Consider the following 55,327-nt stretch of genomic DNA (forward strand, 5'->3'; position numbering starts at 1 on the left):
CCGCTTCTCGGTGGTGTAGGCGATCTGCATGGGCCTGATCTCGGATTCCCGCACCGCACGCCCCTGATCGGTGGCGCTCCACACGCCGCGACGTGCGTTGGCGAGCAGCCCCATGCCCTTGAGGTAGGTGCGCGCCCAGGCCACGCGGTATTCGATCTCCGTCCCAGGGCCGTCGCCGTGCAGTACCGCACGTGCCGCCTCGGACAGCCCCACGCGGTCCGAGACAGCAGCGTCGATCTCGTCTATCGCGCCGGATCCACCCAGCCCGATCACTGCCTGCAGGGTCGGCCACAACAGTTCCGTATAGGGCGGGAGCGCGCACTCGTCGCCGGTTGCACGCGCAGTACTCGCGGTGTTCCCGAGGGGGTTTCCGACAACGTTTCGGCGCTGCACACCTTCCCCAATCGTTGCGGCGCTGCCCAGTGCCGCCCGTCGCTCCTACAGGTCGGGAAACACCCTATCGGATCGGCGGTGCCCGTTTTCGGCGTGGTCACCTGCCGTGCGCCCTACGATTGAGTCCGTGCTCCCCACGAGATCTGCGGGCCGGCCGTGAATCGCCCCGCACCAGTCGATCTGGCCCACAACCCCTACCTGAGCGGGGTGTTCGCCCCGCAACGCGACGAAGTGGACGTGGCGAATCTCCCGGTATCCGGTGAGCTGCCACCGGATCTACAGGGTAGTTATCTGCGGAACGGGCCGAACCCCAGGTTCGATCCGATCGGCACCTACGTCTATCCGCTGGACGGCGACGCGATGGTGCACCGCGTCGAAATCGGCGATGGCACAGTGCGGTACACCAACAGGTTCGTCCGCACTCCCAATGTGGTCGCGGAGGAGAAGGCCGGACGTGCGCTGTGGGCCGGGATCACCGACCCGTATTTCCCGTCCGCAGACGAGGTGGGCCCGGATCTCGCGAACAGCATGCGCGAACTCCCCGACATCAACGTGATCCGGCACGGCGGCAAATTGTTCGCTCTCGCAGAGGGTGCGCCGCCGTACACACTCGGATCCGAGCTCGAGACACTCGCCCGCGACACCTTCGACGGCGGCCTGCCCGTCGGCCTCACCGCCCACCCGAAGGTCGATCCGAACACCGGCGAGATGGTGGCGTTCTGCTACATGCTCGAAGCCCCGTATCTCACCTGGTCGGTGATCGATGCCGCGGGCACGGTCATCCGCCCCCCGACGCCCGTTGCCGGGGCGGACCGACCGCTGATGATCCACGACATGGCACTGACGTCGCGCTACATCGTGCTCATCCTCTCCCCATGTGTGTTCCAGATGGAGCGGATCTTCTCCGGCGCTTCGCCCCTGACCTGGCTGCCGGACCTCGGCACCCGGATCGCGCTGATCCCCCGCGACGGCAGCGTGGTGCGCTGGCACACCACCGACACGTTCTGGGTCTGGCACACGGCCAACGCCTTCGACATGCGTAACGGCGATGTCGCACTCGACTACGTCGAATGGCGGTATCCGGGCGGAATCATCGAGTCGAACGAGCCGAACCCCGGTTCACTCACACGCGCGGTGATCTCCGAATCCGGAGTCACCCGGACACCGTTCGCCGAACGCACCATCGAGTTCCCTCGCGTCGACGACCGCCTCCTGACCGGCGAGCACCGGACGGTGGCGACGGTCGGCAAGACCGGAGAGCGCCGGATTCCGCCGGGCGACGCGGACGCGCTGTGCTGGTTCGACGTGGTCGCAAACACCGATACGACGTGGGACGCGGGCGACTACGCCGTGGGCGAACCCGCGTACCTGTCGAGTTCGTCCGGAGGACCGGGTTACTGGGGCACGATCGCCACCGACCGCACCGATATGACCAGTCGTTTCCTGATCTTCCCCGCCGAGGATCCCGCAACCGGTCCGGTGGCGCAGGTGCAGCTGCCGATCCGGGTGCCCTCGGGGCTGCACGGAGCATGGCTACCCGAGATCTCCTAGTGTGAGCGTGTGGGTTTCACACGCGCCGAGCTCGAGTCCTTCCGCGATGCCGTCGTCCCCGACCTGATCGGCGACGGCTGCCGGCTGCTGTTCGTCGGCATCAATCCCGGATTGTGGACGGCCGCGACCGGAGCCCATTTCGCGCGACCGGGCAACCGGTTCTACCCCGCCTTGCTGCGGGCCGGCATCCTCACCCGCGCTGTCGACCCCACCTCCGGCCTGAGCGAAGCCGATACCGCGCACCTTCTCGAGCGCGGCATCGGCATCACCAATCTGGCACCCCGCGCCACGGCGCGTGCGGATGAGCTCACCACCGACGAATTACGCGCCGGCCCTGAGCGATTGGCAGAGGTGGTCGCGCGATGGCAACCTCGCGTCGTCGCGGTTGCGGGAATCACCGCGTACCGCGCAGCCTTCGGGCGCCGCAAAGCCGTTTCCGGCGTGCAGGAGGAGACGATCGCCGGCGTTCCGCTGTGGGTGGTCCCCAATCCGAGCGGTCTCAATGCCCACGACACCGTCGACTCCCTGGCCGAGGCGTACGCAGCGCCCGCTCGGGCGGCAGGCATCCTCGCGCAGTGATCAGGCGCGACCGGTCACCTTCACGAGGTAGTCGGTCGCGCGGTAGCCGTCCGCCGTCCCCTCGACGAGGACGGCGACACCGTCGGAGTTCTCCGTGCGGAGCGGGAGGATCTCCTGATACCCGGGTGAGTCGTACCATCCGCGGGCTCGCGCGATGTCGGGGAATTCGATGACGATCACAAACCCGGGGAAAGGTCCTTCCAGCACCTCCGGGTCGACCCCGTGAACAAGGAAACGTCCTCCGTACGGAGCGAACGTGTCATCGATCTTCTCGAGGTATCGGATGATGTCCGCGCCGAAGTCGACGGAACTGAGGTGAGCGATTGCGTATGCGGTCATGCCGACGACTCTGCAATATCGGGCGCCACAGATCGATTACCCATCAGGTAATGGCAACACTTCCCTCGCGTCCGTAGGGTCGACGCATGACGACGATGCAGTCGGAACCGGCGGGCGCGATGCTGCGACACTGGCGAGAACGTCGAGGACTCAGCCAGCTCACGCTCGCGAACCGCGCGGGCGTCTCTGCGCGACACGTGAGTTTCGTCGAAACCGGCCGGTCGCGCGCCTCCCGCGACATGCTGTTGAAGATCTGTGAGGAGTTGGAAATACCTCTGCGCGAGCAGAATTCGATCTTGATGGCCGCGGGTCTGGCACCGGCCTATCCCGAGCATCGGCTCGGCGACGTACCGATGTCCGCGGTGTCCGATGCCATCACGCGAATTCTGCGATCACACCAGCCGTTTCCCGCGCTGGTCGTGGATCGGCACTGGACGATGATCGACGCCAACGAAGCCATCGGAGCACTCGTTGCGGGCTGCTCACCGGAATTGCTCGAACCACCGGTCAATGTGCTGCGCCTGTCGTTGCATCCGAACGGGCTGGCCCCGCGGATCGCGAATCTGGGACAGTGGCGTTCCCATCTGCTGGTCCGGCTCCGTTATCAGATCGGCGCGACCGCCGACCCCGTTCTCCTGCGCTTGTACGACGAACTGTCCCGCTATCCGTGCGACGACCCGGACGAGCCGGAGGAGCCGCATTCGCTCGTGGTGCCCCTGCGGGTACGCACCGACGACGGCGAGCTGTCGTTCTTGAGCACCACCACCTTGTTCGGGACACCGCTCGACGTGACCGTCTCCGAACTCGCGATCGAGGCGTTCTACCCGGCCGACGACGCGACCGCCGCTGCGCTGCACGGCTGAGGGCGTAGCGCGAACCCTGTTCTCACCGGGCGTCATGGGCGTACGGTTCGAGAGGAAGCTGTTCGAACTGATCCGGAGGCGACCGATCATGAGCACTGCGAAATGGTGGGTGATCGACGGGCGGAAAGACGGATTCGCCGTCGAAGAACGTTCGACCGGGGACATCGTGGTCACGAACAAGTCCTCGTCCGAAGAACACGTGCTTCACGGGTATGTGTGGAAGCACTCGCCGGTGTTCGGCATCCAGATCCAGAGCGAGGGACCGCCACCCTACGGGCACTGGGTCGAGAATCCCGACGACTGATCCCGCGTCAAGGCAGATTCTGCAGCCGGTACCGCTCTCCGGTCACGGTGTCGATGAGCTCCGCCCGCGTCACCGTGGCTTCGATGGGTAGCACGTCGTAGACGACCGCGGTCAACCGTGGGAGTTCGTCGCGCCGGGTCCTCGGACTGAGCGAACAGTGGGGTGTCCACGACCGCGGCCTGTAGTGGCGGTGCAGTTCGGCGCCGGTGCTCTCCACCGCACGCACCACGAGTTCCTGCCGTACGAGAAGATCCGCGGTGGGCGCCGGGATCAGGCATGCCCGGCCCCTGCGAAACAGGCCGACAGCATCGAACCTCAGTGGGATCGGGTCGGCTGCGGGCAACGCGTCGAGCGCCGCGAGGAGTCGACCCGTGTCGTAGGTCCGCAGCACCGCGTACGACAGGTGCGGTACGTGCCTGCAATGTGTGTGGGTGAGGAGCGTGGAGATGCCGTCGTCCTCGAGGCGTTCCCACAGTCGCCGTACCGCACGGTCGGTGTCGGCGTCGAAGAGCAAGCAGACGGCGAGTGCCATCAGCCGAAGCGTTCGCGAGGCGGCATGGCTTCGTCAGGCCACGGTGACGTGCCACACGAGCGCTGCCGCGAGCGCCCCGGCGCCGTTGAGCGACCAGTGCAACGCGATCGGCGCGAGGATGCTGCCGCTCCGCCGGCGGAGCCAGGTGAACACGAACCCTGCCGCTGCGGTCGCGATCACGGCGCCGGCGATCCCTGCGAGCTGTGCCCAGATTCCGGCGCCGAGGAAAGCGCTCAGTCCGGCGTTGCCCGCGGTCAGCCCGAACGACGATGCGATGTGCCACAGGCCGAACAGCAATGACCCGACCGCGAAGACACCTCGGGCTCCCCACACACGCTCGAGGGTGCCGTGCAGGACACCGCGGAAGGCGAGTTCCTCGGGGATGACGGTCTGCAACGGGATGATGATCATCGACGCAACCAGTGCGCCGGACACGGTCGCGTACCGTTCGGACAGGAAGAACTGCCTGGTGAACGGTAGCGCGATGCCGATGGCAACCACGGCGAGGACCAGCCCGATCGCGCCCACCGAGTAGAGCGTGCCGCGCTTCCAATGCCGCGGCGACAGCCCGAGTTCGTTCCAGTGCATGCCACGCTGCCGCATGATCGCGACGAGCACTGCGGCAGCGATGGGGACTGTGGCAATCGATGCCCAGACGGTGGTGAAGTGCGCGACAAGATTCGTGGCGACGAGTACTGCGACGACGACGCACACGTCGACCCATGCGTGGAACTGTGGAACCCGTCGGACGATCGGGACGATCCGTTCTGCTTCGACAGTCACGCGCGAACCCTCTCCACCAGGTGTGATACAGGGAAACGGGAGGTTACGTGCGGGTTGCTCGAGAACATCTCCCCCAGTATACGGACCGAACCAACCGATCCCCGTGACGCACATCACGATCCGCACACTCGAGGGATGCGTCACACGCCCCGTTGTCAAGGCCTTGCGTCGACGCGACTAATCTGATTGGCGAACCTCAGCCTCTTTTCAGGAGAAACAATGGCCGACTTCCTCTACGAGGACCTGCTGCCGATCGGGGAAGACCCCACCGAATATCGGCTGCTGACCAGCGAGGGGGTGTCCACCGTCGAAGGACCTGACGGACGCACTTTCCTGAAGGTCGAACCCGAGGCGATGCGGCTGCTCACCGAGACCGCGCTTCACGACATCTCGCATTACCTGCGCACCGACCACCTGAAGCAGCTCGCGAGCATCCTCGACGATCCCGAGGCATCGAACAACGACAAGTTCGTCGCCTTGGACCTCCTGAAGAACGCGAACATCGCGGCGGCCGGTGTGCTGCCGATGTGCCAGGACACCGGCACCGCGATCGTCATGGGCAAGCGGGGTCAGCAGGTACTCACACCCGGCGACGACGAGGAGTCGATCGCGCGCGGCGTGTACGACGCGTACACCAGGCTGAACCTGCGCTACTCGCAGAACGCTCCCCTCACCATGTGGGAGGAGAAGAACACGGGCAACAACCTTCCCGCGCAGATCGAGCTGTACGCCGACACCGCGAAGGGCCATGAGAACTCGTACAAGTTCCTGTTCATGGCCAAGGGTGGCGGATCGGCCAACAAGTCGTACCTTTACCAGGAGACCAAGGCGATCCTGAATCCGGACTCGATGATGCAGTTCCTCGAGGCCAAGATTCGTTCGCTCGGCACCGCCGCGTGCCCGCCCTACCACCTCGCGATCGTCGTCGGCGGTACGTCTGCCGAGTTCGCACTCAAGACGGCGAAGTACGCGTCGGCGCACTACCTCGACGAGCTCCCCACCGAGGGCGCGATCACCGGCCGCGGCTTCCGCGACCACGACCTCGAACAGAAGGTCTTCGAGCTCACCCAGAAGATCGGCATCGGCGCGCAGTTCGGCGGCAAGTACTTCTGCCACGACGTTCGCGTCATCCGTCTCCCCCGCCACGGTGCGTCGCTGCCTGTCGCCATTGCGGTGTCCTGCTCCGCCGACCGTCAGGCGAAGGCGAAGATCACCCCCGAGGGCGTGTTCCTCGAGCAGCTCGAATTCAACCCCGGCCAGTTCCTGCCCGAGGTCACCGACAGCCAGCTCGACGCCGAGACCTCCGGTGTCTCGGGCACCGGCAAGGGTGCGGCAGTCAAGATCGATCTCACCAAGCCGATGCCGGAGATCCTCGCCGAGCTGTCCAAGCACCCGGTCAAGACGCGCCTGTCACTGACCGGCCCGCTCGTCGTGGCCCGCGACATCGCGCACGCCAAGATCAAGGAGCGGCTCGACGCCGGCGAGGAGATGCCGCAATACCTCAAGGATCACCCGGTGTACTACGCCGGCCCGGCCAAGACGCCGGAAGGGCTCGCATCCGGATCGTTCGGCCCCACCACCGCCGGTCGCATGGACTCGTACGTCGAGCAGTTCCAGGCTGCGGGTGGTTCGATGGTGATGCTCGCGAAGGGCAACCGTTCGAAGCAGGTCACCGACGCGTGCAACACCCACGGCGGCTTCTACCTCGGCTCGATCGGGGGCCCGGCCGCGCGACTGGCACTCGACTGCATCAAGAACGTCGAGGTCGTCGAATACGAAGAGCTCGGCATGGAAGCGGTCTGGAAGATCGACGTCGAGGACTTCCCCGCCTTCATCGTCGTCGACGACAAGGGCAACGACTTCTTCGCGCACACGGGCGAGGTCACGCTGACCGTCGGTAAGCGACCCGGCCTCTAGACTTCGGTCTACCGACGGAAAATCCGCTCCCGCGATCGAATTCGCTTCCCGCTACGGCAATTACCGATGTGGGAAGCTGGGCCGGTCGCGGGAGCGGATCTCCCTGAGTCCAGGGTCAGGCGGCGCAGGAATGCGTACGGGACAGAACCGCCGGCGACTGCGCGACCACACTCTGCAGGAAGCCCGCTACGACGTCCGGTGAGGGTTCTTCACCGGGAGCAAGGATCTCACACAGGCGACGGTAGGTGTCGTCGCTCAGCACAGGTGCCACGCGGAAGTGCGTGGTCATCGCCAACGTGAACGCGATTCCGTGACTGCGGGAGCGCACCAGCAACTCGGGGCCGTGTTGGCCCTCGGTCAAACAGATCTCGAAGACAGCACCACCTGCGTCGTGTTCGAACGACGCGGACGCTACGTTGCTTCGGATCATTTGACGATGAAGGGGACGCAGTCCGCCGAGCACCAGCGGCGGAAGCGTCACAGTGCGAAAACGGTCGGCGGTGAACATGCGAATCTCTCCTTGCGCTACCCCGGCCATGGTACTCCGACCGGGAATTTTCTGGAATCAGTCCAATAACTGGAACTATTCCAGAAAACGGCACACTTCGCAATCATCACACCCGAGGTATGGGTCACGTCGACGGCCGGTCTTGACGGAGGGCCCGAATACGCGCGTGTTCGTCCACAGCGGAACCGAGTCCGCTCCACGTATTCCGGCGGAACAATGGACGACATGCACACGGAGCCACGGAACGTCGTCGATCTCGGAGCCGCCCGCGCCGCCCGCGAACCGAGGTTGCTTCGTCAGGTGTACGGCGAAGTTCTCCGCAGCGAGCGGCTCGACCAGGACCGCAGTCTCGACGAAGTCGCCCGCACCGTAGGGATGTCGAAACAATATCTGTCCGAGATCGAGCGCGGACGCAAAGACCCGTCCTCGGAGATACTCGGGTCGGTCTGCACGGCACTGGGCATGCCGGTGGAACAACTCCTCGAGCGGGGAATCCGCCGCATGTCGGCACACCGCGCGATCGGAACCACACAGCAGACCACAGTGGAACTGCGTGCGGCCTGACTCCGATCCACAAAGCAATTCAACAGATTTCGAATCTTCGGTCTCCGGATTCGTTGCACAATGCCACAATCGGCAGGGAAACAACCGTCCACACGTGGTATCTCACGCTGCCGAATCGTCAAAGGAGAGGAATGTACCGGAAAGTTCCCGGTCTCGTCGTCACCTCGTTCGTCGCCACCACCGCTGCTGCTCTGTCACTGAGCGTAGGCGCGGCCCACGCGAACCCCCTGGGATCGATCGACTTCACTCCACCTACCGATCCCGTCGAAACACCGTTCTGCAGCATCGAATACCCCGACCCCAACCAGTTCGACCGCATCGACGTCAGCGACGTGACGGTGTCCTCTCCGGCGGACGGGCAAGCAACGTTCACCTTCCACACACGGTCACAGACCACGGCACCGTACACACAGGCCGCGTCGGTGACGTGGGCGAACCTCGACAGCGGAATCAGCGGTGTCGGCGACACCTCGGCACGAATCGGAGCGGGTGAAACAACCCTCACCGTGCCGGTGCAGAACACAGGCACCGGACGCGTCACTGCAGTAACGCGAGTCACCAACACTGCAGACAACGGGCAGGACGTCACGACGCTCGATTGTGTCTCCGAGTACACAGTTCCCTGACACGCTGCGTTCCCACCCCTAGACGTCGCCGCGGTCGACGACGATATGGTCGGCGAGTCCGTAGGCGACAGCCTCCTCCGGAACGAAGATGCGGTCCCGGTCGGTGTCGCGACGAAGTTGCTCCACGTCACGGCCGGTGTGCGCGGCGAGGATCTCCTCGGTCTGTGCCCGCACCCGCATCACCTCCGCCGCCTGCAACGCGAGGTCGGAGATGGTGCCCTGCCCCTGCGCCGACGGCTGGTGCAGCAGAACTTTCGAGTGTGCCAGCACATGCCGTCGTCCCTGTGCTCCGGCTGCCAGGAGAACAGCGGCAGCGGAGGAGGCCTGACCCATGCAGTAGGTGGCCACGGCCGGACGCAGGAATTGCATGGTGTCGTAGATCGCGAGCATCGCCGTGGTCGAGCCGCCCGGCGAGTTGATGTACAGCCCGATCTCCCGGTCGGGCGAGTCCGCTTCGAGGTGCAGCATCTGGGCCATCACGACATTTGCGACGCCGTCGTCGATCTCGGTGCCCAAGAAGATGATCCGCTCGTTGAGCAGCCGGCTGAAGACATCGAACGACCGCTCCCCTCCCGGTGTTCGTTCGATGACGTTGGGGATCGTGTACGAGCTCATCGGACGTCCTCCTGCCGGTCGGCGGACAATCCGAGCCGACGCGCTGCGGCAAACGGAGCAACCTCCTGCAGCGACCCGACGACGGCGTCGACGATCCCGTACTCGCGAGCCTGGTCGGCGGTGAACCACCGGTCGCGGTCACTGTCGCGGGCGATCTCCTCCACCGAACGCCCGGTGGCCTCGGCGAGAATCAGCTGCGACTGCTGCTTCATGTACTCGAGGTGCTCGGCCGCGATCGCGATGTCGACGGCAGTACCCGAGAACCCTGCGGACGGCTGGTGCATCATGATGCGACTGTGCGGCAAGCTCAGCCGTTTACCTTTCGTGCCCGACGCGAGAAGCACCTGCCCCATGCTCGCGGCGAAGCCGACGGCGACAGTGACCACGTCGTTGGCGATGAGGCGCATCGTGTCGTAGATAGCCAGCCCGGCGAGAACCGATCCGCCCGGAGAGTTGATGTGGAGGACGATGTCGCGTCGGTCGTCCTCGCTGGCGAGCAACACCAGTTCCGAACAGACACGTTCGGCCATTTCGTCGTCCACCTCGCCGGTGAGGAGGAGGGTGCGGTGCCGAAAGAGTCTTTCGACAAGGGTGTCGTGATAAGTGGAGCTTCCGTTTGTTGCCATGCGCTCACCTTTACGGGTTCCGGCCCGAATCGGTCCGTTTGTCTGCCCAGGGCAGACAGTGCACCTTGCGGCGGGAACCAACCCCGAAACATATGCTATCGGAACGCCTAGGCCTGACCACACACCGAAGTAAGCAGACGAAACAGGAACCTCGCAGGGCCAGTGGTCAACCACCAGCCCTGCGAGGTTTACATTTGCCCTGCTTACTTCCGGAGCGCTAGTGCTCGTCGGTGAGGGCCAGCAGTCCGCAGAGTTCCACTGTCCCCAAGGCGGTGCACGCGGTCAAGGGAGCTGACCGAGCCGCTTCTCCGTGTCCTCCGAGCGGCCAGCGGGTATACGAGCTGCACACCTTCGAAAGGAGCCACGCCATGACCGAAGCCCTGTTCGTCGTCAGCGCTGCCGATCACTGGACTCTTCAGGACGGCACCCACCATCCCACCGGTTTCTGGGCGGAAGAACTCGTGGAGCCCTACACCGCCTTCGACGAGGCCGGCTACACCATCACCGTCGCGACTCCAGGCGGGCGCACTCCGGTCGTTGACCCTGCCAGCCTCGAACCCGACACTGCCGGAGGAGAGGACCGCGCCGCGGCTCTCGAAGCGTCGTTGCACAACTTGCATCCCGTGCTCGAGCATGCTGTACCACTCGAACGCCAGCGCGCCGATGATTTCGATCTACTGTTCGTGCCCGGTGGCCACGCGCCGATGGAAGACCTTGCCGTCGACGAAAAGTTCGGTGAGCTCGTGCGGCATTTCGTCGACTCGGACAAGATCGTCGCGATGGTGTGCCACGCCCCCGCAGCACTTCTTCCCGCTTTCGCGTCGGGCGGGCGTTGGTTGTTCGAGGGCTACCGATTGACCTCCTTCACCAACCTCGAGGAGGCGCAGGCAGGACTCGCAGACAAGGCCCCCTGGTTGCTGCAGGATCGGCTCCAGGAAGCGGGCGCGGTCTTCTCGTCCGAAGATCCGTGGCAACCTCACGTCGTGGTCGATCGCGGTCTGTACACCGGTCAGAACCCCGCGTCGTCGCGGCCGCTGGCCGAGCGGGTCGTCGCCGACGTGGCCGGTCAGGGAACTACACGCTGACCGCTCCACCCACTGTCCCGGCGGACGAACTTCCAACGCGCGTGGCGGGGTACCGACAGGTCGAGCCAGTCGAGCCGCTCGAGTTCCACACCCACCCACGCAAAGCGTTCGAAAGCGGTCGCATCGTCGTCGAACGCCTCCGGTCGCTCTCGCATCGGCGTGCCGGGGACCGCCGGCGAACTGTACAGCTCGCGACTGTGGGGCCCGAACGTCTCCCACACCGATTCCCGCTCGTCGGTGTCGTCGACGAGGACGGCGTGGCCTTCGACGCGTAGTTGCACCGCGCGCTGATCGTCGCCCATCGTCAGCGCGACACGTGGGTTGCGCCGGATCTCGGGCACTTTCTCCGACCGTGAGTCGGTCGCGAACATGACCCGGCTCCGTACCGGGTCGAAGCGGCGAAGGATCACCGCACGAACCCGCGGTCCACCATCGATGCCCACCGTTCCCAGATACCCGAGGGTGAACGGCGTGCGCCGCGCGGTCGCGTCCTGCAGCGACCCGACGATCAGCTCGAGGACCTCTTCGCTCGTTGTCATGACGGGCACCTAGTCCTCGAGGGCGACCTGCGCCCGCTCCGGGAGGGTGATCGCCGCAACCGCAGCGATCACGAACGACACCGCGAACATCGAGAACACCAGACCGTTTCCACCACCGTCGAGAAGCAGTGGGACGAGTAGCGGAGCGATGATGGACGCGAGGCGCCCGAACGCGGCGGCAGCACCGGTTCCCGATCCACGCACCGACGTCGGATACAACTCCGGTCCGATTGCATACAGCGCACCCCACGCGCCGAGGTTGAAGAAGGAGAGTGCCATTCCCGCGGCAATGATCGTGCCGGGGGTGTCTGCGAGACCGAACAACGCCGCCGAGACCGCCGACCCCGCCAGGAACAGCGCAAGTGTGGTGCGCCTGCCCCACACTTCGATCAGCCACGCGGCGACGGCGTAACCGGGAAGCTGCGCGAGGGTGATGATCAGGGTGTACCCGAATGAGGTGACCAGGTCGAAGCCCTGTGCCACGAGCAGGCTCGGTAACCAGATGAACGCGCCGTAGTACGAGAAGTTGATGCCGAACCACACGATCCACAGCGCTGCCGTGCGGGCGCGCAACCCCGCGTCCCAGATCGATCGCCGCGCAACCTCGGCCTGTGCTGTCTCGGACGGCGCATCGTCCGCCACGTCTGTCCGGGGCGCGACACCGGCGGAGCGTTCGTAGTCGAGGACGATCGCTTCGGCCTCATCGGTGCGGCCTCTGCTCTCGAGAAACCGCACCGATTCCGGCAATCCCAGACGCACGACAAGTGCGTACGCGGCCGGAACGAGACCGATCGCGAGAGCCCACCGCCACCCGTCGTCGTTCAGCGGTACGACGAAGTACCCGATCAGTGCTGCAAGAAGCCACCCGGCAGCCCAGAAGGCTTCGAGCGCCACCACGACGCGACCACGGATTTTGCGCGGCGCGAATTCGCTGACCAGCGTCGACGCCACCGGAAGTTCGGCGCCGAGCCCGAGTCCCACCACGAAACGCAGCGCGATGAGCATCGCGACCGACGTCGACAACGCGGCCGCGCCCGTCGCCAGTCCGTAGAGCAGGAGCGTCGCAGCGAATACCTGCCTGCGGCCGATGCGGTCGGCGAGCAGACCACCGACCGACGCACCGATCGCCATGCCGAGGAAGCCGATGGACCCGATCCACGACAGTTGAGTGGACGACAGATCCCACTGCACTGCCAGCGCCGCCATGACGAACGAGATCAGGCCGACGTCCATCGCGTCGAGTGCCCAGCCCACACCGGACCCTGCCAGCAGGCGGCGGTGCTTGGCGGTGAACGGCAGTTCGTCGAGCCGCTGGGTACGCGTGGTCATGGATCGGAAGTTACACGGTGCCTCCGTGGAAGGTGCTCACCCGCGTGCGGCTTCCTCCAGGATGGCTATGTCGATTTTCTGCATCTTCATGAACGCGTCGCTGACCCGCTGCGCGACCGACCTATCGGGGTCGGCGAGCAACTCCACGACTCGTCGAGGCACCACCTGCCATGACAGCCCGAACCGATCTCTGAGCCAGCCGCACTGCGATTCCTCGCCGCCGTCGGCGAGGAGCGAATTCCAGTAGTGATCGACTTCGTCCTGGTCGCCGCAGTCGATCTGGAACGACACCGCTTCGGTGAACTGGAACTGCGGCCCACCGTTCAGCGCAGTGAAGCGCGAACCGTCGAGTTCGAATTCCACGGTCAACACGGTACCGGCCGGGAACGGCCCGTCCTCCGGGTAGTAGGAGGTGCTCAGGATCTTCGAATTGGGGAAGACGGAGGTATAGAACTCGGCGGCTTCCTGCGCGTTCATGTCGAACCACAGGCACGGGGTGAGGGCGGGCATCACGAGGCTCCTTCATAGGTCGTGCGGCTGTCATATGGACTGACCGCCACCGAAGAGAAACCTCATCGTTCACTCGACGGCGAGCTGAACAGGTGGTTCTCGGAGCACCCGGTCGGGCCACAGGCTTGCTCCGGCATGACCGAGCAGCAGTTTGGTGTAGTACACCGGCGCGAACCAGGGCGCAGTGCGAGACGATCCGAGTGCCCGGTCCAAGGCGATGCCACCCACGGTCAGCGCCACACCGAGCGGGCGCCGATATCGTGGGGTGGCACGAATCGCGACGGTCGCGGCCATCATGTAGCCGTACTGCGCGCCCGCCCACAGCCACACCGATATGCGGTTCGCCTCGTCCCGATCCCACCAAGCAAAGACGAACGGATGTACGTGCAGTGCAGCAAATTTCAGGTGATCGGTTCCGGACGCGCCGGGACGCTCGTACCAGCGGGCGCACGCACGAGTGTTGTTCACCCATGCCCCACCCCACAGATCGACCGCACACGCGCGAAGAATCAACGATTCGGTGCCGGACAGGTCGCGCGATCGGCGTGAGAGTGTCGGTGCTCCGATAGCGCCGAGTACCGATAGCGCCGCGGTGACCGTGTTTTCCACGGGTCCCGCCTCGGGCCCCACGAACTCGTCCCACGCCTGTCGAAGTCTTCCTCGTGCTCCCATGCCTGCCCAGTCTGCCACCGACACGCTGTTTCAGGGGCCGACACCATCCGTCAGATCCCGTACCTCGGCGTACCGCCGACGGACGTGCGGGGCCGGGTCGGCTTCGTAACGTCTGATCGAGCCCTCCGCCCACTTCGGGGGTTCGTGGCCACCTCGCAGCACCCACGCGGCCTGCCGTGCTGCACCGCGGGCGACGTACTCACCCGGTTCGGGCACGTCCACCGGCAGACCGAAGATCGCAGGTGCGAGCTCACACAGGGCCTGGGACCTCGCCCCTCCCCCGACCATCAGCACCCGCCGGACCGGTGTGCCTTGACCGATGATGTGGTCGATACCCTCGGCCAGCGAACAGAGCAACCCCTCGACGGCGGCGCGGGCCAGGTGCGCGGGTGTCGAATTCGTCAGTCGCATACCGTGAATCGCGCCGGTCGCGCCGGGGCGGTTGGGAGTCCGCTCGCCCTCGAGATACGGCACCAGTACGAGGCCGTCGCTGCCCATGGGGGCAGACAGCGCGAGCCGGGTCAGTTCTGCACGTTCGACACCGAGCATCGATGCGGTCGCGTCGAGCACCCTGGCCCCGTTGAGCGTGCACACGAGCGGTAGGTGCCGCCCGGTCGCGTCGGCGAACCCGGCGACGTATCCGTCCGGGTCGCGCGGGGCGGTCGCCGACACCGCGCACACCACGCCGGATGTGCCGATCGATACGACGACGTCACCTTCTCGCGCATCCAATGCCAATGCCGCAGCCGCATTGTCGCCGGCTCCGGGGCCGAGCAACGCACCCCAAGGTGTTTCCCCGACGGAATCGACCGGCCCGGCAATGGAGGGCAACGCCGGACTCGACCGGCGCAGTGCAAGTTCGAGCAGATCACGACGGTAGTCGCCGGTAGTGGCATCGAAGTAGCCGGTACCGCTCGCATCGCTACGATCGGTGGCGAGCGCGCGGAGGTCGGAGCTGCCTGCGATTCGCCACGTCAACCAATCGTGCGGTAGGCACAAAGCCGCTGTGCGCGCAGCATTGTCAGGTTCGTGGTCGGCAAGCCAGCGGGCTTTGGCGACGGTGATCGCGGCGACCGGCACGACTCCGACTGCGTCCGCCCATTCCTCGGCCCCACCGAGATCGCGGACCAGATCCGCTGCCGACTCAGCGGATCTGTTGTCGTTCCACAGCAGAGCATCTCGTACGATCCGACCGGAGGAGTCGAGGCACACCATCCCATGCTGTTGCGCACCCACCGACACCGCAGCGACGTCCTCGAGGCCCCCGGCCGCGGCGATCGCCTCGTCGAGCGCCGCCGACCATGCCTGAGGATCCACTTCTGTTCCGTCCGGGTGCGTCGCTCGGCCTTCTCGGACCACGGCCCCGGTGTCCGCGTCGCACACCATCACCTTGCAGGATTGGGTGGACGAATCCACGCCGGCTACCAACGTCATGGTGTCACCGCCCGGTCGCGTTGCGCACGGGTGGGAAGGTCCGCGCCGGGACGGGCGACGGTGAGCGCCGATATCGAAGAGGCCGCATGTAATACGGATTCGAGGTCGGCGACACCGATCTCGCTCAGCGTCTCGCGCTGCTCCGCTCCCAGGAGACCGAGGTCCCACAGCGCGTCGAGCAGGCCGACGGTGAACGCGTCGCCCGCACCGACGGTGTCGACCACGTCGACCTTCTTCGCAGGCAGCTCGACGACACCGGCGCGACACACCGCGACGGCACCGGACGCTCCACGCGTGACCGCGACGATCGACGGTCCTCGCGACAACCAGTCGCGTGCGATGTCGAGCAGGTCGTGTCCCGGCGCGACCCATGCCAGGTCCTCGTCACTGACCTTGACGACATCCGACAGTGCCACCAGCCGCGCTATCCGTTCCCGTCCGCGCTGGTCGTCTCCGATCAGTGCCGGCCGGATGTTGGGGTCGAAGCTGATCGTCGATGTGCGCGCCTGCTGCTCGACGAGGTCGGCGACCGCGTCGCATCCCGGCTCGAGCACGGTCGCGATCGAACCCGTGTGGACCAGCACCGGACCGGGGTCCGGCGAGGGTAGCTCGGGCTGCCAGCTGATATCGAATTCGTATGTGGCGGCGTTGTCGTCGCCGATCCTCGCCGACGCGGTCGCGGTGCTCGTCGGCGACACGCTGCCGTCGGTCAGAGCGACACCGGACGCGTCGAGATATCCGACGATACGCCTGCCGCGCTCGTCTGCCCCCACACTCGTGGCGAGCCGGACCTCCCGGTCGAGCCGCCCCAACCCGACCGCGACATTGAGTGGGCTCCCACCGACGTGTTCGACGGGCTTCTCGTCGCCGCGACGGACGATGTCTATGAGGGCTTCTCCGACAATCAGTGCCCGGCCACTCATTCCGGCTCCACAGGTAGGGCTTCGAGGGTGCCTTTCGCACCCTCGTTGTGCAAGGAGTTCAGGGCCCAGGTGTACGCGTCGACGAAGCGCGCGCTCCGGGCGAGATCCCCGAACACCGAGGTGTTCTCGATGAACACCGCGGGGTGGGTGTACTGCTTGCGCGCGAGTGGCACCAGTTCGTCGGCGAGACGGTCCACCACCTCGATCGGATTGCCGTGTTCGTCGACGCCTTCGGCATAGCGAGCCCAGGATGCGACGATCGCCGCGGAGCGGACGATGTGACCGCCGCTCGCGAGATTCTCGCGGATGACCGGCAGTAGCCACTTGGGGATGCGATCGGACGATTCGGCGCACAGGCGCGCGATCGTGTCTCTGATCTCGGGGTTGGCGAACCGCTCGATGAGTGTCCGGGTGTATTCGTCGAGGTCGATACCCGGGACCGGCCGCAGGGTCGGTATCGCATCATCGGCCATGTAGTTCAGAAGGAACTGCGCGATCAACGGATCCTGCGCTGCGTCGTGCACATAGCGGTAGCCCATCAGGTACCCGAAATAGCAGAGACCCTGGTGGCTCGCGTTGAGCAGTCGCAACTTCATCAGTTCGTACGGCGCGACGTCGTCGACGAGATGCACACCCGCCTTTTCGAGCGGTGGCCGCCCGTCGGTGAAGTCGTCTTCGAGGACCCACGTCGTGAATGGCTCGGCCACCACGGGCCAGCGGTCCTGAACATCGAAACGCGACGAGAGTTCGTCGATCACGCGCTCAGTGGTGACGGGAGTGATGCGATCGACCATCGAGTTCGGGAAACGGGTGTTCTGGGTGATCCAGTCCGCGAGTTCGGGGTCCACCAGGCGGGCATAGGAGGTGAACACCAGGCGGGCGACAACGCCGTTGCCCTCGATGTTGTCGCAGGACATCAGCGTCGGGGACGGAATGCCCCGAGCCCGTCTGCGCGCCAGTGCTTCGACGACCAGGCCGAACACCGTGACAGGTGGTCCTTCGGAGGCCAGGTCCTGCTTGATGGCCGGGTTGTCGACGTCGAATTCGCCGGTGTCGTGGCGGATGTTGTATCCGCCCTCGGTGACGGTGAACGAGACGATCTTCGTGCTCGGCGCTGCGAGGAGTTCGATGACGGCCTCGGGTTCGTCGGGCGCATACCGATAGTCGACGATCGACCCGATCACGCGGGGTTCCCATGTCCCATCGGGGTGGGTGAGCACCAGCGTGTAGAGGTTGTCCTGGGCGGCGAGGGCCTCCTGCATCCGGCGATCGCCCGGCATGACGCCGACCCCGCAGATCCCCCAGTCCTTCGCGAGGCCCTGCTCGAGGAGACGGTCGACGTACATCGCCTGATGCGCACGATGGAATCCCCCGACACCGAAATGCACGATACCGACGGTCACGTCGTCCCGGGAATAGGTCGGCGTAGGTATACCCAGCTCCGGCAGGGTCTCTTCACTCGGTTCCACGTTGCGCCTCCACGGTGGGTGATACGTGTACAACTGCCTTGATCGAGCCGGGGACCCGATCGGAATCGAGGGCATCGACAGATTTCTCGAGCGGGAAGTGCGCGGTGACCATCGAATCGAGGTCGACCCGACCGGACTCGAGAAGACGCAGCGCCGTCGGCCACGTATTCGCGTATCGGAAGACGCCGGTGAGCACCAATTCCCGGTTCTGGATCACCTGCACGGGTATCGGCATCGTCTCGGCACCCGACCCCACGAGTACGACGGTGCCCGCGGGACGGACGGCGCGGATACCCGAGTTCACCGCCGAGGGCGATCCGGACGCATCGATGTAGGCGTCGACCCGCAGATGCGACATGTCGTCCGATCGTGGATCGCGGGTGACGGTGGCACCGAATCTCCGCGCGACCTCGCGTCGGTGTTCGTCCAGGTCGGTCACGATGATGTCGACGGCCCCGAATGCACGCGCGACCTGGACGGTGACGATGCCGACCGGACCCGCGCCGCTGACCAGCACGCTCGACCCGGCCGTCACCTGCGCCTTCCGGACCGCGGCGATCCCCACCGACAGCGGTTCGCACAGCGCCGCGGCATCGTCGGACACCGTGTCCGGAACTGGATGAGCGAAGTGTGCGCCGATGGTCACGTACTCGCACAGCGCGCCGTCGACCGGTGGCGTCGCGTAGAACTGCATGTGCGGACACAGGTTGTAGTCGCCTCGCCGGGTCGGGGCGCTGCCCGGGTCGGGGCGTTGCGGCTCGATCGACACCCTTTGCCCGATGCGTTCGGCGGACACCCCCTCCCCGACAGCGACGATCGTCCCGGACGCCTCGTGCCCGAGAATGAGCGGCGCCTCGACCACGAATTCGCCGATGCGGCCTTCACGGTAGTAGTGCGCATCGGATCCACAGACCCCCACGGACGCGACCCGGATCAGCACGTCACCGGGAGCGGGCTCGGGAACGAGGCGTTCCTCCATCTCGATCCGCCCCGGCTCGACGAGGACCGCCGCGCGCATCGTCGCCGGAAGAGCCGAATCTGTTGTGTAGATCACACTCCGATGCTAACCTACTGAGCACATGAACGCACCCCTGCGCATTTGCTCATGAGATTCGAATGCTGCAGGCACAGAGGAGAGCCCTTCCGTGACGAATCCCAGTCCAGCACCGAAGGCGCCGGACGGCGACACCACAGCCGCACCCGAAGACCTCCGCCTGGCCCTGCGCGCGGCAACCCTCTACTACCTCGACGGGCTCACCCAGGCCCAGGTGGCGGACCGACTCGGCGTCTCCCGCGCGACCGCCGGACGCCTCGTGGCGCGCGCCCGCACTCACGGCCTCGTCCGCATCGAGGTCGCCACACCTCCCCACCTCCGCGACGACCTGCACGCCGATATCGAGCACGCGCTCGAGAAGCGATTCGGACTCACCGAAGCAGTGGTCGTCGGCGTTCGCGTCGACGACCGTGGGCCGGTGGACAACTCGGCGAGCTTCGCCGTGCTGGGCCGCGCGGCCGCCTCCCTCCTGACCCGCCGCCTCCGACCCGCCGACACCCTCGGATTCACCTGGGGACCCGAAACCATCGCTGTCGCCCAGGCGATTCCGTCCGGCGTGGCCACATGCAAGACAATCGTGCAACTGGACGGCTCGGTCACCACGAGCACCTACCAGACCGGCACCGAGTACGTGCTCGGACGATGCGCCGAACAGCTTCAGGCGCAGCCGGTTCGGCTCCCCACTCCCCTCTACGCCGACGCCACGACCGTCACGTCCATGCGCACCGACTCGGTGATCTCCCGCACGCTCGAATTGGGCTCCCGAGCCGACGTGATGATGTTCGGCGTCGGTGCAGTGTCCTCCTCCACAACGCTGTTCGAGGGCAGCTTCCTCGACACCGCGATGCTCGATACGCTCGACGAGCTGGGCGCGGTCGGGGAAATCGGTGGCCGGTTCTTCCGAGAGGACGGAACACCCGCCCACGTCGAACTCGAAACCCGCACGATGTCGACACCGTTGTCCGACATCGCCTCATGTCCGTCGACAATCCTGGTCACCGGCGGCGCATCGAAGCACCGCGCGGCCCACGGCGCCCTCTGCGGCGGCTACGCGACCATGCTCGTCTGCGACATCGCCTGCGCAGAATGGCTCCTCGATCGATCCTCCACCCACTCGCACGACTCGGGCAGGCTCCCACCGAAATGAGGTAGATGGCGTTGCAACCACCCGGAAGCAGTACCCGCACACCCAGTTTCACCGGCAAGCTGATTGTCGGAGCCGGAGCGCTGTGCCTGGCGCTTTCCGGCTGCGCCGGAGCCGGATCCCTCGGCGCATCCGACCGGACCGTCACCATCGCGATGGTGTCCAACTCCCAGATGACGGACGCGCGCTCGCTCGCGTCGCAATTCGAGGAGGAGAATCCGGACATCGATCTCCGCTTCGTCACACTGTCGGAGAACGAAGCGCGCGCGAAGATCACCGCGTCCACCGCGATGGGCGGGGGCGAATTCGACGTGGTGATGATCAGCAACTACGAGACGCCGCAGTGGGCGGAGTACGGGTGGCTGACCAACCTGGGCCCGTTCATCGACGCCACCGAAGGATACGACGAGGACGACTTCATTCCGTCACTGCGTGAGGCGCTCTCGTACAACGGCGACATGTATTCGGTGCCGTTCTACGGCGAATCCTCGTTCCTCATGTACCGGAAGGATCTGTTCGAGGAAGCCGGCATCACCCTGTCCGATCCACCGACCTGGGACGAGGTCGCCGATGCCGCTGCACAACTCGACGGACCGGATGTCAACGGGATCTGCCTGCGAGGCAAGCCCGGTTGGGGTGAGCTGCTGGCACCGCTCGACACCGTGATCAACACCTTCGGCGGCCGTTGGTTCGACGAGGACTGGAACGCCCAGCTCAACTCTCCCGAGGTGCAACGCGCCGTCGAGTTCTATGTCGACCTCGTCCGCACCTACGGTCAGCCCGGCGCTGCTACCAGCGGGTTCACCGAATGCGCCACGCAACTCGCGCAGGGCCGTGTCGCGATGTGGTACGACTCGACCTCTGCGGTCTCGACGCTGGAAGACCCGTCCTCGAGCAATGTTGTCGGCAAGATCGGCTATGCCCCCGCACCCGTCATGGAGAAGGACCCGTCCGGCTGGCTCTACACGTGGTCGCTCGGAATCCCTGCGAGCAGTGAGAACGCCGACGACGCATGGAAGTTCATCTCGTGGATGACCGACCAGAATTACATGCGCCTGGTCGGTGAAGAACTCGGGTGGGAGCGCGTTCCCCCCGGTAGCCGCCTCTCGACGTACGAGATCCCCGAATACAAGGAGGCGTCGCAGGCTTACGGGCCCATCACTCTCGAATCCATCGAGGGTGCCGACCAAGCGAACCCCACAGTAGACCCAGTTCCGTACACCGGAATCCAATTCTTGGCGATACCCGAATTCCAGGACCTCGGCACCCGGGTGAGCCAACAGATCAGCGCTGCCATCGCCGGCCGTCAAACTGTCGCTGAAGCGCTCGATCAAGCCCAGAAGTACGCCGAAGCCGTCGGCGCAACGTATCGGGAGGAATCGCAGTGACTGCCCTCGATGTGCCTCAACCGACACCGGATGTAGCCGAACGCATCCGCCGTGTCAAAGCAGCGAAGAACGAGAAAGTCTCCCGTGCCGAGGGCTGGCGGCTGCGTGGCCCCCTGCTGCCCGCACTGATCTTCATGATCGTGGTGACACAGATACCGTTCCTGTTCACCCTCTTCTACTCCACGCAGTCCTGGAACCTCGTCAGCCCCGGTTCCCGACGGTTCGTCGGGCTACAGAACTACGTCGATGTGTTCCAGGACAGTCAGTTCTGGCAGGTAGCACTCAACACCGTCATCCTCATCGTCGGTACCGTGCTGATCTCGGTGGTTCTCGGCCTACTGCTCGCGCTACTGCTCGACCGCGTGTTCCTCGGCAGGGGCATCGTCCGCACCATGCTGATCACACCGTTCCTGGTCACCCCTGTCGCCGCGGCACTGGTGTGGAAGACCTCGATGTTCGATCCCATCTTCGGGATCGTGAACTGGGTCCTGTCCCCGTTCGGGGTCGGCGAGGTCGATTGGATCAGCCGATACCCGCTGCCCACGGTGATGGTCGCGCTGATCTGGCAGTGGACACCGTTCATGATGCTGTTGATCCTCGCCGGGCTGCAGTCGATGCCCCGCGACATCCTCGAGGCAGGTCGCGTCGACGGAGCGAGCGGTTTCTCACTGTTCCGCGAACTCACACTGCCGCACCTGCGTCGATTCATCGAACTCGGCACGGTGCTCGGCGCCATCTATCTCATCAACACGTTCGACGCGATCTACATGATGACGCAGGGCGGGCCCGGGACGGCGAGCGCGAATCTCCCGTTCTACATCTACCAGCGTGCGTTCCTCGGCTTCGACATCGGCCAGGCCGCGGCGATGGGTGTGGTCGTCGTGATCGCCACGATCGTCATCGCGACCTTCGCACTGCGCCTGATCTTCAAGTCGTTCACCGGTAAGGAGGAAGCGGCATGAGCACCACAGCTGCGGGCCCGCAGACATCGGACACCACGCTGCCGACCGGGAAGGCCACACGAACGGTCCGCAAACGCAAGCACCGCAAGATGAACCCGTGGGGCATCGTCGCCTGGATCGCCGCCATCGGTTTCTTCTTCCCAGTGTTCTGGATGGTGCTCACCGCATTCAAACAGGAGTCGGACGCCTACTCCGACCCTCCGAAATTCATCTTCACACCCACTTTGGAACAGTTCCGTTCCGTCTTCGAGACCGGCGCGAGCACAGCACTGCTCAATTCGGCGTTCGCGACCATCGTCTCGACCGTGTTCGTGCTCCTGCTCGGCGTGCCCGCGGCATTCGCATTGTCGTTGCGGCCGGTCCGCAAGACCCAGGACGCGCTGTTCTTCTTCATCAGTACAAAGATGCTGCCGATCGTCGCGGCGATCATCCCGTTGTACGTGATCGTCGCGAATATCGGTCTACTCGACAATATCTGGGCTCTGATCGTCCTGTACACCGCGATGAACCTGCCCATCGCCGTGTGGATGATGCGGTCGTTCTTCCTCGAAGTCCCGGGCGAACTGCTCGAGGCCGCCAGCATGGATGGCGCGAGTCTGTGGACTTCCGTGCGCGAGGTGATACTCCCGCTCGTCTCACCCGGCATCGCCGCGACCGCGCTCATCTGCGTGATCTTCTCGTGGAACGAGTTCTTCTTCGCCGTCAACCTCACTGCCGTTCAGGCCCAGACGATCCCGGTGTTCCTGGTCGGGTTCATCACCGGCGAGGGACTGTACTGGGCGCAGCTGTCCGCTGCCGCGACGATGGCTGCCCTCCCCGTCGTGCTCGCCGGATGGATCGCCCAGAACAAGCTCGTACGCGGCCTGTCGTTCGGCGCCATCAAGTAAGCCACCGATTCTCGACTTCCTCCCGAAACGAAGGGTTTCCATCATGGCCGAGATCACCTATCGGAACGCCTCCTGCATCTACGAGAACTCCGATTCACTCGCCGTCGACTCGCTCGACCTCGATATCGAGGACGGTGAGTTCGTCGTCCTCGTCGGGCCGTCAGGGTCGGGTAAGAGTACAGCCCTGCGCATGCTCGCAGGGCTCGAAGACATCGACGAGGGCTCGATTTCCATCGGCGGCGTCGACATGACAGGTGTGCCGTCCAAAGATCGCGACATCGCCATGGTCTTCCAGAACTACGCGCTGTACCCGAACAAGACCGTCGCCGAGAACATGGGCTTCGCCCTCAAGATGCGCGGGATCGGCGCCGAGGAACGTCGACGGAAGGTCGAGGAGGCAGCCAAGGTCCTCGACCTCACCGAATACCTCGACCGCAAGCCCGCGAAGCTGTCGGGTGGTCAGCGCCAGCGTGTCGCAATGGGACGTGCGATCGTCCGCGAACCGCAGGTGTTCTGCATGGACGAACCACTCTCGAACCTCGATGCGAAGCTGCGTGTGCAGACCCGCACACAGATCGCTGCCCTCCAGCGTCGCCTGGGCACCACCACCGTGTACGTCACCCATGACCAGGTCGAGGCAATGACGATGGGCGATCGCGTCGCCGTGCTGAAGCGGGGGCAACTGCAGCAGTTCTCGTCGCCGACCGAACTGTACGACCGCCCGGCGAACGCCTTCGTCGCCGGGTTCATCGGTTCCCCGGCGATGAATCTGCTCCCCGCCACCGTCACCGATGACGGAGTCCTCTTGGGCAACACGGTGATCCCGGTCGAACGTGACCGGATCACCAGCCTTCACTCGGCCGGGATCACATCCGTCACGGCGGGGATCCGTCCTGAGCAGTTCGAAATCACCGAGGGTGAGGGTGTGGAGGCAGTCGTCGAACTCGTGGAAGAGCTCGGCAGCGAATCGTACGTCCACACACGGGTACCCGGAAGCGGAGATCAGATCGTCGCGCGCTCACTGACCCGTACCCCCGCCCGCCTCGCGGACACGATCCATCTGCGTAAGCGTGAGGGCGCCGTGCACCTGTTCCATCCCGAGACCGGGGAGCGGGTGGGCGACTGACCCGTCGTGCCCCGCCCGGCCGCGTAGAATTCGATTCCGGGCGGAGAGGAGCGCGATGGACGCATCGGATGCGCTCGCTCTCGCGGACACCGCGTTCCGCGACCGAGCGTGGATACTCGCGGCCGACCAGTTCCGGGTGGCGGACGAGCTCCGCTCCCTCTCTGCCGCGGATCTCGACCGCGCAGCGCAATGTACATATCTGATCGGCAGTGAGGACCAGTGCATCCGGCTGCTCGAACGCGCAATTACCGCGCACCTCGCCGATGGCCGGCCCGACCGCGCAGGCCAGAGCACTTTCTGGCTCGCGTACATCCTGTCCGACCTCGGCGAGGCCGCGCGTACCGCCGGGTGGCTCGCCCGTGCCGAACGCGCCCTCTCTGCGCAACGTTCCACCGACGCGGTGCGCGCGGTCCGGGCGCTGCTCACCCTGCCACCCGCGATCGGGACGCTGCTCGGCGGTGACCCCGAGGCCGCGCTGATGACGCTCACCGCTGCTCGCGAGATCGGTCTGGAGTGCGGCCACCGCGACCTCGTGGCACTCAGTGGAATCGGCGTCGGGCAGGCACGGATCCTACTCGGTCACACGCGAGACGGCCTTGCAGTGCTCGACGAGACCATGGTGTCGGTGACGACCGGTGAGGTCTCCCCCATCGCGACCGGGATCCTCTACTGCGCGGCAATCATCACCTGCCATGAGACCTATCAGCTCCGCCGTGCCGCCGAGTGGACGCGCGCGCTGGGCGACTGGTGCGATGCACAGCCCGACCTCGTGCCGTTCCGAGGCCAATGTCTTGTCCACCGAGCCGAGATGCTGCACCTGCACGGTGCGTGGCGAGACGCGATGGAACAGGCGAGGCTCGCGTGCCGCCGGTTGTCCGAACCTGTCGCCAACCCTGCGATCGGTATGGCCCACTACGAACTTGCCGAACTGCACCGTGTGCGCGGTGAGTTCTCCGCCGCCGACGCCGCGTATCGTCGGGCGGCGCTCGCCGGCCACGAGGTTCATCCGGGCCTGGCCCGGCTGCGGCTTGCGCAGGGAAACCTCGACAGCGCTCGCGCGGGAATCGATCGCGCTCTGTCCGAGTCGACGTCGCTCTACCGTCCGCGAATGCTCGAAGCTGCCGTCGAGGTGGCGATCGTCGACGGCAACGTCGTGGGTGCACGTCGCTTCGCGGAGGAACTGGACGCCGTGGCATCCCGAGCCGAGTCCACAGCGCTCACCGCCATGGCCGCACAGGCATTCGGTGCCGTGCTGTTCGCCGAGGGCGACTCCCGTCAGGCCCTCGACCGCCTCCGAACCGCGTGGCGATTGTGGCAGGACCTCGACGCGCCCTATCCCTGCGCACAGGTCCGAGTACTGCAGGGACGCTGCTGCGACGCACTCGGCGACCAGGACACCGCAATGATGGAGTTCGAGTCGGCCGCGACACTCTTCCGAGAACTCGGGGCGACGAACGATCTCGAGCAGCTCCGTCGCTACGTTCCGCGCCCGTCGACTCCGGCGGGTCTGACGCCACGCGAGGTCGAGGTGCTGCGCGTGGTTGCCGCCGGTAAAACCAACCGCGAGATCGCCGAAACCCTGGTCCTCAGCGAGAAGACGGTCGCCCGTCACCTGAGCAACATCTTCGCCAAACTCGATGTCTCGTCGCGTTCGGCCGCCACCGCGTATGCGTACGAACACAACCTCATGTGAATGGTCCTCTACACACAATTACCCATGATGCAGGGCCTGTGTATCTGCACATATCGCCCGATGCGGGGTACCTGCTCCACTCATACCGTCGAAGCATGACTACTACACCGCTTCCCTCGACCGGTGCAGCCGTGCCCACCACCTCCCTCGACACCGTCGTCATCGGAGCGGGACAAGCCGGCCTGGCCACCGGATACCACCTCGCCCGCAAGGGGCGACGCTTCGTGATCCTCGACGCGAACCCAAGTCTCGGCGACAACTGGCGCTGCCATTGGGATTCGCTGCGACTGTACAGCCCGGCCGGTCGCGACGCTCTGCCCGGTATGAAGTTCCCCGCAGAGCCCGATTCGTTTCCCGGAAAGGATCAGGTAGCGAACTATCTGGAAACCTACGCGGAGACGTTCGATCTGCCGGTACACACCTCCACCCGAGTCCACCGCGTGACACTGTTGTCGAAGGCAACCTCGTCGATGCTGTTGTCGAAGGCAACCTCGTCGATGCTGTTGTCGAAAGCAACCTCGTCGGTGCCCTCCGACGATCAGTATCTCGTCGACTGCGGGGCAGTGCGGTTCGTCGCACACAACGTCGTGGTAGCGACCGGCACCTTCGGGCGGGCCCCTGCCGTACCCGAGTTCGCACACGAACTCGACCCGTCGATCCTCCAGCTGCACTCGAGCGAGTACCACAATCCTGCTCAACTACAGGACGGACCCGTGCTCGTGGTGGGCGCCTCGCATTCGGGTTGCGACATCGCATTCGAGGTCGCGGACACACACCGCACCATCCTGTGCGGGCGCGACACCGGGCAGATTCCGGTTCCGTTGGAATCCCGCCGGATGCATGCCCTCTTTCCCGTCCTCTGGTTCGTGTGGGGACATGTCATGTCGCTGCGGACACCGATCGGGAGGAAGCTCCGGCGTCACGAACGGCTTCATGGCGCACCGGCGCTTCGCGTCAAGCGAGCGGATCTCACCGCCGCCGGGGTCGAACGCGTCACCGACCGCATGACCGGAGTCCGCGGCGGCCGAGCGCTTCTCGGGGACGACCGGATTGTCGATGCAACGAACATCGTCTGGTGCACCGGGTTCCATCAGGACTACAGCTGGATCGATCTCCCTGTCCTCGGTGAGGACGGCTGGCCGCTCGAACAGCGCGGGGTGGTCGCGGATGCACCCGGTCTGTACTTCGTCGGCCTGGCATTCCAGTCGTCGTTCCGGTCCATGCTCATCGGTGGGGCCGGCGCCGATGCGCAGTTCGTGGTCCAGCATCTGGTGACACACCGGCCTGAACAGGTCGCTATGCTCCCGGCATGATCAGCCGGGGCACAACCGCATCGTTCATCGCACTCGCCGCAGCGCTCGTCACCGCCACAGCCTGCAGCAGCACTGTTTCCGGCGAGGCCACCGCCGCCGACCCGACCACGTCTGCAGCACCGACGACATCGTCTGCACCGACAACCACGACGACGACCACGACGAAGGCGCCGGTCCAGGCGGACGCTGCGGACTACGCGGGCTCGCAGCCCGGCGTATACTACTTCCTCTCCGAGAGCGGGAAGTTCGAGTGCGCGATCCTCACTCACACCGACCCTGTTGCGGGTTGCCAGGGCACCATGCCGTCGAGCGCGCCCCGCGTGCCGGGGAGCGGAGCGTCGGATGTGACGGTGCCGGCGAACGTCGTGATCGTGGAATCGTCCGGCGAGGGCCAGTTCAGCAACATCGGCGACATCGCCTTCATGGACCCCAACCGGACAGCACAGGTCCTCCCGTACGGGGAAGCGCTGAAGGTCAGCGTGTTCACCTGCACGATCGACGAAAGCACGGGTGTCACTTGCGAGTCGGACGCGCACGGCTTCACGGTGTCAGCCGACGACTACGAGCTGTGGTGACGCCCTGAGTCGTGAGACGCTGCGTTCACAGGCCCGCGAGGTCCACTCGCGAGACCGGCAGCATGAAATCGCCCGCCGGTGAACGCACCCACCAGGCTCCGGTCGCGCGATGCTCGTCAGAGGTGGTGTACCGATAGCGGAACACGCGCGCACGAACCAGAGCCGGCGGCGCATCGGGAAACGGATTGTGACGCAGTAACCGCAGGGTGGCGGGGTCGTTGTCGAGAAGCCGCGCTACGAACCGAGGGAACCAGCCGACTGCATAGTCACGGGAGATAGCAGCGAACCACATCAGCCAATCGAGCCGGCGATGGTAGGGCGCACATTGGCGGGGCCGGCGAAACACATCGCCGGGCTTGCCTTTGAATTCGTACTCGAGCCACTCTGTAGCCGGGGTGACAACCGCATCGGTGGTGCCTTCGACGATCACTTCCCTGCGGCTACGGGTGATGCTGCCGAACGCACCGTAGGTGTTGACGAAATGCCACGGGTTGTACGACGCATTCATCGCCTGCCGCTTCGATATCAGGTTCCGCGCCGGCCGATAGCTCAGCACCGCCACCACGGCGGTCAAAGCGAGCACCGCCGCGGTGAACGGCGCGGGAGTGGGCGCGAAATCGGAATTCGGAGTGACGAGGGCGGCATAGAATCGGTCGGGCAACACCGAAAGCGCCAGCACGATCGTCACCCAGTTCAGCCATGCGAAGTTGCCGCTGGCCACCAGCCACAGCTGCGTCGCGATCATGACCCCGGCGGCGATTCCCGCGACGGGCTGCGGCGTGAACAACGCGAAAGGCACCACGAGCTGTGTCACATGGTTCCCGGCCACCTCCAGCCGATGTAGCGGGCGCGGCAAGCGATGGAACCATCGGCTGAGCGGGCCGGGCATCGGCTGCGTCTCGTGGTGGTAGTACAGGCACGTCAGGTCCCGCCAACAGCGGTCGCCGCGCCATTTGATCATGCCCGCTCCGAACTCGACGCGGAACAGCAGCCAGCGGATCAGGAGCAGCACCAGGAACTGCGGGGCAGTATCCACGTTGCCCAGGAAGACCGCAAGCACTCCGGCTTCGAGCAGCAACGATTCCCAACCGAACGAATACCAGACCTGACCGACGTTGACGATCGACAGATACAGCACCCACAGCGCGAACCACACGAGCATGCAGGCGATCAACGGTAGGCGCTCGGTGACGCCCGCGACGGTCAGCAGCGCCAGGACCGCACCGATCGTCGCCACCGTTGCGAACGTGCGGTCGGTGAACCGCACGTGGAACAGGCTCGGTGCGGAACGGAACGGGTGATCCCGCACGAAGTCCGGGACGGGGAGTATTCCTCGCTCGCCGATCAGTGCCCGGAACTGCAGTAGAGCGGCCAGGAACGCCACCAGATACAGCGCGGCGAGACCTCGGGTGACCAACAGTCGCCCGATCACGTATCCGTCCGCATCCAACCAGTGCACAGTCGTCGCTCCCCGCCGACGGTCCGCTGCGTCGACCGAGTGCAGTGTCCCTCCAGGATGGCACGCCTGATGGCGACCGGAGAGTCAGATCCGAATCTCGCGCCGCAACCCGCTGGCTCGCAGCACCTGCCGCTCGACTCCCGCACGCACCGCCGCTTCCGTCCCCACGATCCGCACCTTGGACCGCGCGCGCGTGATCGCCGTATACAGCAGCTCGCGGGTGAGCAACGACGACCGTTCGTCGGGCAATATCACCGACACGGTGCCGTACTGGCTTCCCTGGCTGCGGTGGATCGTCATCGCGTACACGGTCTGCACCGCCGACAACTGGCTTGGATGGAGCACGAACGGCTGTTCGCCGCGCGCGAAGGCGGCAACGAGATCGCCGTCGTCGCGGCGCACGACAACACCGGTGTCTCCGTTGTACACGCGGGCCTCGTGGTCGTTGGCCGTGACCAGCAGCGGCTGCCCCGGATACCAGCGCTCGGGGTCGAGGCGTCGGCCCGTGGACGCACTGATCCATTCCATGGCCTGACGCGCCCACCGCTGCACCCCGTACGGTCCATCGCGGTGCGCGCACAGCAACCGGTGGGTCTCGAATCGTTCGAGAACTGCATGGATGTCGCCGGTCAGCGCCGCTGTGGTGACCTCCTGGGCCGAGTTCACCACGTCGCGTCGCAGCAACTCGATGTCGTCGGGCCGATGGAACGCGATCTCGGGCGCTCCGCTGTTCAGGATCTCCAGAACTTTGTCGCCGTCGCCGTCGCGCACCGCAACCGCCAGCCGCGCGATCTCGCCGCCGAATCGGCGACCGCGGCTCAACCGCACAATCCCGCCCCGCAACCGGTCGTGTTCGACCGGCCTGAAGGCGGCCTCGTCCGGGTCGTCGGCCGCCTCGAGGTCGCGGGCTGCGGCCCTGGTGAACACCGGGTTGACATCGCCGGAAACCGGCCGCGCGATCAGGTCGGCGAGCACGGCACCCGCGTCGACGGAGGCGAGCTGGTCGGGGTCGCCGACCAGGACGAGGCGCGTATCGGGCCGGACCGCTTCGAGGAGCCGGCACATCATCGTCAGTGACACCATCGAGGTCTCGTCGACGACGATGACGTCGTACGGCAGGTGATTGTCGGCGTGGTAGCGGAAACGGGTGCGGCCGCGTTGCCAGCCCAGCATGCGATGCAGTGTCATGGCGCTGAGCCCCGGCGGCAGCGGCAGCACCGACTCCTGCTCGCGCACGGATTCCTGTAGACGTGCCGCGGCCTTACCTGTGGGTGCCGCCAGCCCGATGCGTAGACCAGGGCCTTCCATCGTCTCGAGCAATGCGAGAATCCGCGCGACGGTGTGTGTTTTTCCGGTTCCCGGGCCGCCGGCGATCACGGTGGTGCGGTGCGTGGCGGCAAGCGCAGCCGCAACACGTTGACGATCCGGCGCAGGAGACGGCTTCGTCCGGTCGGCCTGGTCGCGAAACAGTTCGTCGAGTGCGGCGGAAAGCCGGTCTCCGTCGGCTGCGGGGAAGCCGTCGCTGCGGGCGGCGAGGACCTCCCTGATCGTCTGTTCCTGACGGAAGTACCGATCGAGGTACAGCAGTGGCCCTTCGTCGGTGTCGATCAGGCGCAGTGGGCGCAGCGATCCGTGGCCGCCGCCGATCACGAGTGGACTGCGCTGCAGCGCATCGAGGACCTCACCGTCGTGTGGCCACGGCAACGATTCCGGGTCGACCACCGGGTTGCCGTCCTCGTCCTCTTCGACGGTGACGTCCCGCAGTCGCGTCAGGTCGAGGCACACCGAACCGGAACGTACGGCCCTCACGGCGAGGGCGGTGGCGAGATGCACGTCGGTGTTCGGTTCGCCGCCGAGGTTCGCGAGTCTCAGTGCGACGTGGACGTCGGCAGCGGCCAGCACGCCGGCTTCGTTGAACTCGCGCAGTGCTCCTTTGCCTCGCTGCGCAATTCTGGCTTCGATCACGGTACGGCCTTTCCCGCGAGCAGATCCGACAGGTCGGTGACGAGCGATGCGGGCGGTGCCCACTCGAACACACCGCTTCCGGGAGGAGTGTCCGGTCCGGCCATGCCGCGAACGAACAGATATTGCGAACCACCGAGATGTGTCTCGGGATGGTATCCGGGCAGGCGCCACCGCAAGTACCGGTGCAGCGCAACCGAATACAACAGCGCTTGCATAGGGTAGTGGGCACGGATCATCTCCGCTGCCATCGCGTCGCGGGTGTAGTGGGCCGTTGTCAGCTCACCGGGCGCAAGCCGGTTGGTCTTGTAGTCGACCACGACGAACCGCGGCCCGTCGAGGCGTAGGACCGCATCGATGCTGCCCGTGAGGTATCCGCGCAACGGCACCGGCTCGAGGTCGCGCACATGATCGGCGTACTCGAACAACGGATCATCCGGTGTGAGGTGGCGTCGCAGCAGATCGGCGACCTGAGCCAGGGTGACGGTCACGGCAGCGGGATCGTCACCGCCCGCAAGTGGCAACTCGAAGTCGAGCTCGGCGAGCCTGTCCTTCGGCGAGAAGTCGGCCAGCGTGCGTTCGAGCGGGCCGAGCCGGGTGTCCAAGACGGGCAGCAGCGCCTGCGCAAGCTCTTCGGGGTCGACGTCGGATAGTCGCTGCGCCACTACGTCGCGACAACACGCGGTCAGTTCGGCGGCGAGGTCGGCGGCGGAGGTGTCCACGATTTCGAACACGGAGTGCACGAGTGTGCCGAAGACCGTGCCGCCGGGCAAGGCGTTCATGGTCGAGGGGATCCCCTCGACCATGGAGACGGGGGTTGCCAGCGGGGGCTCTTCCGGCTCGTCGTCCTTCTCCGGCGTTTCGACCTCGCTGCCGACGCCGGCACCGTCGTGTGCCGAGGCAGTGAGCGCCGAATACGAGGTGCGCCGCCACGTGCCGTCGAGCACGCGGGTGAACCGTGCAGCAACCAGGGACGTTTCGTCCTGCTGCGGCTTCGCCCAGGTGATCTCCCTCTTTCCGACGATGCCCGTGGCCTCGACGGAGATCAGACCGCCGGAGGCCTTCGCCCACGCCGCGAACTGTTCGGCCATCACAGAATCGGCCGGAATGCCCGCTGCGGGCGCAACCTCGGAGCTGCCCGGGGTGCGGGCGAACAACACGCGGTGCAGCGGTGAGCGGGCGGTCCCGTAGGACGGCGCCCACCACAGCGTGAGCTGACAACAGGCTCGGGTCAACGCCACATACAGCAGTCGCAGTTCCTCACCCGCTTCCTCCGCCTCGTGGGTGCGTCGGCGCTCGCCGTAGCCCGGGCTGCCCTCACCCCCGACGTCGAGGATGCGGCGGCCGTTCTCGTGCAGCAGCAGGGTGTCGGGATTCGGGTTCTTGGCGGCATCCCATGCGTACGGCACGTATACGACCGGGAATTCGAGCCCTTTGCTGCCGTGCACCGTGAGGATCTGCACGGCTGCTGCGTCGCTGTCGAGGCGACGACTGCGATCGGCGCTGCCTCGTCCCGGATCGTTCATCCGGTCTTCGAACCACCGCGTAAGCGCCGCAACACCGAACGAGTCGGATGCGGCCGCATCGTCGAGCAGTTCCGCGAGGTGTCGGAGGTCGGTCAGGTGACGCTCGCCCGATGCCGTTCGGAGCAGGCGCGCTTCGAGTTCGCTGATCGTGGCGAGGCGTTCGAACAGGGCCGCGAATCCGGACCGTGCGAACACCATCGCGAGATCGCGGAGCGCGCCCCCGACCTGTGCGACCAGTTCGTCGCCACGCGCCACGAGGTCCTCCGCGGAGTACCCGAGCAGCGGTGTCAACGCTGCGAGGCGCACCCGATCCGCGCGGTGCGGCTGTTCGAGCGCCTGCAGAGTCCACAGCCACTGCTGGGCCGCGGGGGTCGTGAACACACTCGTTCCGCCGGCAAGGACGCACGGCACACCCGTCCGTTGCAGTTCGTCGTATACGAGGGAGACCTGTGCGTGTGTCCGCACGAGGATCGCGATGTGGCCGGGTTGCACGGGCTCCGGACGCCCGGCCCGTTCGATGGTGGCGTCACTGTCGAGCAGCGCGACCACATCGGCGGCGACGTCGCGCGCGACGTTGGCCCGCAGCGGCCCGACCGTCGGGTATCCCGATTTGCCCAGCGGTCCGGCTCCGGTGCGCGGCAGGTAACGCAGACGCAGCGGGGTCGCCCCGGCAAGGCGTGTCCCGGGGCGTGCGGCGTCGACTCGGTGCACGGTGATCCTCGGATCACCCAGTGCTGCACCGCCGTACACGTGGTCGAGCGCAGAGATCAGATCGGCGTCGCTACGCCAGTTGGTGGTGAGCTCACGATGGGCATCGGACGTGTTCACCGCATCGAGGTAGCTCAACACTTCGGCACCTCGGAAGGCGTAGATCGCCTGTTTCGGATCGCCCACCAGCACCAGAGTGGTGTGGCCGTGGAACGCCCGGTGAAGGATCTCCCACTGCTTGGGGTCCGTGTCCTGGAATTCGTCGACGAGAACGACGCCGAACCGCGCGCGGACCCGTAGGCATGCGGCAAGACCGTGCTCCGGATCGCTCAGCACACGGTGTAGCAATGCGAGCTGGTCGTCGAAATCACGCAAACCCGTCATTCGCTTCCGCCGCTCGACCTCGGCACGCACCTCCCGCGCGAATTCGACGCGCTCCCCCGCCGGTGTTCCCTCGGCGTTCCCGGGAGCGAGCGTCGCCTGCTGGTCGAAGATCGCCGCGCGGGCGGCGGTCGTGGCCTCTGCATGGGAGACAGGTGGCTCGCATCGGCCGTACCGCTGCAGGTAGAGATCGGCGATGACCTCGATCGTGAGGTCGTCGACATCCTCCACCACAGTGACATCGGGTTCGCGCTCGCCGGCGATGCCGAGTTCGTCGAGCATCCGCTGACAGAACCCATGAGTCGTGGCGATGGTCGCGGCGTCGAAGTCCGACAGGGCCTGCCGGAGGCGGGTACGACGACCGGCGATGTCGTGAGCGGCCAGGTACCGGATGAGCTGGTCGCTGTCTGTTGCGGCAGCCTCGGGATCGGCGAGAGCGTCCACAACCTCGGCGAACCGGGCGCGGGTCCGTTCCCGGAGTTCTTGCGTTGCTGCACGGCTGAACGTGACGAGCAGGAGTTCGGACAGGTCGACGAGGCCTTCCGCGACGTATCGGGTCGCGAGACCCACGATCGCGTAGGTCTTCCCGGTCCCTGCCGACGCCTCGAGGACCGTCGTCCCCGTCGGGAGCTCTCCCAGAAGGTCGAATCCTGTTGCCGTACCGGGTACTACGCCTTCGGTCACGCTGCCACTTCCCATCACGGACGTCCCTGCTTCTCCGCCGCCAGCAGCGGTGCCCACAACCGGCGGGACAGCACCCCGAACCGGGTCGGGTCGTCGAACCAGGTGCGTTCGTCGGCGAGCGGTTCTGCTGCGGTGAGCTCACCGAACCCGACACCGCTGCCGTACAGGTACTGCACGTGCCGGTCCTTCCCGTCGCCGAACTTTCCTCCGAATTCGTTTCCGGCGGATTCGAGTGCCATGTCGATGGAGCCACCGCGCGCGCGTTGCTCCGCATACGCGGCGGCTGCCCCCGTTGTCAGCGGCAGCACCGCGCCCAGGCCGCGGTCGCGGAGATCGACGAGTTGCAGGAGCAGGTCGTGGGCGTTGCCGGGCGCGATCATCGTCGAACGCCATGCAGGCATGCGCCCGCGGCCGCGACCGGTGGTCACGGCCTGCCACCCTTCGTCACGACCGGAAGCAGCGACAGCCAAGAGCTGGATCCAGGCCGTGATCCGATGTTTGGCAGACAACTTCGAGAAGATGCTGCGGCCGATCACGTTGCCATGGACGCCGCCGATCGTGCCGGTGAGCCGTCGGCCGTTGCCGAGATCGACCATCACGTCGATGGTCGTGGGTCTTCCGCTGTGTACCGGTGCGCACGCGGAGACGAGGCTTTCCACCGCATGGGTGACGTCGTCGAGCGCCCTCTCGCCCAGCGCGTACGGCGGGAGCGTCCCTCGGCGCCACTCCGCGGCCCGGAAGTCGGCTGCAGAGACACCGCCGAGGCGGGATTCGAGCATCCGGTCGCCGAGGTTCCAGCGGGCCAGCGGATCGAGGTCGACGTCGAGCGCGTCGGTCGTGCCTTCGTCCGGTTCGGGGATCCGGATACCGAGGCGTTGCCGCAGGAACCCCTGGGCAGGATGCGCGAGATACGAGACGAGGTCGCCGAGGTCGATATCGGCCCGCTGTTCGGGCGGGGCGAGGAAGACCTGCGCGAGCGCGGGGGCCGCATCCCCCGTGCTCGGGCTCTGTGCCGCCCGGGCACCGGCGAGCGCCGTCTCGTCGAAACTGAACGGCGCATCGGGCAGGAAGTTCCGGGCGTCGAACGGCTGCAGCGGGTGACGGCGGACCACCTGCGTCGCGTCGCCGATCATCGTGGCAACGACATCGCGCACCTCGGTGAGTGGAATCGCGGGTGGCCGTGCCGCACCGGTGACCGGATCCGCGCCGGTGTAGAACAGCAGCACCTTCTCTTCCGCCGACATGATCGCGTCGAGCAACAACTGCCGGTCCTCGCTTCGAGGATCACGTTCGCCGATGCGGGGATTCTGGGTGAGCACATTGTCGCCGTCGATGTGGGCGGTGCGGGGGAAGACGTCGTCGTCGAGGCCCAGCAACACCACCACCCGATGCGGCACCGAACGCATCGGCACCATGGTGCACACCGTGAGCTCGCCGGTGCGGAAGTTCGCGCGAGTGGGACGGCCCGCCAACCGACCGGCGAGCATAGCGCGCACATCGGCCAGTCGCAGCTCGGCGGCCCCGCTGTGTTCGACAGCGGCGCCGATTTCGCGATGTGCTTGCGCGCGTTGCCATGCGTCGGCGACCGGAACATCGACAAGTAGGTCGAGTGCGTGCGTGAGCGCGTCCGCCCACCGCGCTGCGTCCTGGGGTCGGCGCAGAACCCACAACGCTTTGTCGAGCCGGTCGATGTATTCGGCGAACCGTCCCGCGAGATCGATGTCGTTGCTCTCGACGTCATCGAGTGGCATTGCAAGCGCCAGCCATTCGCTGTCGGATCCGTCGGCGGCGACTCCGAGAAGTACTCGGTCCAGCGCCGTGCCGAAGGTGTTCTGCGGGAAGTCGGCGAGTCCGAACGCGCTGCGTTGCCTCTTGCCCAGCCCCCAGCGGGCGCCCGACTCGGCAGTCCATTCCTGCAACCGCTCCAGATCGTCGTCGTCGAACGAGAACATGCGCCGCACCGGTGCCGACGCAGCGAGGTCGAGCGCATCGCCCGCGGTGACGCGTGCATCTGCGAGATCGAGCAGTGCCGAAACGACGGACAGCACGGGGTTGGTACGACGCAACCCGCGGTCGGCCAGCCGGACTCTCAGATCGTGTCCGGGATGCCCGCCGATGTCCTGACCGAACGACGCAGCGACGAGCGGAGCGTAGGTCTCGACGTCCGGGCACATGACGATGACCTCGCGAGGTTCGAGGGTCGGATCGTTCTCGAACAGGTGCAGGAGGCATTCGCGAAGCACCTCGACCTGGCGGGTCGGGCCGTGACACGCGTGTATCTGCATAGTGCCGTCGGCCTCGGCGCAGGCCACCTGCGGAGCGCGGTCGGCCCGGATGTCCGCCTGGATCCTGCCGAGCAGCGTGGCGGGGGGCGCAGGTACCTCGTGTTGTTGCTCGACTGCACCGAGCTCGGACAACCCGCACTGAAGTTCGCGGACGTCACGGGCAAGCGCCGCCAGAAGGGGATGGCCGACGAGGTCTACCCTGCCATCGTCCGCGCGCCGCGAAACCTGCTCGCGGCCGGAGAGGTTCGCCCACATCCGAGGACTCGCGTGCGGCAGCCACAGGTGCACGTCTCGCCGGGCACCCAGGGCCGCCAGTACTTCGAGTTGCACCCGGTCTAGACGGGTGGGCCCGAACAGCGACACCCGATCCGGCAGGTCGACGATTCCGGGCTCGGCGCGCAGCCGTTCGCACACCTCGTCGAGCCGCTGCGCGGGACTGTCGACACCGATGCGGTCGCGCAGGCGGCGCCACAGTTCGGCCTGCCAGCGCAGGTGTTCGTCGAGCATGGCCCCGGTGCCGTCGGTGTCGTGTCCTGCAGCCCAATCGGTGAGCATTCGTGGCCGGTGCTGCCCGTAGCTGCGCAGCAGGTCGCGGAAGTGTTCGGCGGTGGCGTAGCGACGGCCGGCCCGGTGATCGTCGGTGCGGTGGCCGAGGTGTCGGGTGAGCGCTGCGCACCACGGTCGGCCGAGGTTCTCGTCGATGACGTCGAGCAACGCCCACAACACGCGGGACGGATGCCAAGGGTCGTCGTCTGCGGTGGTGTCCGCGGCAGCGGAGAGTACCTCGTCGACGAGACGGGACGGAGATGGGAAGTCGATGTTCGCAGCGACCCCATCGCCGGCGACGGCCCCGAGCACCGTCGACAACCGCTGGGTGAGCCACCGCTCGACACCTCGAGCCGGTACGGCGACGATCTCGCGGGCGAACGGATCGGCAGGCGGGACGGACAGAAGTTCGGCGAGTGCATCGGCCAGGGTGTCGGTGCGCTCGGCACGATGCAGTCTGAGCACGCGTGGGTCCCCCTCGTGGGTCGTTCGATCCGTCGGCTACGGCTTACCACACCGAGCCGACAATCGCCGACCTGCGCATGTCCGAACGTTCTTCAGAGCTGCGTTGCCTTCAGAACTGCGTTGTCTTCAGAACTCCCTTGCATTCCTGGAGGCCAAGGGCTTCGCACCGAACACCGCGACGACACCGCTGCCCGACACCGCCACGACATCTCCGGTCTGCAGCCGCTTCCGTGGATTCCGCACAGGAAGATGGTTGACGCACACGGCGCCTTCCATGAGAAGCGCCGCCGCCTCACCTCCGGATGTGGCCAAGCCACTTTCCTGGAGGAAACCGAACAGCGAGTCGGGCACAAGTGCCTGCATGTATTCGATGGTCGCCGGGTAATGCATCAACACGGTCACCGCCCGGTGATGATCAGGTGAACTCGCAACGAACTGGGCTCATCGGGGCAGGAGCGGATCGAGACGGGTGTTCTGGAACGAGCGGATCAGCCATTGTCCATCCGTCTTCAGCGCGACGCTCGAATTACGCGACAACGCCTCGTCGGTGCACTCCGTGTCGCCGTTCCAGAGAACGCACCCGGTGCGGATGATGATCGCCACGTCCGGTCGGGGGAAGGCAATGTTCTCCGAGACTTCCTTCAGTTCGGTGCCGCCGACATAGGTGTCGAAGAAGTACTGCATACCCGACGCGATCTCGTCGTGCCCGTGCAGCAGATCGCCGCTGAAGGTCACCACGTCGGCGTCGTGTGTGTGGATCGCAGCGTATGCGGCACCGTCACCGTTCTTCCACGCGTCGTGCTGGCGCACCCGCAGGTCTTCGATCGCCTGGAGGTCGGAGGCGAGTTCCTGCGCCGCAGACGGCGGCGCCGCGCCTGCGGTCGCAACACCGACGAGGAGCACGGATGTTCCGATAAGGCACGTAGACAACATATTTCGCAGTTTCGACATGGCGAGCTCCTTCGGCTGCCGGAGATTCTCGATGTCGATTGTGCGCGGCGACAGCTCGGGAGACATCCGGGACAATACCCATTTCCGCCCCTGGGATCACGTCATTCGGGACCACCTCCACCGGAGAGGTCGAACAACGGGAGCTGATCGCGCAGTGCCGACGCCGTGAATTCCGCGTGGTACCGCTCTCCGAGTTCGCGCGCCACATGAGCGGGGCATCCGAGCTCGGCGCCGATCTGCTCCCAGGTGTGCCCGGCTTCGCGTTGCTCCCAAGCGAAGCCGCCATCGTCATCCCACGGTGCCGACATGGCCCGCATACTGCTCGCACTACGCCACACCCGCAACGACCGGTAACGGCGTGTCGCAGATCACAATGCCGTATGGTCTCGCAGCCGGGCAGGCGACGAGACCCGACGTGGTGGGGTCGCCCGAGCGACCCCCCTCGGCGTCAGTGCGCGGCGAGCCAGTCGTTCAGCTCCTTCTCATCGCCCTTGACGATGCTCTCGACCATCTGGACGACGAGACCTTCGACCTGACCGCCGACGACCGGAATCTTGACTCCGACTTCACCGGTGACCACGACGACCGATCCGCCCGACGCCGAGGGGCGCAGTTCGGAGCGCCCCGAGATGGTGACGGGAAGGCTGGAGGACCCTCCGGCCATCGCACCCTGCGCGCCACCACCGTCCAGCGCACCCCATTCGTCCGTCCGGGTCATTTCCAGGGGGCCGCGAAGAACCCCGCGAACGACTGCAGGCAGCCCTGCAGGATCCATCCGGCCGGTGATCTCGACACGAATCGTTCCGGGTCCGGCCGGGGCGGTCACGGCGATCGAGCTACCTTCGGCGTCTGCTCCGCCGCGGCTCTTCCAAAAGTCCTCGCTGGTCAGCGCGGCGTGCATCGCGTCGACGCCGTGCTCGAATTCGGTGGTGAAGGTGAATGCTTTCGACATGGCGGGAACAATAACCCGCCGACATCACAGGTCCGCTACGGGATCACCGCTTCGATCACCGGCCCGCGCGCTGCCTGCTCACCGTACTCGAAAGAGATCACAACAGCGCGGCGAGGACAGGCGCACCGACACCCATTGCAGCAGCCGCTGCAGCGCCGAGCAGCGGAGAATCTGCAGCGAAGGCCACCGCAAGACCACCGAGCACGACCATGATCACCAGGAGAACCACTCCCGCCGCCCTGCCCTCGGTCAGAGCCTGCTCTCGACTCGCGGTATCGATCCGTACGGGTGTTGCCGTGACCATCGCTTCGTCCCCATTTCCGACTCATACGACCTAGGGTTCGAGGAGGCGTGTACCCCGGCGCAGCGCTGTTCAAACACGAATGGCCGGGTTCTACCCGGTCGGCCGGACCGATTCCTCGCCCGGAACAGTGAGCGCGAGTACCGCGAGTTCGTCTAGGGAAACCGCGAGGACCTGCGCCAATGCGGCAACGGTCGCAAAAGCGGGGGTCGCCATCCGGCCCGCTTCGATCTTGCGGAGAGTTTCGGGCGAGATTCCCGCCTCACCGGCGACTTCGGCGAGGGTGCGCGCGCCACGCGCGGCGCGCAGACGGCCACCGAGGCGTCGTCCGGCGGCGAGCTGCTCCGGGGTGAGCGGGAGACGAACCATACGCACGACTCTACACCGACTGGTATTAAAATACCGATAAAGTTTGGTGTCACCCACACGAAGGACTACGGATGCTCGAACTCAAAACCCCGGGAGAAGTTGCCGCAATGCGCGTTACCGGCGCATTCATCGCCGACCTGCTCACCGACCTCTCGAACCGGGCCGAGCCCGGCGTGAACCTCCTCGATCTCGAGGATCGAGCCCGCGAGCTCATCGCGAAGCGTGACGCGGTGTCCTGCTACTGGGACTACTCACCCTCGTTCGGGCGAGGCCCGTTCCGGAACGTCATCTGCCTCTCTGTCAACGACGCCGTGCTGCATGGACTCCCCCACGACTACACGTTGCGCGATGGCGATCTCCTCAGTATGGACATCGCGGTCTCCATAGACGGCTGGGTCGCCGATTCGGCGCGCAGCATCGTCGTCGGAACTCCGCGGGGCGAAGACCTCCGGTTGATCGACGCAACACGGCAGGCGCTCGACGCAGGCATTGCCGCCGCACGGCCCGGCAACAGACTGGGCGACATCTCCGCTGCCATCGGCGCGGTCGCGGCCGAATACGGCTATCCGGTCAACACCGAGTTCGGTGGGCACGGCCTCGGACGCACCATGCATGAGGATCCACACGTATCCAACACGGGCAGAGCAGGACGGGGCCTGATTCTCCGGCCGGGTCTGACCCTCGCGCTCGAACCGTGGTTCGCAGCGGGAACCGACAAGATCGTGTACGACCCGGACGGCTGGACCATCAGGTCGGCGGACGGATCACGCACCGCGCACAGCGAGCACACCATCGCGATCACCGAGGACGCCGCGCAGATCCTGACGATCCCCGCCGCGTGACGGTTATGCCGTCACCTTCCGGACGAATGTGATCGTGCGGTCGAGGGCGTCGCGGGCGTCCTGAAGCGAGAGGTCGAATTGGTACTCGTGTCCCAGTTCAGGGGTGTGGTCGTCGGGGTAGAACAACTCGTCGACCGTGACGCCGAGGTCGGACAACTTGGCGGCCAGGGGTTTCGACTGCCTGTCGGTGAGCGGATCGGCGTTGCCGCCGTTGATGAATGCCGGCGGGAAGTCCTCCGTGACGACGAACAGACTGGACATCTGCCGCGCTGCTTCGGACTCCGCGAAGTCACGGTCGCCGGTATACGCCCACAACGCCTGCTGGACTCCCCACCCGATCAGTCCACCCGCACCGTCCATCGCAGGGACGTCGTAGATGCCGCAATTGAGCACCACACCACGTAGTGCACTCGCAGGCAGCGCCGGTTCCAGCGCGAGCTCCTGGGCATAGGTGGGCGTCGTGATCGCTGCGGCGAGTTGTGCCGAGAGCTGAGCGCCCGCGGAGTCACCGGCGAGCACGATCCGGTCCGGGTCGATATGAAGGTCCTCGGCGTGGGCAAGCAGGTATGCATGGGCGTCGTTGAACTGGTGGATCGCGGTCGGGTAGCGGTGTTCCGGCGCGAGCGAGTATCCGACGGACACCACCGTGAATCCGGCGTCGGCCAGCCGCTGGTAGTACCCGGCGTAGTTCTTGCGATTCCCGGAGATCCACGCGCCGCCGTGGGTCCAGACGATCGTGGGAAGCGCTTCCGTCGTCCCCGTCGGCGTATAGACGTCGAGGTACGCGTCGGGGTCGGCGCTCCGGTACGCGACGTCGGCGACGAGATCGGTTTTCGGCGCACCCTCCGCGAGATTCGTCGTCAGCCTGTCGGCATCTCGATGGAACACAGCCCGGACGACGAGAGCACCGGGAGTCGGACTCAGCACGAACGCGGCCACCGCGATCACCAGTACCAACGCGAGCACGAGCACGATCCACCTCAGCATGTGCCGTCGCGGACGTCGAACCGCCGTTCGCTCGGCTGTCATCGCAGTCTCCCTGTCGTGAGTCCGACCTTGTGGGGGTTCGTAACCCACGCCACTCGATCATGGCAGGCGATACGTCCGAATGCCGGTAGATGACATTCAGGACACGAAACCCCGACCTCGCTCCTGAAGCACTTCCGCGAGGATCCGCAGCGCTTTCGGACCCACACCGTGGAGCGCTGCGAGCTCGGCCTTCGAACTGGCTGCGACATCGTCGAGCGTCACCACCCCAGCGCCGAGCAGGGCGCGTGTCGCGGGCTTCCCGATGGATGTGGGCAGGTCGCTGTGGGACGGCAATGTTCCCGTGTCGGCTTCGACCGGTGCGGCGGCCAGCCGTTTCGGGGCCCGGAAAATCCACGCCTGACGCACCAACCCGTTGAGGTCCTGCCCGTTGATCTCTGCGAGCGGCATCCGAAATCCGATCACAGAGCCCCGCTGCACGAGCCGCTCACCCGACGGATGGCGTTCCAGCGCATCGACAATCATCTCCTCGGGGAGCCGGAACTGGACGACACCGCCGTCGGCGATCGAAACGAAACCCTTGCCCCGCACCGAAAAGGTGATCGTTGCAGACCGTGTCTCTTCCTCCACCTCTGGGAGGTAGAGCGCTGCTTTTCGCACCTGTCGCGCTGTGGTCATGGTCCGATGCTAGGACGATCGGTGACAGAGCGCTCCGATCCAGAGCGCGATGGCCCGCTGCACCGAATTCCGATGTTCGGCGAACCGGGCGTCGGCAGCAAGCGCCCGCGACCCGTACGTGAGATCGAATACCATTCCTTCGAGCAGAGTGATCAGGTCACGCGCCGCGCCGTCCGGATCCCCGGCTCCCAGTGAATCCATCAGAGCAGTTGCGGCGGGACGTGAGAAGAGGCACGCCGCCAGCGCTGCACGCAATTCGTCGTTTCCGGATGCGTCGACCGCCAACGAGTACCTGGCGAGAACATCTCGGCGCCGGTCCACGATGAGTGTGTCGAGTTGGTCGGTGATCAGCGCACTGGCCTCGTCGACCGACCGGGGCGGCGCTTCGGGCAACGCGGCACGGAAGGATTCGCTCGAACGCCGTGCCAGGTGGGCGATCGCGGCGGCGACCAAGGACTGGCGGGTTCGGTAGTAGTACGAAGTGGACCCGGGCGCGAGTTCGAGCCGGGTGTCGACACCCCGGTGTGTGAGCGCGTGATTTCCGCCCTCTGCGACGAGATCCAGGGCAGCGTCACAGATGAGGTCGCGGCGCGAAGAGCGGTGAGGCATGTCTCCATCCTCCCAGGCTCTACGATAGTAGAGTATCGGTCATGGGATGGTTCCGCCGGACAGCTCGAACAGCCCGACTTCACCGGGTAGGGCCTGAGGCATTCGATTCCGCCGCACAGAAACTCGGAATCACCCTGGATGCAGCGCAGCGACAGGCCGCACGCGAACTCTCGTCCGTCGAAGGCGGCGTGTACCTGTGGGGGCCGGTCGGACGCGGCAAGAGCCGACTGGTGTCGATGTACTTCGATGCACTGCCCACCCACCGCAAGCGTCGGGTCCACTTCCACGAGTTCTTCCGGAACCTGCACTCCGCCATCCGGAGCCACCGAAACAACCTCGCCGCCGCGCTGGACGAACTGCTCGACGGAGTGGATGTGGTGTGCTTCGACGAATTCCACGTCCACGATCCTGCCGACGGCAAGTTTCTCTCACGTCTGCTGCCCGCACTCCTGAGCCATGGCGTCACCGTCGTCCTGACGTCGAACTATCCACCGCGATCCCTCATGCCGAATCCGTTGTTCCATGACGACTTCGTGCCGACCATCGAGTTGATCGAACAGCATCTGACCGTCGTGGCGGTCGACGGTCCCGTCGACTACCGCACCGTGTCGAGTCACGGCACCGGGTTTGCTGCCGGCTCGTGGATCGCGCCGGACTCCGCACCTCCGCGCCCCCAACCGGACGAAGCGGTGACAGTTGCACCGACCGGCCACCCCATCCGTCTCCGGCGTGGTGCCGGCGCGGCACTCTGGATCGACTTCTCCGACCTGTGTGTCGACACCACCGCGCCGGCGGACTATCTCGCCCTGGCCGAGCGGTTCGGGCATTGGGTCATCAGCGAGATCCCCGACCTACGTAGCGCAGGCCGGGAACCGTCCCAACGTTTCGCGAACGTCGTCGACGTGCTCTACGACCGCGACATCACCACCACGTTCATCTCGACGGTCCCCTTGGACGCGTTCAGCGACGGCGCCCTCCTCCCCCACGACATCGAGCGAATCATGAGCCGGCTCGTCACCGTCCGGCGCGCGCATCTACCGCGGCAGCAACATCTTCCATGACGAGATCTGCATTCACCGCGGCACCGGCCATCACACCTGCTCCCGATGCCACCATCACCATCGCCGACAGGTCACTCGCATTGCCTGCAGCCCAGACTCCGGGGACTTCGGTCTTGCCCATCGGATCAGAATCGATGAATGCTCCGAGCGGGTGTTCGGTCATGGTTCCGCCGAGCTGTTCGTACAGGTCTGCCCGGGCGTGGAATCGTGGGGCAACCACCACCGCGTCGAGCTCGGCCTCCGGAGCGCCGTCGAGTACGACGGCGACACCGGTATCGCCCTCGTCCCGGAGTCCCGAAACGGGCGTGGCGACGACGCGGATCTGTCGTGCCGCAAGCTGTTCGGTCGCGTCGGTGTCGAGCTCCGGCATCGCGTGGGTGAACAGAGTGACGTCGGCGGTGAGCTGCCGGAACAGCAGTGCCTGGTGGACACTCATCGGGCTCGACCCGATCACGCCGATCCGCTGATCGCGCACTTCCCATCCGTGGCAGTAAGGGCAGTGAAGCACCTTCTTGCCCCACATCTCCTTCACGCCGGGCAGGTCGGGAAGTTCGTCGACGAGTCCCGATGCCAGGACGAGCCGGCGCGCCCGGACGGTTCCGCTGCCCTCGAGGTCCACCTCGAACGCATCACCCTCGCGTCGCGCCGCTATCGCGGTGTCGACACGTAACTCTGCGCCATAACCGATCGCTTCCTTGCGGCCGGCCGCCAGCAGGTCGAGTGGTGGAACACCGTCCTGACCGAGGACATTGTGCGCGCCTTCGGCCGGGCCGTTGCGCGGTTCTCCTGCGTCGACGACGAGCACCGAGCGTCGCGAGCGGGCGAGCGCGGTCGCAGCACTCAACCCTGCTGCGCCACCCCCGATCACCGCAACGTCGTAGTGTGCAATGGCCGGCAGGCCGGTGGTCGAACTCATCAGTTTGCTCCTCGGTCGAGTTTTCTTGCTGCCCATACGGTTCGGTACCCGCGGACTCTCAGGTCGTTTCTGCTCAGCACCGTGTGGGGGCCGCGCTCTGCGGTCAACTCCGCCAGAGTGTCGAGATCGTCTGCAGACAGGCTGCTTTCGAGTCCGACTCGAAGCTTGCTCAACACCGTGCGGGCGTAGGTTCGTGCGGTCGGCGTGGTACCGTCGAGGTCGATCTCGGTGCGGCGCACAGCTTCGAGCTCGAAGCCCGCACGTTCGAGGTCCTCGCTCCAGTCCGGATAATTGTTCCACCCGCGTTCACCCGCGAGCGCGTGAGCGCGCGTCTCGAGCCCTGGTGTGCCGATCCCGATCTCGTCGGGAAGGAATCGCGGTTGAGATTCAATTTCGAGGACCACCAGGAGCGCTCCGGGATTCAGCGAGTCGTGGAGTTGCTGCAGGAAAGCATCGGGTTCCTGAACGTGGTGCAGCGACAATGCCGCCCACACGAGATCGGCCGAGTCGACTGCCGGCCAACCGGCGTCCAGATCTGCCTCGACAGTCTTCACTCGGTCCTGAAATCCGTGCCGACCGGCTGTGTCGCGGACCCGGGCCAGCATGTCCGGCGACCGATCGACGGCGATCACCTCTGCTTCGGGGAATCGTGCGGCGAGAACGCGCGTACCTGTCCCCGTCCCGGCCCCCACGTCGACGATGATGCGGGGATCGACCCGATCGGCGATCCAGTCGACCACGCCTTCCAGGTACTCGCGATGGACCTCGGCATCGAGATCCAGCAGGTCTGCCGGGGAGTCGCTGTGCCTGTGCGCGTGATGATGACTGTGCTGATGCATTCCTCCACGCTATAGCGATCAATGCATATTCGGCATATCATTTTGCCCATGGAGCAAGAAGACGTCGATCTGGACCAGGTCGTCCGGCAGCGCATCCGAAGTCTGCGACTCGCACGTGGATGGACACTCGATGCGCTGGCAGCCCGCTGCCACATCAGTCCTTCGAACCTGAGTCGCATCGAAACCGGCCGTCGCAGAATCGCATTGGATCAGCTCGTCCCGATCGCGCGCGCACTCGACACCACGATCGATCACCTGGTCCAATCCGATGACGACCAGGATGTGGTGATCAGGCCGCAACCGCACGACACCCCCGGCTTCACCACCTGGCTGCTCTCCCGCGAACGTTCCCTGAACGGAGTGACCATCGCGAAGATGCGCATCACCAACGAAGACCCCCGCCCCACCGACACGTTGCCGGTCCACCCCGGGCACGAATGGTTCACGGTCCTCAGCGGCACAGCTCGCCTCCAACTCGGCGAGCGCACCATCCTCATCCAGGAGGGCAATGCCGCGGAGTTCTCGACGATGACGCCGCACGCGATCAGTGCCCATGATGGTGTCGTCGAAATTCTCACCATTCTCGATCACAACGGAGAGCGCGCGCATCTGCACGGCAACAGTGCGTCAGCGAACACTCGGCCCTAGAGACCACTGGGCCTCATAGACCACTGAGCGGCCGGTGGCAGCGTAACGGGATCAACGGGTGATCAACGCACGTAGTGTGATTTCCGAACCAGGGAAGAACGGAGCGAACGGTGGCCGGAACCACGGTGAAACCGCCGACAGTGACGGAGCTGATGGCCGAACTGGCAGAGCTCGAAGACCCGAAGATCCGTGAGGTCAACGTCAAGCACGGCGACAACCACGGGGTCAACCTCGGACAGCTGCGCGCGATCGCCAAGAGACTGAAGGTCCAGCAGGACCTCGCCGAGCAACTCTGGGAGACAGGCGACAGCGCTGCGAGACTGCTCGCAATCCTCATCAGCCGGCCGAAAGCGTTCACGCGCGACGCCCTGGACACAATGTTGCGGGAAGCACGCCTCCCCAAAGTCCAGGATTGGCTGGTCAACTACATCGTGAAGAAGAGCCCGCACGCCGACGAGTTGCGCGTCCTGTGGTTCGACGATCCGGATCCGGTCGTGGCAAGCGCGGGTTGGGCCCTGACCTCCGAACGAGTCGTGAAGAAACCCGAGAGTCTCGATCTCGCCGGCCTGCTCGACACCATCGAAGCGCAGATGAAGGATGCCCCGGAACGCTTGCAGTGGGCCATGAACACCTGCCTGGCCCAGATCGGGATCGAGCACCCCGAGTATCGCGCCCGGGCCCTCGATATCGGCAACCGTTTGAAAGTCCTCGAGGACTATCCGACTTCCCGGGGTTGTACGTCACCGTTCGCACCCATCTGGATCACCGAAATGGTGAACCGGAAAACCGACAAGTGAGGTCGCATATGCGCCTGATGCGCGCCGCCGGAGTCTTCGCCACCACTATCGCTGCATCTGCACTGTTCACGGCAGGGGTGGCTTCGGCCTCCGCGACCATTCCGTTCCAGATCGATCCGGCGCCCTACGGGAATCCGAACGGAAGCTTCGATGCTCCGTCGGTCCGCTGCGTCGCGGTGGTCGGCGACGAGCCGGGCGTCGTGACGATCACCGGCGGGAAGGAGGACGGTTGGGGCTGTCTCCTCTCCGCGGATGTGCAATGGGTGAACCTGTCGACCGGAGAATCCGGCTCTGCCCGCCTGTCGGACGGGTTGAACGGTATTCCGGCATTCGCCACCATCGACACCGGCGCGGGGCAGGTCGCCGTCCTCCTGGCCTCGACGGTGGCCGGACCGACCACCCCCGGCATCGCCACATTCCAGGTGCCGTAGTCGAGGTCCCGTCGAGAATCGCCACGTCGGAATGAATCCCCTGCATATACTCCGGCAATGCTGATCATCGGGATCATCCTGTTCGGAATTCTCGTCGGCGCAGGTGCACAGCTCATTCTGGGCAAGTCCGCGTCGGGAATCGATTGGACATTGGCGTTTGCTGCAGGAGTCGGCGGTTCGTTCGTCGGCGGTCTGCTCATCAGTCTGCTCGCAGGGGACGGCATCGATTTCCGTCCCAGCGGCATCATCGGCTCCATCGCCGGCGCGGTCATCGTCACTGCGGCGTGGTTCTGGTGGAAGGGGCGCTCGGGTTCGTCCGTGAACTGACGGCGCAGGGCCTGCCGCACCGCTGACGGTGCGGCAGGCCCTGCGGGTCCGCGTCAGATCCGGGTGATGTCCAGCCCACCGTCGTGGTACTGCGACCGCAAGCGCTTCTTGTCGAACTTGCCGACACTGGTTTTGGGAACCTCGCTGACGACGGTCCAGTTCTCTGGAATCTGCCACTTGGCGACCTTGTCCGACAGGAACTCGCGCAGCGAATCGACTGTGGCAGTGGCCCCGGCACGAAGCACCACCGCGACCAACGGACGTTCGTCCCACTTGTCGTCGGGCACACCGATCACCGCTGCTTCGAGGACATCCGGGTGCCCCATGACCGCGTTCTCCAGATCGACCGAGGAAATCCACTCGCCTCCGGACTTGATGATGTCCTTCGTGCGATCCGTCAACGTGAGATAGCCGTCCGGAGTGATGGTTCCGACATCGCCCGTGCGCAACCACCCGTCGTGGAACTTGTCGGGTGCCTCGACACCGTAATAGGAGGCTGTGATCCACGGCCCGCGAACCTCGAGTTCACCGATGCTCACGCCGTCGTTCGGAACCACCACGTCGTCATCACCGACGAGACGGGCCTGCACCGACGCCGGGAATCGTCCCTGCGTGTACCGGTAGCGCCACCGCTCGTCGCCCTCGGCACTCACCGGCGGTCGCGCCACCGAACCCAGCGGCGACGTCTCGGTCATTCCCCAAGCGTGCAGGACCTGCACGTCGTGGTCCGTCTCGAACGCGTGCATGAGCGACGGCGGAACCGCCGATCCACCGATCAGCACCTCCTTCATGAAGGAGATGTCCTGCGGATGCTCCTCGAGATACTGGTGCAGTCCGAGCCAGATCGTCGGGACAGCGGCAGCGAAGGTCGGGCGCTCAGCGGCGATGAGCGCGGCGAGCGGCTCAGGCTGCAGGAAACGATCCGGCATGATGAGCGACGCACCGATCATGAACGCCGCATACGGCAGACCCCACGACATGGCGTGGAACTGCGGAACCACCGCCAGCGCCCGGTCGCCCTGCCGAAGGGCAGGCCCCTCGGTCGTGCACACCTGCATCGAATGCAGGTAGATCGAGCGGTGCGAGTATGCGACACCCTTCGGGTCCCCGGTGGTCCCGGATGTGTAGCACATCGCGGCCGCAGACCGTTCGTCCACTTCGGGCCAGTCGAAGGTGGTCGGCTGGTCGGCGATGAGCCCTTCGTAGGTATGCAGCTGCACACCGTCGGGAACCTCGAGACCGGCGGTCGAGTCGCCGGTGACGACCACGTGTTTGACGGTCGTCAGCTGCGGGAGCTGCGGCGCGAGCAGAGGCACGAGAGTCGGATCGACGATGATCACGTGGTCTTCGGCGTGGTTGGCGACGTGAATCAGCTGTTCCGGGAACAGGCGGATGTTGAGAGTGTGCAGGACCGCGCCCATCGCCGGTATCGCGAGGTACGCCTCGAGGTGCTCGGCATTGTTCCACATGAACGTCGCGACACGCTCGTCCCCGTTCACGCCGAGCCCGCGTAGAGCGTGCGCAAGCTGCGCGCAACGGTCGCCGACCTCGGCGTAGCTACGCCGGCGCGCACCGGAATCGGTCCAGGTCACCACCTCCGCTTCGCTGTGAACGGAGCTGCCGTGGCGCAGAATCTGCGCGATGGACAAGGGTGCGTCTTGCATGGTGCTCAACATGAATCGCTCCTCTTCGATCGGTTCGCGACCATTGTGTCGTACCCTGCCCCATTTCGGATCATCGAGGTGTTCTGCGCCGTTGAACGGACAGTTCACGCATCGTCCGGATAGCGTCACGGCATGATCACCGGCCTGCATTCACCGATCGCCGCAGGGAGACGTCATTCCGTTGGACTCCACACCGATGGAACCGTCGTCGCTGTAGGAAACGGCTCTGCCGGCGAGTGCGACGTTCCCGGATGGCGGAACATCGTCGCAGTGGCTGCCGGGAATGTGCACACCGCCCGGAACACAGGAAGGTCTCACACCATCGGCCTGCGGTCCGACGGGACGGTCATGGCGACGGGGTGGAACGGCGACGGACAGTGCAACGTGGGCACATGGCACGAAATCGTCGCGGTCGCTGCAGGCTGGCGCCGCACGCTCGGAGTGCGGGCAGACGGCACAGTCGTGGCCGCCGGCCGCAACAACGAACTGCAGTGCGATGTCGACTCCTGGCGCGAGGTCGTCGACGTCGCCGCCGGTGACTGGCATTCCGTCGGCGTCCGGAACGACGGTACTGCCGTCGCCACGGGCAACAATCGATTCGGACAGTGCGAGATGGACGACTGGCGAAACCTCACCGCGATCACCGCGGGATACCTCCATACCGTCGGTCTGAGAACCGACGGAACCGTTCTCGCTGCCGGGCAACGTAAGTCGGGTGCGTGCGACGTAGACGAATGGGCCGGAGTGACATCGGTGGCCGCAGGGAGTCATCACACCGTCGGCGTGCTCGCGAGCGGCAGGGTTCGCGCCGTCGGCGACAACAGTCACGGGCAGTGCGACGTCCACGAGTGGCACGGCATCGTCACGGTCGCGGCGGGCTCCACTCACACGCTCGGTCTACGCACCGACGGCACAGTTGTTGTTGCGGGTGGTCCGGCGGGTGGTCCGGCGGACGGTCGATGCGATGTCGATGAATGGCACGACATTCAGCTACCCAGATCTCGACCTCGTCTGCAATAGGCCTACCGATCGTGACGAGCGACGAATTCGCGAACCCGGTCGATGACCGCCTGCGGCTCATCCACCAGCACCGCGTGGCTTGCATCAGGGAGTATGTGCAGCTCGGCCTGGGGTGAGACGTCGCGAACCACCTTCGACGCACGTATCGACGGAACCAGCCGACTCCGACCCCCGAGCATGATCATCAAGGGCGTTCGGATGCCTTTCCACTGGTCCTTCGTCAGCCGTGTCGGGCGCGGCGTCCCCCGCTGCACGAAGTCGGTACGAGCAGCCATCAGTAGGTCGAGCATCGTGGATTCCGGTAGCCGTCCTCCACGCACCCATGTGAGGTATGCCCGATACTGCTCATCATCGCCGAGCAGCATTCGCAGCATCTTCGACCACGCACGCACGGGCATTCTCACGATCGCTCCGGGCGGCTCGATCGCCGTGACGCTGAGGAGACGTTCGGACGCTTCGACGGCGTGGTTGAGCGCGACCCACCCACCGTACGAGTAACCCATGAGGTGCGCGCGATCGATATCCAGGCCGGAGAGTGTCTCTCCCAACCAAGTTGCTACGTCCCTCCCATCGGCGACGGGCCGGCGCTGCACGCTGCGACCGGCATCCCAGACGGTGTCCACCGCGATGATCGGCCGGTCGAACTGCCACGCCTCGGCGAACCGATCCCAGACCGCGACGGTGCTGCCCCCACCTTGCAGGAGTACGAGGGGGTCCCCGGCCCCCGAGCTGCGCACCGTCGAGACCATGGTCGACCCGAAACTCGTCTCCACCGAACGATCTTCACGATCGGGCCACTTCGTCATCGCCTTGTCGAAGGCACTCAGAAAATGCTCCTCGGACCGCGTGTTCTCAAACCTCCCGACCATTTCACCCATACGACGAACATAACTCGGCCGGCGGGGATGGCGTCGGCGTCTTCCCCGTGGAAGTGCCGCTCCATACGTCTACGGATCCTGCCGCGATCGGAATCGCGAGGCTCACGCAGGAGAACGCGGCGCCCCGATTCCCGGATCGATCCGCACCGGGCCGTCCACCGTGGGCGACAACGGGAAATCGAAGATCGCGGTCGGGAGATAGACGGTGGCACAGGAATTGGGGATGTCCACGACTCCGGACAGCCGTCCCTCGATCGGTGCGGCGCCGAGGAGAAGGTACGCCTGCTCCGGGCTGTACCCGAACTTCGTCAAGTACTCGATCGCGTGCAGGCACGCCCGTTGGTACGCCAATTGCGAATCGAGATAACGCTGTTCACCGTCGAGCGTCACCGAGGTACCCGAGAAAGCGAGCCATTCGGAGAACTGGGGGTCGGTGGTCCCCGGCATGAAGATCGCATTCTCACTCACCCCGTAGGTATCCATTCCGCCCGGGATGAGATCGACACGCAGATCGATGAAGCCACCCATCTCGATGGCACCGCAGAAGGTGATCTCGCCGTCGCCCTGCGAGAAGTGCAGGTCGCCGACCGACAGGTTCGCGCCATCGACGAATACCGGATAGAAGATCCGGCTGCCTTTGGTCAGATTCTTGATGTCCTGGTTGCCGCCGTTCTCGCGGGGAGGGGCCGTGCGTGCGCCTTCCCCCGCGACACGGTCGAAGTCCGCCCCGGTGAGGCTGCCCAGGATCGCACCGTTCGGTTCCGGTGGTAGCGCGAGAGGGGGCACCCGTTCGGGGTCGGTCGCGATCAGCGCGGCTTCACGGGTGTTCCAGGTGGACAGCAGATCATGCGACGGCGCCGTTCCCATCAGTCCTGGGTGAACGATGCCGGTGAACGAGACGTGCGGAATGTGGCGGCTCGTCGTCTTCTGGCCCGAGAAATCCCAGACCGCCTTGTAGGCGTCGGGGAACTGCTCGGTGAGGAAGCCGCCACCGTTGGGCTCGGCGAAGATGCCGGTGTAGCCCCAGCCCTGTCCCGCGAGCGGACCGGAGTCCTCCTGTGGGATCGGGCCGAGGTCGAGAATGTCGACGACCAGGAGATCACCGGGTTTCGCGCCCTCTATCGCGAACGGCCCCGACAACGCGTGCACCGTGTGCAGCGGCGCGTTGCGGATGTCGTCAGCGGAGTCGTCGTTGTGAATTTCCCCGTCGAACCATTCCCGGCAGTGCACCCGGAACGACTCCCCCGGCTTCACCGTGGCCACCGACGGGATGTCGGGATGCCAGCGGTTGTGACCGATCTTGTCCTGGTCGGTGAAGCGGTGTGTCGAATCGAGCGGAAAGACGACGTCGGGCACTGGACCTCCTGGGTCGGTCGATCTCGGTCAAAGCGCGTTCAAGGGCGCGGAAGCAGCCGATGCCTCGGGTCGGTCGAGACCGGACGGGGCGCACGCCGCGGGCCACCGGGGAGTTCACCCGATACGACCCCGGGTTCGGACGCCGTGCGCGCCGTCGCATCGTGCAGGCGCATCGCGGTCGAAGAGCCGCGACCGAGACGCGGCGCCGTGATCGCGCGGGGCGCGTGTTGCCCGCACGAAGGGCATGCAGTGGACGGGCCGACGTCGTTCATCGGGATCGATGCGTCGAACGGACCGCACTCGGCGCACCGGAAGTCGTACAGCGGCATGGCTATCGACCTTTCGAATCGATCTGCTGCCGAAACCGTAACCGACCGGCGTGTTCCGCGCGCCACGTCGACGAAACTCGTAACTTCCTGGTAATCCCGGCGCTATCGGTCCCGTCGGCCATCCGCGTGGACGGCGGTGGGAGAATCGGCGCCGTGCCGATGCCCTCACCGCTGCCCGTCAAGAACGGAGTCGGACCGACACGTCTGAGTGTGCCGACGACCGGTCCGTGGTCGACGATCGCCGAGTACGTGGTTGCGAGATTCGATCACATGGACGCGGACACCCTGTATCAGCGGTTCGATGCCGGCGAGATCGTGGGAGCCGACGGTACTCCGATCGATCGCGGCACCGCATTGGGCACACACAGATTCATCTGGTACTACCGCGAACTGCCCGTGGAAGATCCGGTGCCGTTCCACGAAGAGATCATTCATATCGACGACGACCTCGTCGTGATAGACAAACCACACTTCCTCCCGACCACTCCGGGCGGGCGCTACCTGCGTGAGTCGGCACTCGTCCGCTTGCGGATCCGCCTGGACAACCCCGACCTGACGCCGATTCATCGACTGGACCGCGCGACGGCCGGTCTGGTGATGTTCTCGACCCGTCCCGCAACACGCGGCGCCTACCAATCACTGTTCGAGAAGCGGCAGGTCACGAAAGTTTACGAGGCGGTTTCGGCACTACCGCCCGGCTGGGACGCTGGCTCGCCGACGCTCGCAGGACACGCGTGTCCCGTCACCTTCCGGAACCACATCGAGGCCCGCAAGGGCGAACTGCGAGTGGTCGTCGACGACGGCCGGGAACCCAACTCCCAAACCGTGGTCGAGGTGTTCGGTTCCGGTGTGAGCGCATCCGGACGAGCTGTACTCCACACGATCCTGCGTCCGCACACTGGCCGGATGCACCAGCTGCGGGTGCATCTGGCCGCGCTCGGTATCGGAATCCTGGGCGACCGTTGGTATCCCGATCTACTTCCCGAGTCTCCGGACGACCATTCCCTGCCGCTCCAATTACTCGCGCGGGAACTGGAATTCACCGATCCGCTG

At 65.7% G+C, this 55,327-nt stretch carries 58 protein-coding genes (2 of these 58 only partly in view); 24 read left to right on the top strand and 34 right to left on the bottom strand.

Translation table 11 applies throughout. The features are described from left to right. Positions 1–393, bottom strand: the 5' portion of a protein-coding gene (locus HCA61_RS08005; protein ID WP_169687632.1) for a winged helix-turn-helix domain-containing protein. The gene continues 552 nt to the left of window position 1, outside the view; the window shows 393 of its 945 coding nt (coding positions 1–393); its start codon is at positions 391–393; its stop codon lies off the left edge, out of view. A gap of 156 nt (positions 394–549) precedes the next feature. On the opposite strand from HCA61_RS08005, the gene HCA61_RS08010 reads away from it, so the two are divergent. Together HCA61_RS08010 and HCA61_RS08015 are read left to right on the top strand one after the other, a co-directional pair. After that, entirely contained in the window at positions 550–1,944 is a 1,395-nt protein-coding gene (locus tag HCA61_RS08010; protein WP_169687633.1) for a carotenoid oxygenase family protein, read from the top strand. 9 nt (positions 1,945–1,953) lie between these two features. After that, positions 1,954–2,523 (top strand): mismatch-specific DNA-glycosylase, encoded by a 570-nt coding sequence (locus HCA61_RS08015; RefSeq protein ID WP_169687634.1) that lies wholly within the window; start codon positions 1,954–1,956, stop codon positions 2,521–2,523. Here the strand turns inward: HCA61_RS08015 and HCA61_RS08020 are convergent, their stop codons facing one another. Continuing rightward, positions 2,524–2,862: a DUF1330 domain-containing protein gene (locus HCA61_RS08020; protein ID WP_169687635.1), complete on the bottom strand. Its 339-nt coding sequence runs from the start codon at positions 2,860–2,862 to the stop codon at positions 2,524–2,526. Between the two features lie 86 nt (positions 2,863–2,948). Here HCA61_RS08020 and HCA61_RS08025 point away from each other — a divergent pair, with 86 nt between their 5' ends. Continuing rightward, a complete protein-coding gene (locus tag HCA61_RS08025) occupies positions 2,949–3,725 on the top strand; it encodes a helix-turn-helix transcriptional regulator (protein ID WP_169687636.1) in 777 nt (258 codons plus the stop codon). 88 nt (positions 3,726–3,813) lie between these two features. Beyond that, positions 3,814–4,029, top strand: a complete 216-nt coding sequence (locus HCA61_RS08030; protein WP_169687637.1) for a maltose regulon activator MalT — start codon at positions 3,814–3,816, stop codon at positions 4,027–4,029. A gap of 7 nt (positions 4,030–4,036) precedes the next feature. Here the strand turns inward: HCA61_RS08030 and HCA61_RS08035 are convergent, their stop codons facing one another. Together HCA61_RS08035 and HCA61_RS08040 are read right to left on the bottom strand one after the other, a co-directional pair. Then, positions 4,037–4,561 carry a 2'-5' RNA ligase family protein gene (locus HCA61_RS08035; RefSeq protein WP_169687638.1) on the bottom strand — a complete coding sequence of 175 codons (525 nt, stop codon included), beginning with the start codon at positions 4,559–4,561 and terminating at the stop codon, positions 4,037–4,039. A gap of 33 nt (positions 4,562–4,594) precedes the next feature. After that, positions 4,595–5,344 (bottom strand): CPBP family intramembrane glutamic endopeptidase, encoded by a 750-nt coding sequence (locus tag HCA61_RS08040; RefSeq protein WP_247272936.1) that lies wholly within the window; start codon positions 5,342–5,344, stop codon positions 4,595–4,597. A 219-nt stretch (positions 5,345–5,563) separates the two neighbouring features. Here HCA61_RS08040 and HCA61_RS08045 point away from each other — a divergent pair, with 219 nt between their 5' ends. After that, positions 5,564–7,261: a fumarate hydratase gene (locus tag HCA61_RS08045; RefSeq protein WP_169687639.1), complete on the top strand. Its 1,698-nt coding sequence runs from the start codon at positions 5,564–5,566 to the stop codon at positions 7,259–7,261. A 115-nt stretch (positions 7,262–7,376) separates the two neighbouring features. Here the strand turns inward: HCA61_RS08045 and HCA61_RS08050 are convergent, their stop codons facing one another. Next, entirely contained in the window at positions 7,377–7,769 is a 393-nt protein-coding gene (locus HCA61_RS08050) for a hypothetical protein (protein ID WP_169687640.1), read from the bottom strand. Between the two features lie 225 nt (positions 7,770–7,994). Between HCA61_RS08050 and HCA61_RS08055 the strand changes: the two genes are divergently transcribed. Further along, the gene (locus HCA61_RS08055; RefSeq protein ID WP_169687641.1) at positions 7,995–8,333 is read left to right on the top strand and encodes a helix-turn-helix transcriptional regulator; all 339 of its coding nucleotides are present in this window, start codon (positions 7,995–7,997) and stop codon (positions 8,331–8,333) included. Between the two features lie 131 nt (positions 8,334–8,464). Further along, the gene (locus tag HCA61_RS08060) at positions 8,465–8,959 is read left to right on the top strand and encodes a hypothetical protein (protein WP_169687642.1); all 495 of its coding nucleotides are present in this window, start codon (positions 8,465–8,467) and stop codon (positions 8,957–8,959) included. Positions 8,960–8,977: 18 nt separating this feature from the next. Here HCA61_RS08060 and HCA61_RS08065 read toward each other — a convergent pair whose 3' ends face one another. Continuing rightward, a complete protein-coding gene (locus HCA61_RS08065) occupies positions 8,978–9,574 on the bottom strand; it encodes an ATP-dependent Clp protease proteolytic subunit (RefSeq protein WP_169687643.1) in 597 nt (198 codons plus the stop codon). Continuing rightward, positions 9,571–10,200 carry an ATP-dependent Clp protease proteolytic subunit gene (locus HCA61_RS08070; RefSeq protein WP_169687644.1) on the bottom strand — a complete coding sequence of 210 codons (630 nt, stop codon included), beginning with the start codon at positions 10,198–10,200 and terminating at the stop codon, positions 9,571–9,573. Before HCA61_RS08070 ends, HCA61_RS08065 begins: the two co-directional genes overlap by 4 nt. 368 nt (positions 10,201–10,568) lie before the next feature. Between HCA61_RS08070 and HCA61_RS08075 the strand changes: the two genes are divergently transcribed. Next, the gene (locus HCA61_RS08075) at positions 10,569–11,285 is read left to right on the top strand and encodes a type 1 glutamine amidotransferase domain-containing protein (protein ID WP_169687645.1); all 717 of its coding nucleotides are present in this window, start codon (positions 10,569–10,571) and stop codon (positions 11,283–11,285) included. On the opposite strand, the gene HCA61_RS08080 is transcribed toward HCA61_RS08075, so the two are convergent. From HCA61_RS08080 to HCA61_RS08115, 8 genes are all read right to left on the bottom strand, one after another. After that, positions 11,267–11,824 (bottom strand): pyridoxamine 5'-phosphate oxidase family protein, encoded by a 558-nt coding sequence (locus tag HCA61_RS08080; RefSeq protein WP_169687646.1) that lies wholly within the window; start codon positions 11,822–11,824, stop codon positions 11,267–11,269. The genes HCA61_RS08075 and HCA61_RS08080 overlap by 19 nt on opposite strands. A 9-nt stretch (positions 11,825–11,833) precedes the next feature. Then, positions 11,834–13,153 (bottom strand): MFS transporter, encoded by a 1,320-nt coding sequence (locus HCA61_RS08085; RefSeq protein WP_169687647.1) that lies wholly within the window; start codon positions 13,151–13,153, stop codon positions 11,834–11,836. Positions 13,154–13,189: 36 nt separating this feature from the next. Continuing rightward, positions 13,190–13,663: a VOC family protein gene (locus HCA61_RS08090; RefSeq protein WP_169687648.1), complete on the bottom strand. Its 474-nt coding sequence runs from the start codon at positions 13,661–13,663 to the stop codon at positions 13,190–13,192. 69 nt (positions 13,664–13,732) lie between these two features. Next, positions 13,733–14,335 (bottom strand): hypothetical protein, encoded by a 603-nt coding sequence (locus tag HCA61_RS08095; protein ID WP_169687649.1) that lies wholly within the window; start codon positions 14,333–14,335, stop codon positions 13,733–13,735. A gap of 30 nt (positions 14,336–14,365) precedes the next feature. After that, entirely contained in the window at positions 14,366–15,769 is a 1,404-nt protein-coding gene (locus HCA61_RS08100; protein WP_169687650.1) for an FGGY family carbohydrate kinase, read from the bottom strand. Next, the gene (locus HCA61_RS08105) at positions 15,766–16,692 is read right to left on the bottom strand and encodes a carbohydrate kinase (RefSeq protein WP_169687651.1); all 927 of its coding nucleotides are present in this window, start codon (positions 16,690–16,692) and stop codon (positions 15,766–15,768) included. The genes HCA61_RS08100 and HCA61_RS08105 overlap by 4 nt, the downstream gene beginning before the upstream one ends. Continuing rightward, the gene (locus HCA61_RS08110) at positions 16,689–18,140 is read right to left on the bottom strand and encodes a mannitol dehydrogenase family protein (RefSeq protein ID WP_240959073.1); all 1,452 of its coding nucleotides are present in this window, start codon (positions 18,138–18,140) and stop codon (positions 16,689–16,691) included. The genes HCA61_RS08105 and HCA61_RS08110 overlap by 4 nt, the downstream gene beginning before the upstream one ends. Before the next feature lie 7 nt (positions 18,141–18,147). Next, positions 18,148–19,179 (bottom strand): NAD(P)-dependent alcohol dehydrogenase, encoded by a 1,032-nt coding sequence (locus HCA61_RS08115; RefSeq protein WP_169687974.1) that lies wholly within the window; start codon positions 19,177–19,179, stop codon positions 18,148–18,150. A 127-nt stretch (positions 19,180–19,306) separates the two neighbouring features. Between HCA61_RS08115 and HCA61_RS08120 the strand changes: the two genes are divergently transcribed. From HCA61_RS08120 to HCA61_RS08155, 8 genes are all read left to right on the top strand, one after another. Next, the gene (locus HCA61_RS08120; protein ID WP_247272931.1) at positions 19,307–20,362 is read left to right on the top strand and encodes a sugar-binding domain-containing protein; all 1,056 of its coding nucleotides are present in this window, start codon (positions 19,307–19,309) and stop codon (positions 20,360–20,362) included. A 5-nt stretch (positions 20,363–20,367) separates the two neighbouring features. Next, a complete protein-coding gene (locus HCA61_RS08125; RefSeq protein WP_169687653.1) occupies positions 20,368–21,747 on the top strand; it encodes a sugar ABC transporter substrate-binding protein in 1,380 nt (459 codons plus the stop codon). Then, positions 21,744–22,709, top strand: coding sequence for a sugar ABC transporter permease (locus tag HCA61_RS08130; protein WP_169687654.1), 966 nt, complete (start codon positions 21,744–21,746; stop codon positions 22,707–22,709). The genes HCA61_RS08125 and HCA61_RS08130 overlap by 4 nt, the downstream gene beginning before the upstream one ends. Continuing rightward, a complete protein-coding gene (locus HCA61_RS08135; protein ID WP_169687655.1) occupies positions 22,706–23,596 on the top strand; it encodes a carbohydrate ABC transporter permease in 891 nt (296 codons plus the stop codon). Before HCA61_RS08130 ends, HCA61_RS08135 begins: the two co-directional genes overlap by 4 nt. Positions 23,597–23,639: 43 nt before the next feature. Then, entirely contained in the window at positions 23,640–24,722 is a 1,083-nt protein-coding gene (locus HCA61_RS08140; protein ID WP_169687656.1) for an ABC transporter ATP-binding protein, read from the top strand. A 55-nt stretch (positions 24,723–24,777) separates the two neighbouring features. After that, complete coding sequence (locus tag HCA61_RS08145) at positions 24,778–26,415, top strand: helix-turn-helix transcriptional regulator (protein WP_169687657.1); 1,638 nt, start codon at positions 24,778–24,780, stop codon at positions 26,413–26,415. Positions 26,416–26,510: 95 nt separating this feature from the next. Next, positions 26,511–27,728 carry an NAD(P)/FAD-dependent oxidoreductase gene (locus tag HCA61_RS08150; RefSeq protein ID WP_169687658.1) on the top strand — a complete coding sequence of 406 codons (1,218 nt, stop codon included), beginning with the start codon at positions 26,511–26,513 and terminating at the stop codon, positions 27,726–27,728. After that, positions 27,725–28,303, top strand: coding sequence for a hypothetical protein (locus HCA61_RS08155; RefSeq protein WP_169687659.1), 579 nt, complete (start codon positions 27,725–27,727; stop codon positions 28,301–28,303). Before HCA61_RS08150 ends, HCA61_RS08155 begins: the two co-directional genes overlap by 4 nt. A 25-nt stretch (positions 28,304–28,328) precedes the next feature. On the opposite strand, the gene HCA61_RS08160 is transcribed toward HCA61_RS08155, so the two are convergent. From HCA61_RS08160 to HCA61_RS08205, 10 genes are all read right to left on the bottom strand, one after another. After that, entirely contained in the window at positions 28,329–29,762 is a 1,434-nt protein-coding gene (locus tag HCA61_RS08160) for a lipase maturation factor family protein (protein WP_169687660.1), read from the bottom strand. Positions 29,763–29,846: 84 nt separating this feature from the next. Next, positions 29,847–31,727 (bottom strand): exodeoxyribonuclease V subunit alpha, encoded by a 1,881-nt coding sequence (recD, locus tag HCA61_RS08165; protein WP_169687661.1) that lies wholly within the window; start codon positions 31,725–31,727, stop codon positions 29,847–29,849. Beyond that, the gene (locus HCA61_RS08170; protein ID WP_346777517.1) at positions 31,724–35,023 is read right to left on the bottom strand and encodes a UvrD-helicase domain-containing protein; all 3,300 of its coding nucleotides are present in this window, start codon (positions 35,021–35,023) and stop codon (positions 31,724–31,726) included. The genes recD and HCA61_RS08170 overlap by 4 nt, the downstream gene beginning before the upstream one ends. A 14-nt stretch (positions 35,024–35,037) precedes the next feature. Beyond that, complete coding sequence (gene recC, locus HCA61_RS08175; protein ID WP_169687663.1) at positions 35,038–38,319, bottom strand: exodeoxyribonuclease V subunit gamma; 3,282 nt, start codon at positions 38,317–38,319, stop codon at positions 35,038–35,040. A 126-nt stretch (positions 38,320–38,445) separates the two neighbouring features. Next, positions 38,446–38,721, bottom strand: coding sequence for a S4 domain-containing protein (locus tag HCA61_RS08180; RefSeq protein ID WP_206039788.1), 276 nt, complete (start codon positions 38,719–38,721; stop codon positions 38,446–38,448). Between the two features lie 39 nt (positions 38,722–38,760). Beyond that, a complete protein-coding gene (locus HCA61_RS08185) occupies positions 38,761–39,270 on the bottom strand; it encodes an SgcJ/EcaC family oxidoreductase (protein WP_169687664.1) in 510 nt (169 codons plus the stop codon). 101 nt (positions 39,271–39,371) lie between these two features. After that, the gene (locus HCA61_RS08190; RefSeq protein WP_169687665.1) at positions 39,372–39,578 is read right to left on the bottom strand and encodes a hypothetical protein; all 207 of its coding nucleotides are present in this window, start codon (positions 39,576–39,578) and stop codon (positions 39,372–39,374) included. A gap of 140 nt (positions 39,579–39,718) precedes the next feature. After that, positions 39,719–40,222: a DUF2505 domain-containing protein gene (locus tag HCA61_RS08195; RefSeq protein ID WP_169687666.1), complete on the bottom strand. Its 504-nt coding sequence runs from the start codon at positions 40,220–40,222 to the stop codon at positions 39,719–39,721. Positions 40,223–40,319: 97 nt separating this feature from the next. Continuing rightward, positions 40,320–40,526, bottom strand: a complete 207-nt coding sequence (locus tag HCA61_RS08200) for a hypothetical protein (RefSeq protein WP_169687667.1) — start codon at positions 40,524–40,526, stop codon at positions 40,320–40,322. Between the two features lie 90 nt (positions 40,527–40,616). Further along, entirely contained in the window at positions 40,617–40,892 is a 276-nt protein-coding gene (locus HCA61_RS08205; protein ID WP_169687668.1) for a helix-turn-helix transcriptional regulator, read from the bottom strand. A 71-nt stretch (positions 40,893–40,963) separates the two neighbouring features. Between HCA61_RS08205 and map the strand changes: the two genes are divergently transcribed. Beyond that, positions 40,964–41,734 (top strand): type I methionyl aminopeptidase, encoded by a 771-nt coding sequence (gene map / locus HCA61_RS08210; RefSeq protein WP_169687669.1) that lies wholly within the window; start codon positions 40,964–40,966, stop codon positions 41,732–41,734. 3 nt (positions 41,735–41,737) lie between these two features. Here the strand turns inward: map and HCA61_RS08215 are convergent, their stop codons facing one another. From HCA61_RS08215 to HCA61_RS08225, 3 genes are all read right to left on the bottom strand, one after another. Continuing rightward, positions 41,738–42,763 carry an alpha/beta hydrolase gene (locus HCA61_RS08215; protein WP_169687670.1) on the bottom strand — a complete coding sequence of 342 codons (1,026 nt, stop codon included), beginning with the start codon at positions 42,761–42,763 and terminating at the stop codon, positions 41,738–41,740. A gap of 96 nt (positions 42,764–42,859) precedes the next feature. Beyond that, entirely contained in the window at positions 42,860–43,399 is a 540-nt protein-coding gene (locus HCA61_RS26230) for a helix-hairpin-helix domain-containing protein (RefSeq protein WP_169687671.1), read from the bottom strand. Positions 43,400–43,408: 9 nt separating this feature from the next. After that, entirely contained in the window at positions 43,409–44,008 is a 600-nt protein-coding gene (locus HCA61_RS08225) for a TetR/AcrR family transcriptional regulator (protein WP_169687672.1), read from the bottom strand. Positions 44,009–44,049: 41 nt separating this feature from the next. On the opposite strand from HCA61_RS08225, the gene zapE reads away from it, so the two are divergent. Then, positions 44,050–45,069, top strand: coding sequence for a cell division protein ZapE (zapE, locus tag HCA61_RS08230; protein WP_169687673.1), 1,020 nt, complete (start codon positions 44,050–44,052; stop codon positions 45,067–45,069). On the opposite strand, the gene HCA61_RS08235 is transcribed toward zapE, so the two are convergent. After that, positions 45,023–45,985 (bottom strand): NAD(P)/FAD-dependent oxidoreductase, encoded by a 963-nt coding sequence (locus HCA61_RS08235; protein ID WP_169687674.1) that lies wholly within the window; start codon positions 45,983–45,985, stop codon positions 45,023–45,025. The two genes, zapE and HCA61_RS08235, sit on opposite strands and share 47 nt — an antisense overlap. Continuing rightward, a complete protein-coding gene (locus HCA61_RS08240) occupies positions 45,985–46,824 on the bottom strand; it encodes a class I SAM-dependent methyltransferase (RefSeq protein ID WP_169687675.1) in 840 nt (279 codons plus the stop codon). Before HCA61_RS08240 ends, HCA61_RS08235 begins: the two co-directional genes overlap by 1 nt. 48 nt (positions 46,825–46,872) lie before the next feature. Between HCA61_RS08240 and HCA61_RS08245 the strand changes: the two genes are divergently transcribed. From HCA61_RS08245 to HCA61_RS08260, 4 genes are all read left to right on the top strand, one after another. Then, entirely contained in the window at positions 46,873–47,472 is a 600-nt protein-coding gene (locus HCA61_RS08245) for an XRE family transcriptional regulator (RefSeq protein ID WP_169687676.1), read from the top strand. Between the two features lie 152 nt (positions 47,473–47,624). Beyond that, positions 47,625–48,269 (top strand): DNA alkylation repair protein, encoded by a 645-nt coding sequence (locus tag HCA61_RS08250; RefSeq protein ID WP_169687977.1) that lies wholly within the window; start codon positions 47,625–47,627, stop codon positions 48,267–48,269. Positions 48,270–48,286: 17 nt separating this feature from the next. After that, on the top strand, positions 48,287–48,700 hold the full coding sequence (locus tag HCA61_RS08255; RefSeq protein WP_169687978.1) for a hypothetical protein: 414 nt from the start codon (positions 48,287–48,289) through the stop codon (positions 48,698–48,700). A 57-nt stretch (positions 48,701–48,757) separates the two neighbouring features. Beyond that, a complete protein-coding gene (locus HCA61_RS08260) occupies positions 48,758–49,027 on the top strand; it encodes a GlsB/YeaQ/YmgE family stress response membrane protein (RefSeq protein ID WP_169687677.1) in 270 nt (89 codons plus the stop codon). A 53-nt stretch (positions 49,028–49,080) separates the two neighbouring features. Here the strand turns inward: HCA61_RS08260 and HCA61_RS08265 are convergent, their stop codons facing one another. Beyond that, on the bottom strand, positions 49,081–50,703 hold the full coding sequence (locus tag HCA61_RS08265) for a long-chain fatty acid--CoA ligase (protein ID WP_169687678.1): 1,623 nt from the start codon (positions 50,701–50,703) through the stop codon (positions 49,081–49,083). Positions 50,704–50,823: 120 nt separating this feature from the next. Between HCA61_RS08265 and HCA61_RS08270 the strand changes: the two genes are divergently transcribed. Further along, the gene (locus tag HCA61_RS08270; RefSeq protein ID WP_169687679.1) at positions 50,824–51,711 is read left to right on the top strand and encodes a chromosome condensation regulator; all 888 of its coding nucleotides are present in this window, start codon (positions 50,824–50,826) and stop codon (positions 51,709–51,711) included. A gap of 2 nt (positions 51,712–51,713) precedes the next feature. Here HCA61_RS08270 and HCA61_RS08275 read toward each other — a convergent pair whose 3' ends face one another. The 3 genes from HCA61_RS08275 to HCA61_RS08285 form a co-directional block, all read right to left on the bottom strand. Further along, on the bottom strand, positions 51,714–52,589 hold the full coding sequence (locus HCA61_RS08275; RefSeq protein WP_169687680.1) for an alpha/beta hydrolase: 876 nt from the start codon (positions 52,587–52,589) through the stop codon (positions 51,714–51,716). Positions 52,590–52,691: 102 nt separating this feature from the next. Further along, the gene (gene fmdA / locus HCA61_RS08280; protein ID WP_169687681.1) at positions 52,692–53,945 is read right to left on the bottom strand and encodes a formamidase; all 1,254 of its coding nucleotides are present in this window, start codon (positions 53,943–53,945) and stop codon (positions 52,692–52,694) included. A 38-nt stretch (positions 53,946–53,983) separates the two neighbouring features. Continuing rightward, a complete protein-coding gene (locus HCA61_RS08285; RefSeq protein WP_169687682.1) occupies positions 53,984–54,274 on the bottom strand; it encodes a zinc ribbon domain-containing protein in 291 nt (96 codons plus the stop codon). Between the two features lie 159 nt (positions 54,275–54,433). Between HCA61_RS08285 and HCA61_RS08290 the strand changes: the two genes are divergently transcribed. After that, a protein-coding gene (locus HCA61_RS08290; protein ID WP_169687979.1) for a pseudouridine synthase crosses the window boundary here: on the top strand, positions 54,434–55,327 show its 5' portion. The gene runs 66 nt beyond the window's last position; 894 of the gene's 960 nt are visible here — the first part of the coding sequence; its start codon is at positions 54,434–54,436; the stop codon falls past the right edge of the window.

The organism is Rhodococcus sp. HNM0563, assembly GCF_012726195.1.
Lineage (GTDB): Bacteria > Actinomycetota > Actinomycetes > Mycobacteriales > Mycobacteriaceae > Rhodococcus.

Excerpts from the sequence above, each read along its gene's own strand:
- HCA61_RS08020 (WP_169687635.1), bottom strand. The coding sequence starts at position 2,862 with ATGACCGCATACGCAATCGCTCACCTCAGTTCCGTCGACTTCGGCGCG.
- HCA61_RS08025 (WP_169687636.1), top strand. The coding sequence starts at position 2,949 with ATGACGACGATGCAGTCGGAACCGGCGGGCGCGATGCTGCGACACTGG.
- HCA61_RS08030 (WP_169687637.1), top strand. The coding sequence starts at position 3,814 with ATGAGCACTGCGAAATGGTGGGTGATCGACGGGCGGAAAGACGGATTC.
- HCA61_RS08035 (WP_169687638.1), bottom strand. The coding sequence starts at position 4,561 with ATGGCACTCGCCGTCTGCTTGCTCTTCGACGCCGACACCGACCGTGCG.
- HCA61_RS08045 (WP_169687639.1), top strand. The coding sequence starts at position 5,564 with ATGGCCGACTTCCTCTACGAGGACCTGCTGCCGATCGGGGAAGACCCC.
- HCA61_RS08050 (WP_169687640.1), bottom strand. The coding sequence starts at position 7,769 with ATGTTCACCGCCGACCGTTTTCGCACTGTGACGCTTCCGCCGCTGGTG.
- HCA61_RS08055 (WP_169687641.1), top strand. The coding sequence starts at position 7,995 with ATGCACACGGAGCCACGGAACGTCGTCGATCTCGGAGCCGCCCGCGCC.
- HCA61_RS08060 (WP_169687642.1), top strand. The coding sequence starts at position 8,465 with ATGTACCGGAAAGTTCCCGGTCTCGTCGTCACCTCGTTCGTCGCCACC.
- HCA61_RS08065 (WP_169687643.1), bottom strand. The coding sequence starts at position 9,574 with ATGAGCTCGTACACGATCCCCAACGTCATCGAACGAACACCGGGAGGG.
- HCA61_RS08070 (WP_169687644.1), bottom strand. The coding sequence starts at position 10,200 with ATGGCAACAAACGGAAGCTCCACTTATCACGACACCCTTGTCGAAAGA.
- HCA61_RS08075 (WP_169687645.1), top strand. The coding sequence starts at position 10,569 with ATGACCGAAGCCCTGTTCGTCGTCAGCGCTGCCGATCACTGGACTCTT.
- HCA61_RS08080 (WP_169687646.1), bottom strand. The coding sequence starts at position 11,824 with ATGACAACGAGCGAAGAGGTCCTCGAGCTGATCGTCGGGTCGCTGCAG.
- HCA61_RS08085 (WP_169687647.1), bottom strand. The coding sequence starts at position 13,153 with ATGACCACGCGTACCCAGCGGCTCGACGAACTGCCGTTCACCGCCAAG.
- HCA61_RS08090 (WP_169687648.1), bottom strand. The coding sequence starts at position 13,663 with ATGCCCGCCCTCACCCCGTGCCTGTGGTTCGACATGAACGCGCAGGAA.
- HCA61_RS08095 (WP_169687649.1), bottom strand. The coding sequence starts at position 14,335 with ATGGGAGCACGAGGAAGACTTCGACAGGCGTGGGACGAGTTCGTGGGG.
- HCA61_RS08100 (WP_169687650.1), bottom strand. The coding sequence starts at position 15,769 with ATGACGTTGGTAGCCGGCGTGGATTCGTCCACCCAATCCTGCAAGGTG.
- HCA61_RS08105 (WP_169687651.1), bottom strand. The coding sequence starts at position 16,692 with ATGAGTGGCCGGGCACTGATTGTCGGAGAAGCCCTCATAGACATCGTC.
- HCA61_RS08115 (WP_169687974.1), bottom strand. The coding sequence starts at position 19,179 with ATGCGCGCGGCGGTCCTCGTCGAGCCGGGGCGGATCGAGATGGAGGAA.
- HCA61_RS08125 (WP_169687653.1), top strand. The coding sequence starts at position 20,368 with ATGGCGTTGCAACCACCCGGAAGCAGTACCCGCACACCCAGTTTCACC.
- HCA61_RS08135 (WP_169687655.1), top strand. The coding sequence starts at position 22,706 with ATGAGCACCACAGCTGCGGGCCCGCAGACATCGGACACCACGCTGCCG.
- HCA61_RS08140 (WP_169687656.1), top strand. The coding sequence starts at position 23,640 with ATGGCCGAGATCACCTATCGGAACGCCTCCTGCATCTACGAGAACTCC.
- HCA61_RS08145 (WP_169687657.1), top strand. The coding sequence starts at position 24,778 with ATGGACGCATCGGATGCGCTCGCTCTCGCGGACACCGCGTTCCGCGAC.
- HCA61_RS08150 (WP_169687658.1), top strand. The coding sequence starts at position 26,511 with ATGACTACTACACCGCTTCCCTCGACCGGTGCAGCCGTGCCCACCACC.
- HCA61_RS08155 (WP_169687659.1), top strand. The coding sequence starts at position 27,725 with ATGATCAGCCGGGGCACAACCGCATCGTTCATCGCACTCGCCGCAGCG.
- HCA61_RS08185 (WP_169687664.1), bottom strand. The coding sequence starts at position 39,270 with ATGTCGAAACTGCGAAATATGTTGTCTACGTGCCTTATCGGAACATCC.
- HCA61_RS08190 (WP_169687665.1), bottom strand. The coding sequence starts at position 39,578 with ATGTCGGCACCGTGGGATGACGATGGCGGCTTCGCTTGGGAGCAACGC.
- HCA61_RS08195 (WP_169687666.1), bottom strand. The coding sequence starts at position 40,222 with ATGTCGAAAGCATTCACCTTCACCACCGAATTCGAGCACGGCGTCGAC.
- HCA61_RS08200 (WP_169687667.1), bottom strand. The coding sequence starts at position 40,526 with ATGGTCACGGCAACACCCGTACGGATCGATACCGCGAGTCGAGAGCAG.
- HCA61_RS08205 (WP_169687668.1), bottom strand. The coding sequence starts at position 40,892 with ATGGTTCGTCTCCCGCTCACCCCGGAGCAGCTCGCCGCCGGACGACGC.
- map (WP_169687669.1), top strand. The coding sequence starts at position 40,964 with ATGCTCGAACTCAAAACCCCGGGAGAAGTTGCCGCAATGCGCGTTACC.
- HCA61_RS08215 (WP_169687670.1), bottom strand. The coding sequence starts at position 42,763 with ATGACAGCCGAGCGAACGGCGGTTCGACGTCCGCGACGGCACATGCTG.
- HCA61_RS26230 (WP_169687671.1), bottom strand. The coding sequence starts at position 43,399 with ATGACCACAGCGCGACAGGTGCGAAAAGCAGCGCTCTACCTCCCAGAG.
- HCA61_RS08225 (WP_169687672.1), bottom strand. The coding sequence starts at position 44,008 with ATGCCTCACCGCTCTTCGCGCCGCGACCTCATCTGTGACGCTGCCCTG.
- zapE (WP_169687673.1), top strand. The coding sequence starts at position 44,050 with ATGGGATGGTTCCGCCGGACAGCTCGAACAGCCCGACTTCACCGGGTA.
- HCA61_RS08235 (WP_169687674.1), bottom strand. The coding sequence starts at position 45,985 with ATGAGTTCGACCACCGGCCTGCCGGCCATTGCACACTACGACGTTGCG.
- HCA61_RS08240 (WP_169687675.1), bottom strand. The coding sequence starts at position 46,824 with ATGCATCAGCACAGTCATCATCACGCGCACAGGCACAGCGACTCCCCG.
- HCA61_RS08245 (WP_169687676.1), top strand. The coding sequence starts at position 46,873 with ATGGAGCAAGAAGACGTCGATCTGGACCAGGTCGTCCGGCAGCGCATC.
- HCA61_RS08250 (WP_169687977.1), top strand. The coding sequence starts at position 47,625 with ATGGCCGAACTGGCAGAGCTCGAAGACCCGAAGATCCGTGAGGTCAAC.
- HCA61_RS08255 (WP_169687978.1), top strand. The coding sequence starts at position 48,287 with ATGCGCGCCGCCGGAGTCTTCGCCACCACTATCGCTGCATCTGCACTG.
- HCA61_RS08260 (WP_169687677.1), top strand. The coding sequence starts at position 48,758 with ATGCTGATCATCGGGATCATCCTGTTCGGAATTCTCGTCGGCGCAGGT.
- HCA61_RS08265 (WP_169687678.1), bottom strand. The coding sequence starts at position 50,703 with ATGTTGAGCACCATGCAAGACGCACCCTTGTCCATCGCGCAGATTCTG.
- HCA61_RS08270 (WP_169687679.1), top strand. The coding sequence starts at position 50,824 with ATGATCACCGGCCTGCATTCACCGATCGCCGCAGGGAGACGTCATTCC.
- HCA61_RS08275 (WP_169687680.1), bottom strand. The coding sequence starts at position 52,589 with ATGGGTGAAATGGTCGGGAGGTTTGAGAACACGCGGTCCGAGGAGCAT.
- HCA61_RS08285 (WP_169687682.1), bottom strand. The coding sequence starts at position 54,274 with ATGCCGCTGTACGACTTCCGGTGCGCCGAGTGCGGTCCGTTCGACGCA.